Origin of the sequence: Actinacidiphila acidipaludis, from assembly GCF_019890725.1 — a bacterium.
Classification (GTDB): Bacteria; Actinomycetota; Actinomycetes; order Streptomycetales; family Streptomycetaceae; genus Actinacidiphila; species Actinacidiphila acidipaludis.
Genome location: NZ_JAINZZ010000038.1, coordinates 1 through 55674 on the forward strand (window position 1 = coordinate 1; position 55674 = coordinate 55674).

Annotated in this window: 53 protein-coding genes and 3 pseudogenes (1 of these 56 only partly in view); 36 read left to right on the forward strand and 20 right to left on the reverse strand. The window is 73.1% G+C overall.

Translation table 11 applies throughout. The features are described 5' to 3' along the window. The first annotated feature begins 202 nt into the window (after positions 1-202). The 3 genes from K7862_RS24885 to K7862_RS24895 all read left to right on the forward strand — a co-directional run bounded on the left by K7862_RS24885 (position 203) and on the right by K7862_RS24895 (position 2382). Positions 203-1054: a DMT family transporter gene (locus tag K7862_RS24885; RefSeq protein ID WP_222966293.1), complete on the forward strand. Its 852-nt coding sequence runs from the start codon at positions 203-205 to the stop codon at positions 1052-1054. A 39-nt stretch (positions 1055-1093) separates the two neighbouring features. Further along, positions 1094-1651, forward strand: coding sequence for a GNAT family N-acetyltransferase (locus tag K7862_RS24890; RefSeq protein WP_222966295.1), 558 nt, complete (start codon positions 1094-1096; stop codon positions 1649-1651). A 116-nt stretch (positions 1652-1767) separates the two neighbouring features. Beyond that, a complete protein-coding gene (locus K7862_RS24895; RefSeq protein ID WP_222966297.1) occupies positions 1768-2382 on the forward strand; it encodes a dihydrofolate reductase family protein in 615 nt (204 codons plus the stop codon). Positions 2383-2514: 132 nt separating this feature from the next. Here the strand turns inward: K7862_RS24895 and K7862_RS24900 are convergent. Further along, positions 2515-2988, reverse strand: a pseudogene (locus K7862_RS24900) (substrate-binding domain-containing protein); the annotation flags it as partial. On the opposite strand from K7862_RS24900, the pseudogene K7862_RS24905 reads away from it, so the two are divergent. Both K7862_RS24905 and K7862_RS24910 read left to right on the forward strand, forming a co-directional pair. Beyond that, positions 2981-3552, forward strand: a pseudogene (locus K7862_RS24905) (phytanoyl-CoA dioxygenase family protein); the annotation flags it as partial. The pseudogenes K7862_RS24900 and K7862_RS24905 sit on opposite strands and share 8 nt — an antisense overlap. 225 nt (positions 3553-3777) lie before the next feature. Beyond that, the gene (locus K7862_RS24910) at positions 3778-4515 is read left to right on the forward strand and encodes a flavodoxin family protein (RefSeq protein WP_262413753.1); all 738 of its coding nucleotides are present in this window, start codon (positions 3778-3780) and stop codon (positions 4513-4515) included. A gap of 10 nt (positions 4516-4525) precedes the next feature. Here the strand turns inward: K7862_RS24910 and K7862_RS24915 are convergent, their stop codons facing one another. The 5 genes from K7862_RS24915 to K7862_RS24935 all read right to left on the reverse strand — a co-directional run bounded on the left by K7862_RS24915 (position 4526) and on the right by K7862_RS24935 (position 9348). Beyond that, the gene (locus K7862_RS24915) at positions 4526-5053 is read right to left on the reverse strand and encodes a hypothetical protein (RefSeq protein WP_222966299.1); all 528 of its coding nucleotides are present in this window, start codon (positions 5051-5053) and stop codon (positions 4526-4528) included. 73 nt (positions 5054-5126) lie between these two features. After that, positions 5127-5462, reverse strand: a complete 336-nt coding sequence (locus tag K7862_RS24920) for a hypothetical protein (RefSeq protein WP_222966301.1) — start codon at positions 5460-5462, stop codon at positions 5127-5129. Next, positions 5459-5710, reverse strand: a complete 252-nt coding sequence (locus tag K7862_RS24925; RefSeq protein WP_222966303.1) for a hypothetical protein — start codon at positions 5708-5710, stop codon at positions 5459-5461. Before K7862_RS24925 ends, K7862_RS24920 begins: the two co-directional genes overlap by 4 nt. A 187-nt stretch (positions 5711-5897) precedes the next feature. Continuing rightward, positions 5898-7847 carry an N-acetylmuramoyl-L-alanine amidase gene (locus K7862_RS24930; RefSeq protein WP_222966305.1) on the reverse strand — a complete coding sequence of 650 codons (1950 nt, stop codon included), beginning with the start codon at positions 7845-7847 and terminating at the stop codon, positions 5898-5900. 538 nt (positions 7848-8385) lie between these two features. Next, the gene (locus K7862_RS24935; protein ID WP_222966307.1) at positions 8386-9348 is read right to left on the reverse strand and encodes a DMT family transporter; all 963 of its coding nucleotides are present in this window, start codon (positions 9346-9348) and stop codon (positions 8386-8388) included. 82 nt (positions 9349-9430) lie between these two features. Here K7862_RS24935 and K7862_RS24940 point away from each other — a divergent pair, with 82 nt between their 5' ends. The 8 genes from K7862_RS24940 to K7862_RS24975 all read left to right on the forward strand — a co-directional run bounded on the left by K7862_RS24940 (position 9431) and on the right by K7862_RS24975 (position 17054). Further along, positions 9431-10333 carry a LysR family transcriptional regulator gene (locus K7862_RS24940; RefSeq protein WP_222966309.1) on the forward strand — a complete coding sequence of 301 codons (903 nt, stop codon included), beginning with the start codon at positions 9431-9433 and terminating at the stop codon, positions 10331-10333. 91 nt (positions 10334-10424) lie between these two features. Then, positions 10425-11249: a hypothetical protein gene (locus K7862_RS24945; RefSeq protein WP_222966332.1), complete on the forward strand. Its 825-nt coding sequence runs from the start codon at positions 10425-10427 to the stop codon at positions 11247-11249. 301 nt (positions 11250-11550) lie between these two features. Next, the gene (locus K7862_RS24950; protein WP_308012165.1) at positions 11551-12861 is read left to right on the forward strand and encodes an MFS transporter; all 1311 of its coding nucleotides are present in this window, start codon (positions 11551-11553) and stop codon (positions 12859-12861) included. Between the two features lie 68 nt (positions 12862-12929). Continuing rightward, positions 12930-13817 (forward strand): aminoglycoside phosphotransferase family protein, encoded by an 888-nt coding sequence (locus K7862_RS24955; protein WP_372461665.1) that lies wholly within the window; start codon positions 12930-12932, stop codon positions 13815-13817. 103 nt (positions 13818-13920) lie between these two features. Beyond that, positions 13921-14586, forward strand: a complete 666-nt coding sequence (locus tag K7862_RS24960; RefSeq protein ID WP_222966334.1) for a Type 1 glutamine amidotransferase-like domain-containing protein — start codon at positions 13921-13923, stop codon at positions 14584-14586. 129 nt (positions 14587-14715) lie between these two features. Beyond that, complete coding sequence (locus K7862_RS24965) at positions 14716-15072, forward strand: cell wall-active antibiotics response protein (protein WP_222966336.1); 357 nt, start codon at positions 14716-14718, stop codon at positions 15070-15072. A 78-nt stretch (positions 15073-15150) separates the two neighbouring features. Further along, positions 15151-16329 carry a UDP-N-acetylglucosamine--N-acetylmuramyl-(pentapeptide) pyrophosphoryl-undecaprenol N-acetylglucosamine transferase gene (locus K7862_RS24970; RefSeq protein ID WP_222966338.1) on the forward strand — a complete coding sequence of 393 codons (1179 nt, stop codon included), beginning with the start codon at positions 15151-15153 and terminating at the stop codon, positions 16327-16329. A 260-nt stretch (positions 16330-16589) separates the two neighbouring features. Further along, positions 16590-17054, forward strand: a complete 465-nt coding sequence (locus tag K7862_RS24975; RefSeq protein WP_222966340.1) for a hypothetical protein — start codon at positions 16590-16592, stop codon at positions 17052-17054. An 87-nt stretch (positions 17055-17141) separates the two neighbouring features. Here the strand turns inward: K7862_RS24975 and K7862_RS24980 are convergent, their stop codons facing one another. Next, entirely contained in the window at positions 17142-17768 is a 627-nt protein-coding gene (locus tag K7862_RS24980) for a YceI family protein (protein ID WP_222966342.1), read from the reverse strand. Between the two features lie 353 nt (positions 17769-18121). Between K7862_RS24980 and K7862_RS24985 the strand changes: the two genes are divergently transcribed. Beyond that, positions 18122-18946, forward strand: a complete 825-nt coding sequence (locus K7862_RS24985) for a Tat pathway signal sequence domain protein (protein ID WP_222966344.1) — start codon at positions 18122-18124, stop codon at positions 18944-18946. Positions 18947-19033: 87 nt separating this feature from the next. Continuing rightward, the gene (locus K7862_RS24990; protein ID WP_222966346.1) at positions 19034-20365 is read left to right on the forward strand and encodes a copper amine oxidase; all 1332 of its coding nucleotides are present in this window, start codon (positions 19034-19036) and stop codon (positions 20363-20365) included. Positions 20366-20454: 89 nt separating this feature from the next. On the opposite strand, the gene K7862_RS24995 is transcribed toward K7862_RS24990, so the two are convergent. Next, a complete protein-coding gene (locus tag K7862_RS24995) occupies positions 20455-22422 on the reverse strand; it encodes a helix-turn-helix domain-containing protein (RefSeq protein ID WP_222966348.1) in 1968 nt (655 codons plus the stop codon). A gap of 591 nt (positions 22423-23013) precedes the next feature. Here K7862_RS24995 and K7862_RS25000 point away from each other — a divergent pair. The 8 genes from K7862_RS25000 to K7862_RS25035 all read left to right on the forward strand — a co-directional run bounded on the left by K7862_RS25000 (position 23014) and on the right by K7862_RS25035 (position 30427). Continuing rightward, the gene (locus K7862_RS25000; protein ID WP_222966350.1) at positions 23014-24204 is read left to right on the forward strand and encodes an ATP-binding protein; all 1191 of its coding nucleotides are present in this window, start codon (positions 23014-23016) and stop codon (positions 24202-24204) included. Continuing rightward, complete coding sequence (locus K7862_RS25005; RefSeq protein WP_222966351.1) at positions 24201-25019, forward strand: roadblock/LC7 domain-containing protein; 819 nt, start codon at positions 24201-24203, stop codon at positions 25017-25019. The genes K7862_RS25000 and K7862_RS25005 overlap by 4 nt, the downstream gene beginning before the upstream one ends. Continuing rightward, positions 25019-25399 carry a DUF742 domain-containing protein gene (locus K7862_RS25010; protein WP_222966353.1) on the forward strand — a complete coding sequence of 127 codons (381 nt, stop codon included), beginning with the start codon at positions 25019-25021 and terminating at the stop codon, positions 25397-25399. Before K7862_RS25005 ends, K7862_RS25010 begins: the two co-directional genes overlap by 1 nt. A gap of 4 nt (positions 25400-25403) precedes the next feature. Beyond that, positions 25404-25970 (forward strand): GTP-binding protein, encoded by a 567-nt coding sequence (locus tag K7862_RS25015; protein ID WP_308012166.1) that lies wholly within the window; start codon positions 25404-25406, stop codon positions 25968-25970. Positions 25971-25983: 13 nt separating this feature from the next. Beyond that, the gene (locus tag K7862_RS25020) at positions 25984-27360 is read left to right on the forward strand and encodes a cytochrome P450 family protein (RefSeq protein ID WP_222966355.1); all 1377 of its coding nucleotides are present in this window, start codon (positions 25984-25986) and stop codon (positions 27358-27360) included. Between the two features lie 217 nt (positions 27361-27577). After that, on the forward strand, positions 27578-28717 hold the full coding sequence (locus K7862_RS25025) for a cytochrome P450 (protein WP_222966357.1): 1140 nt from the start codon (positions 27578-27580) through the stop codon (positions 28715-28717). Between the two features lie 6 nt (positions 28718-28723). Next, positions 28724-29506 carry an enoyl-CoA hydratase/isomerase family protein gene (locus K7862_RS25030; RefSeq protein ID WP_262413748.1) on the forward strand — a complete coding sequence of 261 codons (783 nt, stop codon included), beginning with the start codon at positions 28724-28726 and terminating at the stop codon, positions 29504-29506. Positions 29507-29728: 222 nt separating this feature from the next. Continuing rightward, on the forward strand, positions 29729-30427 hold the full coding sequence (locus K7862_RS25035; RefSeq protein ID WP_222966359.1) for a hypothetical protein: 699 nt from the start codon (positions 29729-29731) through the stop codon (positions 30425-30427). Between the two features lie 679 nt (positions 30428-31106). Here the strand turns inward: K7862_RS25035 and K7862_RS25040 are convergent. After that, positions 31107-32960 carry a RecQ family ATP-dependent DNA helicase gene (locus tag K7862_RS25040; RefSeq protein WP_222966361.1) on the reverse strand — a complete coding sequence of 618 codons (1854 nt, stop codon included), beginning with the start codon at positions 32958-32960 and terminating at the stop codon, positions 31107-31109. 252 nt (positions 32961-33212) lie between these two features. After that, the gene (locus tag K7862_RS25045; RefSeq protein WP_222966362.1) at positions 33213-34217 is read right to left on the reverse strand and encodes a helix-turn-helix domain-containing protein; all 1005 of its coding nucleotides are present in this window, start codon (positions 34215-34217) and stop codon (positions 33213-33215) included. Between the two features lie 193 nt (positions 34218-34410). Here K7862_RS25045 and K7862_RS25050 point away from each other — a divergent pair, with 193 nt between their 5' ends. Then, positions 34411-34785, forward strand: coding sequence for a hypothetical protein (locus tag K7862_RS25050; protein ID WP_222966364.1), 375 nt, complete (start codon positions 34411-34413; stop codon positions 34783-34785). 141 nt (positions 34786-34926) lie between these two features. Here K7862_RS25050 and K7862_RS25055 read toward each other — a convergent pair whose 3' ends face one another. After that, complete coding sequence (locus tag K7862_RS25055; protein ID WP_222966366.1) at positions 34927-35268, reverse strand: iron chaperone; 342 nt, start codon at positions 35266-35268, stop codon at positions 34927-34929. 323 nt (positions 35269-35591) lie between these two features. On the opposite strand from K7862_RS25055, the gene K7862_RS25060 reads away from it, so the two are divergent. The 5 genes from K7862_RS25060 (at position 35592) to K7862_RS25080 (ending at position 39051) form a co-directional block, all read left to right on the forward strand. Next, the gene (locus K7862_RS25060) at positions 35592-36461 is read left to right on the forward strand and encodes a DUF3592 domain-containing protein (RefSeq protein ID WP_222966368.1); all 870 of its coding nucleotides are present in this window, start codon (positions 35592-35594) and stop codon (positions 36459-36461) included. Between the two features lie 194 nt (positions 36462-36655). After that, positions 36656-37180 (forward strand): SigE family RNA polymerase sigma factor, encoded by a 525-nt coding sequence (locus tag K7862_RS25065; RefSeq protein ID WP_222966369.1) that lies wholly within the window; start codon positions 36656-36658, stop codon positions 37178-37180. Beyond that, positions 37177-38028, forward strand: a complete 852-nt coding sequence (locus K7862_RS25070; protein WP_222966371.1) for a hypothetical protein — start codon at positions 37177-37179, stop codon at positions 38026-38028. The genes K7862_RS25065 and K7862_RS25070 overlap by 4 nt, the downstream gene beginning before the upstream one ends. A gap of 157 nt (positions 38029-38185) precedes the next feature. After that, entirely contained in the window at positions 38186-38365 is a 180-nt protein-coding gene (locus tag K7862_RS25075; protein ID WP_222966373.1) for a hypothetical protein, read from the forward strand. A gap of 89 nt (positions 38366-38454) precedes the next feature. Then, positions 38455-39051 carry a TetR/AcrR family transcriptional regulator gene (locus K7862_RS25080; RefSeq protein ID WP_262413749.1) on the forward strand — a complete coding sequence of 199 codons (597 nt, stop codon included), beginning with the start codon at positions 38455-38457 and terminating at the stop codon, positions 39049-39051. Positions 39052-39083: 32 nt separating this feature from the next. Here K7862_RS25080 and K7862_RS25085 read toward each other — a convergent pair whose 3' ends face one another. After that, entirely contained in the window at positions 39084-39884 is an 801-nt protein-coding gene (locus tag K7862_RS25085; RefSeq protein WP_222966377.1) for an SDR family NAD(P)-dependent oxidoreductase, read from the reverse strand. Between the two features lie 704 nt (positions 39885-40588). Here K7862_RS25085 and K7862_RS25090 point away from each other — a divergent pair. Further along, the gene (locus tag K7862_RS25090) at positions 40589-42250 is read left to right on the forward strand and encodes a glycoside hydrolase family 27 protein (RefSeq protein ID WP_222966379.1); all 1662 of its coding nucleotides are present in this window, start codon (positions 40589-40591) and stop codon (positions 42248-42250) included. Positions 42251-42374: 124 nt separating this feature from the next. Here K7862_RS25090 and K7862_RS25095 read toward each other — a convergent pair whose 3' ends face one another. The 3 genes from K7862_RS25095 to K7862_RS25105 all read right to left on the reverse strand — a co-directional run bounded on the left by K7862_RS25095 (position 42375) and on the right by K7862_RS25105 (position 45127). Next, on the reverse strand, positions 42375-43934 hold the full coding sequence (locus K7862_RS25095) for an ATP-binding SpoIIE family protein phosphatase (protein WP_308012168.1): 1560 nt from the start codon (positions 43932-43934) through the stop codon (positions 42375-42377). 312 nt (positions 43935-44246) lie between these two features. After that, positions 44247-44612 carry a hypothetical protein gene (locus K7862_RS25100; RefSeq protein ID WP_222966381.1) on the reverse strand — a complete coding sequence of 122 codons (366 nt, stop codon included), beginning with the start codon at positions 44610-44612 and terminating at the stop codon, positions 44247-44249. Between the two features lie 98 nt (positions 44613-44710). Further along, positions 44711-45127 (reverse strand): winged helix-turn-helix transcriptional regulator, encoded by a 417-nt coding sequence (locus tag K7862_RS25105; RefSeq protein WP_262413750.1) that lies wholly within the window; start codon positions 45125-45127, stop codon positions 44711-44713. Between the two features lie 94 nt (positions 45128-45221). Between K7862_RS25105 and K7862_RS25110 the strand changes: the two genes are divergently transcribed. The 4 genes from K7862_RS25110 (at position 45222) to K7862_RS25125 (ending at position 47821) form a co-directional block, all read left to right on the forward strand. Further along, a complete protein-coding gene (locus K7862_RS25110) occupies positions 45222-45824 on the forward strand; it encodes a flavodoxin family protein (protein ID WP_308012169.1) in 603 nt (200 codons plus the stop codon). Positions 45825-45842: 18 nt separating this feature from the next. Then, positions 45843-46292, forward strand: coding sequence for an SRPBCC family protein (locus tag K7862_RS25115; RefSeq protein WP_222966384.1), 450 nt, complete (start codon positions 45843-45845; stop codon positions 46290-46292). Between the two features lie 145 nt (positions 46293-46437). Then, the gene (locus K7862_RS25120; RefSeq protein WP_308012170.1) at positions 46438-47310 is read left to right on the forward strand and encodes an LLM class F420-dependent oxidoreductase; all 873 of its coding nucleotides are present in this window, start codon (positions 46438-46440) and stop codon (positions 47308-47310) included. A 55-nt stretch (positions 47311-47365) separates the two neighbouring features. Beyond that, positions 47366-47821 (forward strand): nitroreductase family deazaflavin-dependent oxidoreductase, encoded by a 456-nt coding sequence (locus K7862_RS25125; RefSeq protein WP_222966387.1) that lies wholly within the window; start codon positions 47366-47368, stop codon positions 47819-47821. Positions 47822-47886: 65 nt separating this feature from the next. Here the strand turns inward: K7862_RS25125 and K7862_RS25130 are convergent, their stop codons facing one another. From K7862_RS25130 to K7862_RS25140, 3 genes are all read right to left on the reverse strand, one after another. Continuing rightward, positions 47887-48324: a nitroreductase family deazaflavin-dependent oxidoreductase gene (locus tag K7862_RS25130; protein ID WP_222966389.1), complete on the reverse strand. Its 438-nt coding sequence runs from the start codon at positions 48322-48324 to the stop codon at positions 47887-47889. Between the two features lie 162 nt (positions 48325-48486). Next, positions 48487-48879 (reverse strand): hypothetical protein, encoded by a 393-nt coding sequence (locus K7862_RS25135; RefSeq protein WP_222966391.1) that lies wholly within the window; start codon positions 48877-48879, stop codon positions 48487-48489. A 137-nt stretch (positions 48880-49016) separates the two neighbouring features. Then, on the reverse strand, positions 49017-51380 hold the full coding sequence (locus K7862_RS25140; RefSeq protein WP_308012171.1) for a M4 family metallopeptidase: 2364 nt from the start codon (positions 51378-51380) through the stop codon (positions 49017-49019). 316 nt (positions 51381-51696) lie between these two features. Between K7862_RS25140 and K7862_RS25145 the strand changes: the two genes are divergently transcribed. Continuing rightward, positions 51697-52761 (forward strand): potassium channel family protein, encoded by a 1065-nt coding sequence (locus tag K7862_RS25145; RefSeq protein ID WP_308012172.1) that lies wholly within the window; start codon positions 51697-51699, stop codon positions 52759-52761. Positions 52762-52842: 81 nt separating this feature from the next. On the opposite strand, the pseudogene K7862_RS25150 reads toward K7862_RS25145, so the two are convergent. Beyond that, positions 52843-53220 (reverse strand): annotated as a pseudogene (locus K7862_RS25150) (DUF1062 domain-containing protein); the annotation flags it as partial. A gap of 119 nt (positions 53221-53339) precedes the next feature. Between K7862_RS25150 and K7862_RS38320 the strand changes: the two are divergent. Continuing rightward, positions 53340-54971 carry a penicillin-binding transpeptidase domain-containing protein gene (locus K7862_RS38320; protein ID WP_222966393.1) on the forward strand — a complete coding sequence of 544 codons (1632 nt, stop codon included), beginning with the start codon at positions 53340-53342 and terminating at the stop codon, positions 54969-54971. A 73-nt stretch (positions 54972-55044) separates the two neighbouring features. On the opposite strand, the gene K7862_RS25160 is transcribed toward K7862_RS38320, so the two are convergent. Beyond that, positions 55045-55674: the 3' portion of a LysR family transcriptional regulator gene (locus K7862_RS25160; protein ID WP_222966395.1), read on the reverse strand. 276 nt of this gene lie beyond the right edge of the window; only the last 630 of its 906 coding nucleotides appear in the window; its start codon lies beyond the right edge, outside the window — the gene reads right to left on this strand; the stop codon is at positions 55045-55047.

Consider the following 55674-nt stretch of genomic DNA (forward strand, 5'->3'; position numbering starts at 1 on the left):
CCGGCCTGAGCGGGAATCCCACCCCCGGCACGTCCGGGCAGCAGCCGATTCCGGCGCACCGAAATGCGGTGCGGCCTGCTTGGTCCGGCGCCGCGTTTCGGGAAGGATGCCAGCGAACCGTCCCGGCCGGTAACGCGCCACGGTCCGTTTCCGGCAGGCTGCGCCGGCATCGTGGAAGGAGGTCGTCACGGGCGTACTCGCGGTGGTCTTCGGTGTGCTCGGTGCCGCGAGCAACGCGACCGGAACCGCCTTCCAGCGCGAAGCCGCTTCCACGCTCAAACAGGGCGGCGGCCTGCACTTCCTCCTGATGCTCATGCGCCGTCCCGCCTGGACGATCGGCGTCCTCGGCGTGATGGGCGCTGCGCTGTTCCAGGCACTGGCGCTGCTGAACGGGCCCATCGCGCTCGTGCAGCCGCTGTTCGTCCTGGAACTGCCCTTCGCCCTGATGATCGTCGGCCGGCTGCTGCACCGCAGCATCCCGGCCGAGGGCTGGTACGGCGTGGGGGCCGTCGTCGCCGGCCTCGGGGTGCTGCTCGCGTCCGCGGCCCCCCACGGCGGCGGCGCCCAGGCCCCGCTCAGCCGCTGGATCCCGGCGCTCGTCGTCTGCTACGGCCTGATGGGCGCGGCCGTGGTCGTCGCCCGGACCCGCTGTTCCCCGCAACTGCGGGCGGTGGCCCTCGGCGCGGCCGCCGCCGTCGGCAACGCGACGACCGCCGCGCTCCTGAAGTCCGCGACCACGACCTTCTCCGACCACGGCATCGGCGCGTTCCTCAGCGCGTGGCAGACCTACGGCTTCGCGATCACCGGCATCGCCGCGGTCCTGCTGCTGGAGAACGCCCTGCAGGCCGGCCCGCTGGCCGCCTCCCAGCCGGCGCTCACCATCGGCGACGCCCTGGTGAGTCTGGTGCTGGGCGTCACCGTGTTCCAGGAGACCGTGCGCACGGGGTGGTGGCTGGTGCCCGAGATCCTGGGCCTGGCGCTGATGTGTGCGGGCGTCCTCCTGCTCACCCGCGCCATCCCCGCCATCAGGTCGGCCGACGGCCGCCCGGCGTAGCGCCGGGAACCGGCGGCCGGCGTTGTCTATGCTGTGCGGATGTTCGACGCCGACGCCGTCCTGTCCGGTGAGATACGCATCCGTCCCGTCGAGGAAACCGATGCCGGCCCGCTCGCGGAGGCGTACGTCCGCAACCGGGACCACCTCAGACCGTGGGAGCCGAACCGGGCCGAGGTGTTCTTCACCCCCGAGGGCCAGAAGGCACGGATCGGGCAGCAACTGCGGCTCCGCGAGGACGGCCAGGCGCTGCCGTGGGTGCTCACCGAGGGCGACCGGATCGTCGGCACCGCCACCTTGTCGACCATCTCCGGGGGGCCGTTCCGCAGCGCCTACCTCGGGTACTGGATCGACCGGGAACTCGGCGGACGCGGCCTGGCGACCCTCGCCGCACGGTACGCCTGCCGCGTCGCCGACGAGGAACTGGGCCTGCACCGGCTCGAGGCCGGCACCCTGCTGGACAACGCCGGCTCCCAGCGCGTCCTGGCCAAGGCCGGTTTCGAGCGGATCGGTGTCGCACCCCGGTACCTGCACATCAACGGGGCCTGGCGCGACCACGTGCTGTTCCAGCGCATCCTCAACGACCGTCCCGCCCTCTAGAGCGGCCCCCACGGCGTCGTCCGGCGCGTCACCCTGCGCGTCGTCCGGCACGCCCTCCCGGACGTCTTCCGGCGGTGCGAGCGATGAGTCCGGGACGCCCGCGCGGTCTGCCGTGCATGACGCGCATCATCGCTGACATCTCGGTCTCCCTCGACGGCTTCGTCACCGGACCCGCGCCCGGCCCGGACAACGGCCTGGGCACGGGCGGCGAGGCCCTGCACACCTGGGCCTTCTCCGAGGACCCCGTGGACCGCAGACTCCTGGGCGAGGCCACGGCCCGCTCCGGCGCCGTCGTCCTGGGCCGGCGGCTCTTCGACCTCGTCGACGGGCCGAACGGCTGGGACGACACCACCGGCTACGGCGCGAACGAGGTCGGCAAGCCCGCGTTCGTCGTCGTGACGAGCGCGCCGCCGCAGTCGGTGCGGCTCACCGACCTCGACTGGACGTTCGTCACCACCGGGCTGGGCGACGCCGTCGCCGCGGCGCGCGAACGCGCCGAGTCCGCGTCGTCGGCGAGCGGCAAGGACCTGGACGTCGTCCTCATGGGCGGGGGCGCCACGATCGCCTCCGCCCTCGACGCCGGCCTGGTCGACCAGCTCTCCCTGCACCTCGCGCCCGTCGTCCTCGGCTCCGGGACAGCGCTGTTCACCGGCGCGGTGCCGCGCACCCTCGTCCAGCGGAGCGTGACCGCGACATCGACCGCCACGCACCTGGTCTACGACGTCCTGTGACGGCAACGCGGGCCGGGCCGGTACGGGCCGTGCCTTTGACCCCGGCGGCCGGCGGAGGAGAGGGCAGAGGGCGGAGCTCTCGCGGGGGAGCAGTCGGTGGCGGGCGGTCAGGCGGCGGGCGGGGAGGCGGCCGAGGCGGCCGTAGACCCGGTCGGCCAGGCACTGCACCGCCAGCGTGGCGATCTCCGCCTTGTCGGGGGAGACGGTGGTGAGGGCGGGGGTGGCGAAGCGGCCGTACTCGATGTCGTCGAAGCCCACCACGGCGAGGTCCTGCGGGACGCACAGACCGCGTTCGTAGGCGGCGCGCAGCACTCCCAGGGCCAGCTCGTCGCTGAAGCAGAACACCGCGTCCGGCCGGTCGCGGGCGTCCAGCAGGGCGCCCGCCGCCCGCAGCCCCTCCGCGCGGTGCAGGGACGCCACGTCCGCCACGGGCCGCGGGTCGCCGGGCGGCCCGGCGGCGGCCGGCGCCTCCCGGTATCCCCGCAGGCGCAGCTCGGCGGTTCCGTTGTGCAGCTGGGGCTGGGCGCCCACGGCGGCGATCCGGCGGCGGCCCGGTGCGACGATACGGCCGGTGGCCCCGCGGGCCGCCGCGACGTTGGCGGTCAGCGAGGCGGTGCTGGGTCCCGGCTACCGCATCGTCGAGCTCGGCTTCGACATCCCCTTCCCGGGGGCGGTCAACCAGCCGTGGCACCGCGACTTCCCCTCACCCGAGGCCACCTGGAGCGAGCGGCGGCTGACCTCGCTGGCGTTCAACCTCACCGGCGTCGACACCGAGGAGGACATGGGGCCGTTCGAGATCGCCCCGGGCACGCAGTGGGAGTCCGGTGAGGACCTCGAGCACGCCATGTTCCCGCCGCGCGACAGCTTTCCGCGGTACGCGGCCGCGGCGGTGCGCACCCTTCCCCCCGGCGCGGCGACCTCTCGGTGCGGTCGGCCCCGACGATCCACCGGGGCACGGCGAACCGCTCGGCGAAGGCCCGCCCGGTCCTGGTCCTCGGCGTCGACGCGCCGGGCGCGGGCAACGACGGCCACCACGACATGGCCGTCACCTGCGGCTACTGGCAGTCCCTGCCCGAACGGATCCGCGCGCACCTGCGCTGTCCCGTCGTCGGGCACCTCACGCCGTTGACGCAGAAACACACCATCGAGGGGCTCGTCATGGGGGACGCCTGCCGCTCCGCCGCCGACCGGGCGGTGCACCGGCGGTCGGCGGACGCGGCGTCCGGGGGAGACCCGCCGGGCGCCCGCCTGCCGGGAGGGCTGACCGCCCGTCAGCCCGGTACGGCCGAGCGGGTGGTCTTCGCCGCGCGGCCGCGCCACGGCCGCGGCGGCGGAGACCCGGCCCGCACGATGGCCCGAGGAACCGCCCGCCCACCCCCGGCAAAGGAGCACCCCTTGTCGACCCCCTCCGCCGCCCCCGACACGCCACCGGCCCGCTACGACGACCTGCGCGCCCTGTACCTCAACTGCACCTTGAAGCGGTCGCCCGAGCGCAGCCACACCCAGGGCCTGATCGACCGCAGTGCCCGCATCCTGCGGGCGCAGGGCGTGGGCGTGGAGGTGGTGCGGGCCGTGGATCTCGACATCGCGACCGGCGTCTGGCCGGACATGACCGAGCACGGCTGGGAGAGCGACGCCTGGCCGGCACTGTACGAGCAGGTCATGGCGGCCGACATCCTGGTGGTGGCCGGCCCGATCTGGCTCGGCGACAACAGCTCGGTCACCAAGAAGGTCGTCGAACGGCTCTACGCCTGCTCCAGCCTGCTCAACGACCGCGGCCAGTACGCCTTCTACGGCCGGGTCGGCGGCTGCCTGGTCACCGGCAACGAGGACGGCGTGAAGCACTGCGCCATGAACATCCTCTACAGCCTGCAGCATCTCGGCTACGTCATCCCGCCGCAGGCCGACGCCGGCTGGATCGGCGCGGCCGGCCCGGGACCGTCCTACCTCGACGCCGACTCGGGCGGACCGGAGAACGAGTTCACCAACCGCAACACGACGTTCATGACCTGGAACCTGCTCCACCTCGCCCGCATGCTGAAGGACGCCGGCGGCATCCCCGCCCACGGCAACCAGCGCACGACCTGGGACGCCGGCTGCCACCGGGACGCGGAGAACCCCGAGCACCGCTGAGGGGCGGCGGTCAGGCCTTCTGGACGACCGCGTCGAGGTGGACCAGTCCGGCGATGCCGAACTCGAGGGCCAGCGGCAGGGTCGCGGAGGCCGCGTGGACCCCGGTCAGCCGGATCTGGGGGCCGTGACCGCCGATCGTGACGGTCCCGCCGGGGCGCACGAGGATCCCCGCGCTGCTGAGCGAGCCGTCGCCCTTGCCCGAGTCGCCGCTGAGGGTGCCGCGGGCCCCGCCGGAGGTGGCGACCATGCCCAGGTGCTCCGGTGCGTCGCCGCCGTTGTGGAGCGTCAGGGTCAGCGTGCCGCTGCCCGAGGCGTCGAGGTGAGCGGTGGCGTGGGTGACGCTCAGATCGATGTCGCCGGTCCGGACGAGGAGCTGTCCCGGCTGCGCGGCGGAAGTGGGGGTCCCCGGGTCGGCGTGCCGCGCCGCGGGCTGGGAGCAGGCCGTGGCCAGTGCCGCGAGCAGCAGAGCTGCGGCGGCCGTCCGGCGTAGCTGCGGACGCGGGGTGTTCCGGGTCGGACGTGGGGCGTTCCGGGTCATCTGTGCATCATGCCGCATATCGGGGCGGACGGAGCACCGCCCCCCTGCCGGCCCCGCGCCGGTGCGGGGAGTGTCAGGCCGCGTGGCGCGCGGAGTGGTTCCCGGCCGCCGCCCGGTCCGTGCCCTGTGCGGTCGCGCCGAGGGAGTCGCGCAGCCGGCGCAGCCGGTGCAGGGCCGCGCCGCCGACGACGACCAGATAGGCGAAGGAGGCCGCGGAGAACACGCAGTAGGCGGCAGCGCGCGGCGGGGACGTCGTGAAGAACGTGGACGCCGCGACGGCGGTCAGCAGGACGGCCATGACCACCAGGGCGGTCTTGCGGTGCCGGGTCCGGTGCAGTCGCTGGTCGACCAGGTCGCGCATCGCGTCGCGCCGCGCCGGGTCGGTCGGCACCTGCCCCTTGCGGATCATGTGGTTGAGCGTGACCAGGTCGTCCGCCGAGCCCCCGGCGGCGGCCTTCTCCCGGCGGCGGCCTTCTCCCGGCGGCGGCGTGTGACGGCCATGCCGATGGCGACGGCCGAGTAGAGCACCACGCGTAACAACGTCGCGACCGGGGATCTGCCCGGAAAGACCAGCAGCACGATGCCGGCGGCCAGCACCCAGCCGATCGCGAACTGGAGCCACTGATGGCGGGTGAGCATGTCGTTGATCCGGCCCATGACCGCAACTCCCCTCGTTCCGAGGTCCGTTGACGGTCGGCTTCCCCCGCGGGGCGCAGTTACCGCTCTTCCGGGTAACGGCAGGACCTCCCAGAGGGTCGCGGGCCGATCTACGGTGGGATGACCGGCTTCACGGTGGGGTGGTCGGGCCTGGGCGCGCGTCAGGGGCGCGCCCAGGCCCGCGCCGTCACTTCCGGGAACCGCCGTCCACCCAGTGCCTGGTCACCGGGGTCGCGGTCACGTCACCCGAGTACACCAGCGCCACACGGTGGTTGAACTGGATCGTGTACATCGTCTTCGCGCCGGTGACGACCGTGCCGCTGGACTTGAAGTAGTCCACCGTCGCGAACGGCGGCTGCGTGGCGACGTACGCCTGCCCGGCGGGCAGGCTGTACATGTTCAGCGGGGCCTGCGTCGAGGCGCCCAGGCCGGCCGGGTACTCGGAGGCGTCCGGGTAGCTCGAACCGTAGACGGCCACCGGAGCGGTGCCCGCGCTCTGGACGGTCTTCACACCGTAGGCCTGCTTGGTGTTCTGGCCGCCGGGGTTGAAGAACCACACCTTCGCGCCGCTGTACCAGATCGCGGTCCAGTCGCCCTGCTGGTCGGCGACGACGAACTGCTGCCCGGCCTCGGCCGTGCTGCCCCAGTCGCTGATCCGGTCGGTGCCGCTGCCGGTGCCGTGGATCGCCTGGTCGCCGAAGAGCGGGGCCGAGGCGTCCGGCGCGGTGCGCAGGTACACGAAGTTCGACGTCTGCTGCTGCTCGGTGCACGCCGTCGTCGCGCCCGTCGGGTCGTCGGCCGGGCAGATCTGCACGGTCTGCTGGTTGGTGTCGAAGGCCGGGTCGATGGTCACGACCGAGCCGACGGGCGCGGCGCCGCGCACCCCGGACAGCGGAGCGCCGAGCAGCCGCATGAAGTGGTCCCAGTCCCACTGCGGTCCCGGGTCCCAGTGCATCCCCGAGACGTACGCGGAGGCCGGCCCGGCCACGTCGTCGTGCCCGATGATGTGCTGGCGGTCCAGCGGGATGCCGAACCGCACGGACAGGTACTTGACGAGGTAGGCCGTGGCCTGGTACTGCGCCTCGGTGTACCAGGTCCCGCCGTGCGCGGCGTAGCCCTCGTGCTCGATGCCGATCGAGTGGAGGTTCGTGGAGTAGTTGCCCGCGTGGAAGGCGATGTCCTTGGTGGGCACCATCTGCGTCACCGCGCCGTCCGAGGAGCGCATGACGTAGTGGGTCGCCACGCCGTTCGACGGGTTGGCGAGCCCCGCCACACCGGCGTCGTACGAGCCCTCGAGGTCGTGGATGACGATGGTGTCGATCTTGATGCCGTTGGCCGGGCGGTCGGAGACCTGGACGCCCGCGGGGGAACCCGCGGCGAACGTGCACTGCACGATGGGCGGGCACTCGGTGTCGGTGGCCGCGGACGCCTTCAGGTGCAGCCGGTCCACCTGGGCGGTGGCCGGACGCAGCGACGGCGCGGCGTTCAGCCGGACCCGCTGGCCGTCCTCGGTCGTCGTGCCGGCGCCGCCGCGGATCGTGCCGAAGACGCGGTCGGCGAAGCTCGACGCGCCCTGCTTCTGCGGGGACTGGCTGTAGCGCGCGACGGCGCCGTACCACTGGGCGGCGTCCGCCGGGGTGCCACCGGTGACCTGCTTCTCGTACGACGCCAGCAGGGCCGCGCCGCCGCGGATGTTCGCCGCGGGGTCCTTGCGGAGCGTGTCCTCGGACAGGCCGGTCAGCTTGGCGGCCGCCTGCAGGGTGTGCAACGCCGGGTCCGCGGCCAGCGACTTCAGGTCGCTGCGCCCGGCGGCGCCGGCGTCGCCGCCCGCCATCATGGCCGGGGTCACGTCGGTCAGGTGCATGGGGCCGTAGCCGCCGTCGGTGCTGGCCTGGGCGCCGTGCGCGTCCCACGCCGACTCCTGGTACGCCACGCCGAGCAGCACATCCGCCGGGATGTGGTACTCCGCGGCCGCGGAGGTGAACTCCTGCTGGCGGGCGGTGTCGGAGGTGCTCGCGGCGCCGTTCGTCGTATGGGCCTGGGCGGTGATCGGCAGGACGGCGAAGCCGCCCGCGGCCAGCGTCCCCATCGCTATGGCGATGGACAGACGGCGGCGCCGCGTTTTCCTTTTGTGCAAGATGCTGATCCTTCGGGGGGAGTTCACAAGTAAGGGAAGGCCGGGTTCTCCGCGCACCGGGTCGCCGTCAGGGACGCGCAGGGCGTGGACCTCGACCTTCCGTCACACTAATACGACCGGTCATCTAGACCAAACGCCGGGGTGTGTCCTCCGGGTGGAAAGGCCGGGTTTCACCAGCCCAACACACGCTGTTCGCAACCGGGTTGGCGATGCGTCAGGTCGGCTGCCGGCCGGGCGACCTGTCCGCATCGTGGTCATGGACGGCCGCCACCTGCGGCATCCACTTCAGCGTGCAAGTAGATCATCGGGTTCATCGCCTCGCAACCAACCGCCTTTTCCACGCCGGTGCGGCATTCGTTCCCGCTGCCGTGAAATCGCCTGGCATTCCAGACATCGGGGCGGCAATCGGAATGCCGAGTGGGGAGTTCGGTGATGCGGCCGCCCGCGGGTGAAAGCCGGCGCCTTCCAGCTGAGAGCAAACCGGTCGGAGGATGCCCGGTGGTGTGTCGGGCCGCGGCGGAAATCCGTTGCCGCGCGGTCACGGGCTGCCGGTGGGGGTCATGAGGGGGCGCTGGTCCCGGACGGCCGGGGCGGCCGGAGGCGTGGCGCGGTGGGTGCGTTCGATGGACTGGCCCCAGTAGGTGCCGGCGATCATCAGGACGGCGCCGAGGGTGGCCCACCAGGTGAGCCGCTCGCCGCCGAGCGTGATGCCGATGGCGACGGCCCAGATCGGTTCGGTGCCCAGGAGCAGGCTGGCACGGCTGGCGGAGGTGCCCTGCACCGCCCACGTCTGGGCGACGAACGCGAACACGCTGCAGAACAGGGCGAGATAGACCAATTGGAGCCAGGTCGCGGCAGTGCTGTGGACGAGTACGGACGTGTGGGCGGCCGCGGGCGCCAGGAACAGCGCCGAGCCGACGACGGTCTGCGCGGTCGTCAGATGGAGCGGGTCGACGGCACGGCCCGCCGTCAGCCGCCCGACCAGCGCGACGTGCCCGGCCCGGACCACGGCGGCGGCCAGCACCAGCACGTCCCCGAGCCGCGGCGCGTGGAACCCGGTGCTGGACGTGAGCAGTCCGACGGCCAGTACGCACACGCCGGCGGCCAGGAAGAACGTCCACGGCAGGCGGCGGTCGCCGGTGCGGTCCAGCAGCGGCGTCAGCACGATGGTCAGGCTGATGATCAGACCGGCGTTGGCGGCGCTGGTGTGCGCCACCCCATAGGTCTCCAGGATGAGTACCGCCGCCTGGGTGACGCCCAGCAGGGCGCCGAGCCGGACCTCGTCGCGCGTCCAGCCGCGGGTCCGGTGCCGGGACGGCCCGTGCGTCCGGCGGCGGGAGACGACCAGGGCGCCGCACGCGAGCGCGGAGATCGCGTACCGGGCGAACAGCACGGTCAGCACCGGGAGCGCGGCGGTGGCGGTCTTGGCGGCGAGGTAACTGGACCCCCAGGCCAGCGCGACCAGAAGAAGAACCGCATCCGTGCGGCGGGCAAGCTGCATGCTCCTACGCTGCACCACCACGGACCTTGAAGGCCAGGACCAACATCTAAACCGACGGTGTAGCAGCCCTACACTGTCGGGGGTGGACGAACGGCAGCTGCGCATCCTGCGCGAACTGGGAGACCTCGGCAGCGTCAGCGCGGTCGCCGAGGCCCTGCACGTGACCCCCTCCGCGATCTCGCAGCAACTGCGGCTGCTGCAGCGCTCGATCCCCGTCCCCCTCACCGAACGCGCCGGACGCCGCGTGGTGCTGACCGACGCCGGACAGGCCCTGGCCGCGGCCGCCATCGAGGTGGAGAGCGCCCTGGCCCGGGCCCGCCACACCGTCACCGACTTCGCCGAGCGGGCCGACGGAGCCGTGTCGCTGGCCGCCTTCCACAGCGCCGCCTCCGCCTTCTTCCCGCTGCTGCTCCGCTCCCTCGACGGCGACGACAGCCCCCGCCTCGCGCTCGCCGACGAGGACGTCGCCCAGGACCGCTTCCCCGCCCTGACCCGCGACCACGACCTGGTCCTCGCACACCGCCTCGACCACGCCCCGCCCTGGCCGCGCACGGTCACCGCCGGCACGCTGCTGCACGAACCCCTCGACGTCGCCCTTCCGGCCGGTCACCGCCTCGCGGCGAAGCCGCGGCTGACCCCGCGCGACGTGGCGGACCAGCCGTGGATCGCCGTCCACGACGGATTCCCGCTGATGGCCACCATCGAGGCCATCGGCAGCGTCGCCGACCGCCGGCTCCACGTCGTCCACCGGATCAACGACTTCGCGGTGGTCGCCGAGGCCGTGGCCACCGGCGGCGGACTGGCGCTGATGCCCCGCTGGACCACGCGCCCGCACCCCGACGTCGTCCTCCGGCCGCTGAGCGGGGTGCACGCCCGGCGCCACATCGACGTCCTCCACCGGCCCGAACGCACCGCCCGCAGGGCCGTCCGCACCGTCCTCGCCGAACTCCACCGGGCCGCCGCGACGATCCGGGACCGCGGCTGACCACCGCCGCGCCCGCCGGGCCGGCAGCAGCGGCCGGCCGTCGGCCGGGCCGTCAGGAACCGGTCCCGCTGCGGGCCGCGTCTTGGACGCCATGGCTTCCGACGAGCAGCGAGACCACGCGGACCCGCCCGAAGCCCGCCGGCCGGGCCCGCCCGGCACGCCCGGCGGGCCCGCGCTTCCCGCCACCAGGAACGACGTGGGCCCGAGCGAGCCGCTGACCGGCGAGGCCACCAGAATCCGGCCGGTCGTCGTCGTCACGGCCATCGAACTCCGGCGATCCGCCCGTGAAGCCCTCGCCCAGCGCCTCGGCCCCGGTCACATCGTCGTCGACATCCGCCGCGCCGGACCGGACGCCGACATCGTGCTCGTGCCACCCAGCAGCGCCCTGCTGCTCGGCATGCTGCGCCGGCGCTTCCCCCAAGCCCGCCTGCTCGCCACCGAGTTCACCGACGACGGCTACGGCGCCGACTTCCGCGGCCCCATCAGCGGGATCCTCGACAGCGACATCGACGGGTACTTCGTGGCGCCGACCATGGACGACCTGGCCGACGTCACCCGCAGCGCCGGACGGGCCGTCGCGGGAGCCCTCACCGGCGGCGGAAGCGGACGGCGACCGCGCCCCGTCGACCTGCTCGCGGCCAACCGGCGCCTGGTGCTGGACAGCGGCCACGGGGCAGGCCCGTCCGTGACCGTGGAACCGCCACAGGGCGCGATCACGGTCGATCTGGACGACTGGGCCCGTGCGCTCGACGGCGACCCCCGGATCCTGGCGGACCTGGCGTGGCCGCTGATCCTGCAACTGGCCGGGCAGGGCGCGCACGTCACCGTGGTCGGGGACCCGCCCGGGTCCTGGGCCCGCCGTGCGCGCGCTGCCGGAGTGTGTGTCCGGCCGTCATCTCCCGATATTCCGGGCTGAGTTCCGGGGCGCGGCTCATGGTTGCCCCGCCAAAAAGGCTTGGGGCCCGCTCGGGGCCGGAGCTAGGGTGGGCCCGCAGCATGTGACCCCCCGAGGAGCGAGGACATGCCCGGTCGTCCGAGCACACGTTGACGTCCGCGGCCGTGAACGGCCCGTCATCGTGTGCTGCCTGAGATACGCGGCACCGAACCTTCCCTTCCCGCCGCCCGCCACCGTCGGCGCAACCGACGGACATCGGGCGGCGGTTCCGTCCTCGGCCGTTCCAGGGGTTTTCGTGCCGCGCCGTGCCTCCGCTGAATCCGTGCAATCCGCCGAACCCGCGTCCCGTCCGGGGCGAGCAGACCCGGCACGCCTGCGGCGGGACGGCGACTTCCGCCGGCTCTGGCTCGGCCAGACGGTCTCCCAGCTGGGCGAGCAGACAACCCTGGTGGTGGTGCCGCTCTTCGCCGTGCTGACGCTGGACGCCGGGGCCGGCCGGCTCGGGGCGCTGCGCGCGGTGGGACAGGCGCCGATCCTGCTGCTGTCGCTCTTCGCCGGCGCGTGGGTCGACCGGTGGCGGACCCGCCTGCTGATGGTGGTGATGGACGCGGGCCGGGCGCTCGTGCTGGGCGCGGCCGCCGTGGCCGGACTCCTCGGCGCGCTCGGGCTGCCGGCGCTGTTCACGGTCGCCTTCGTCGTGGGGTCGCTGTCGGTGTTCTTCGACGTGGCGTACCAGGCTTCCCTGGTGCGGCTGGTGAGGCGCGACCAGTTGGTGGGCGCCAACAGCGCGCTCGAGGGCAGCCGGTCCGCCGCGCAGATCGGCGGTCCCGCCCTCGGCGGCCTGCTGGTCTCCGCGCTGTCGGCGCCCGTCGCCCTCGCCTCCAGTGCGGTGTTCTTCGCGCTGTCGTTCCTGTCGATCCGGCGGATCGCCCGCCCCGAGGCCGTCCCGGAACACCCGCGCACCGAGCCCCGCCGCCCGCCTGTCCGGCGGCAGATCCGCGAGGGTCTGCGCTTCGTCGCCGGTGACCCGTCCCTGCGGACGGTGTGCCTCGCGTCCGCCGCCTTCCAGCTGTTCTTCGCGGCGACGATGACCGTCTACCTGCTGTTCCTGCCGCGGGATCTGCACCTGCCCGGCGCCGCGGTCGGCCTGGCACTCGCGGCGCCGGGGCCGGGCGCCCTGCTGGGCTCGCTCCTCGCCGCCCGCCTGCCGGGCCGCTTCGGGCACGGCCTGGTGCTCGTGTCCGCGGCGGCCCTCGGCGACGGAGCCTTCCTGCTGGTGCCCGCGCTGCACGGCCCCCCGGCGGTGACGGTGCCCGAACTCGTCGCGATCAACGTCGTGTTCGGGACCCTCGGGCAGCTGGTGAACGTCACGATCATGGCCGTCCGGCAGACCGTCACGCCGGACGGGATGCAGGGCCGGGCGGCCGCGACGATCACCTTCGTCGGCATGGGGACGGCCCCGCTCGGCTCGCTGCTCGGCGGCTTCCTCGCGGGGGAGTGCGGGACGCGCCCCAGCCTCCTGGCGACCGCCGCGGGCATGCTGCTGTCGCCGGTGCTGATGGCCCTGTCCCCGCTGGCCCGGCTGGGACGGACGCTGCCGAGCCCGCCCGAGGCCCCGGCCCGGTCCGCGTGACGCCTCGCGCCGCCCGCCACGTCCGCCGGTGCTAGCGTGCCTGCCCGGCCAGTGATCGGAGATCGTCGGTGGACGCGTTGACGTATGACCAGGACCTCGTGCGGGCGCTGCTGCGGGACCAGCATCCGGATCTCGCGGATCTGGAGCTGCGTGCCGTCGACGGCGGCTGGGACAACCAGCTGTGGCGTCTCGGTGACGAGTTGGCCGTTCGCCTGCCGCGTACCGAGCGTGCGCCGGCGCTGCTGGAGACCGAGCGGACGTGGCTTCCGGCGCTCGCCGGACGTCTGCCGCTGCCGACACCCACACCGGTACGGGAGGGCCGACCCTCCAGCCTGTTCGAGCACACCTGGACGATCGCGCGCTGGGTCCAGGGCGTCCCGGCCGACCGCGCGCCGGTCACCCGCGTCGGGGCGGCCGGCCTCCTCGCGGCGTTCCTTGCGGCCCTGCACCACCGCGCCCCCGCCGACGCCCCGGTCAATCCGTCGCGCGGCATCCCGCTGGCCGGCCTGCACGGCGTCGACGGCTGGTTCGACGACGTCCTCCCGGACCACCCCGACGCCGACGCGGCGCGGGCGGTGTGGCAGAAGGCCCTCGCGGCGCCGGCCTGGCAGGACGCGCCCATGTGGCTCCACGGTGACCTGCACCCGGCGAACGTCGTCGTGCGGGACGGGACGCTCGCCGGGGTCGTCGACTTCGGCGAGATGTGCGGAGGCGACCCCGCGACGGACCTGTCGGCCGCCTGGATCCTGCTGCCCGCCGGCACGGTGGGCCGGTTCTTCGACGCCTACGGGCGCGCCGACCAGGCCACCTTCACCCGGGCCCGGGGCTGGGCCGTTCTGCGCGCCCTGAACCTCATCGTCATCGGGCGCAACGGCAGACTCGGTCTGCCCGGCGGCAAGCCGACCTGGGAGCCGGCGGGGTACGCCACGCTGGAACGGGTGCTGGCCACCGGCTGACCCGCGCCCCGGCCCGGGCGCCCCGCTCTGTCAGTGACGCCCCCTAGGGTGCACACAAGGTCCGGTGCGCCGGGCAGGCGACGATCCGAACAGGGCGGGCACGATGAAGCTTCTCCTCACTTCCGCCGGCGTCAAGAACGCGAGCATCCGCACGACGCTGGTCGACCTCCTGGGCAAAAGGATCGAGGAGTGCACGGCGCTCTGCGTTCCCACGGCGGCGTACGCGATGAGCGGCGGCCCGGGAGCGGCCTGGCGGCAGATCAGCGGACGTGCCAGCACCCCCATGTCCGACCTGGGCTGGAAGTCGCTGGGCGTGCTGGAACTCACCGCACTGCCCAGCCTCGACGCCGACCTCTGGGTGCCCCTGGTCCAGGAGACGGACGCCCTGCTGGTGGGCGGCGGCGACGCGCTGTACCTGGCCCACTGGATGCGCGAGTCCGGGCTGGCCGACCTCTTCCCGTCGCTGCGCGACACCGTCTACCTCGGGGTGAGCGGCGGCAGCATGGCGATGGCCCCGCAGGTCGGGGAGGAGTTCGTCGGCTGGAAACCGCCGGCGGGCGGCGACGCGGGCCTGGGTGTCGTCGACTTCGCGATGTTCCCGCATCTGGACCACCCCGACCTGCCGGAGAACTCCATGGCCGACGCCGAACAGTGGGCGGCCGCCCTCTCGGTACCGGGGTACGCCCTCGACGACCAGACCGCGCTCACCGTGGTCGACGGCGCCGTCGACGTGATCTCCGAGGGGAACTGGCGGCTGTTCACCCCCTGAAGACCCGGAACCCCGGCACGCGTCGCGCGCCTTCCTCGCGCCGCGCTGCCGGGACCATGACATGTGTCATGCGAAAGGGTGGACGCCGTGCACTGGGGGACCGCTCGGCGGCGGCCGTACCTTCTTCCCATGACGAAGACAGACGCCAGCAGCCCGGAGAAGACCGACGTCAAGGTCAGCCTGATAGGCGGTCACCGACTCGGCGGCGACGCGACCCTGCACGAGCGCACGATCACCGCGTCCCTCATCGGAGGGGCCGACGTCGACCTCACGGACGTCGACATCCCGGACGGCGCGGAGCTGCGCATCACCAAGCTGAGCCTGATCGGCGGCGTCCGCCTCAAGGTCCGCGCGGACGTCGTCGTGGAGGTGCACGGCATCCGCCTCGGCGGGGTGAAGGACGACGGCCCGACCCGCGAGGGCGGCCCGACGGTCCGCGTCGACGCGTGGGGGCTGCTCGGCGGCGTCTCCGTCACCCGCGCGTGACGCCGCCGCGGCCGGCCGTCGCGAGGGCGGCGGCCGGTGCGTCCGGGCGGAGGGGCCCGAGCCAGTAGGGTGCGGTGGGTGAATAGTGCTGCCGCTGCCGCCTCGCGTCCCTTCCGCCTGATCGTCACCGGGGGAGGTACGGGCGGCCACACGTACCCCGCGCTCACCGCGATCAGAACGCTCCAGGCCCGCCTGGCGGCCGACGGCGGAGCGCTCGACGTGCTGTGGATCGGCACCCCCGAGGGCCTGGAGGCGCGCGTCGCCCCGGCCGAGGGCATCGCGTTCACCACGGTCGCCACCGGCAAGATCCGCCGTGCCAGCAACCCGCTGAGGATGGTCTCGCCCGCGAACGTCCGGGACATGGCCCGGGTGCCGCTCGGCGTGGTGCAGGCCCGCAGGATCGTCGCCGACTTCCGGCCCGACGTGGTGCTCGCCACCGGCGGCTACGTGGCCGTTCCGGCAGGCATGGCGGCCCGGATGTGCAAGGCGCCGCTCGTGCTGCACGAGCAGACCGTCCGGCTCGGACTGGCGAACCGGAAACTGGCCGGCTCGGCGACCCGCATCGCGGTCTCGTCGGAGTCCTCCCTGCTCCTGCTGCCGGAAGCGGTGCGGAACATCGCGGTGGTGACCGGCAACCCCGTGCGCCCGGAGGTCCTGACCGGTCACGCCGACAAGGCCGTCCACGGGCTGGGGCTGCACGGCTTCGACCGGCGGCTGCCCACCGTCTACGTCACCGGCGGCGCGCAGGGCTCGCAGCAGATCAACCAGCTCGTGCAGGGCGCGCTGCCGTGGCTGCTGGAACGGGCGAACGTCATCCACCAGGCGGGGCCGGCGAATGTCGACGCCCTGCGGCACGCCGCGGCGGCCCTGCGGCCGGATCTGGCCGCCCGCTACCACCTCACCGGGTTCGTCAGCGGCGAACTGCCCGACGTCCTGGCGCTGGCCGACGTGGTGATCTCCCGCAGCGGCGCGGGGACGCTCGCCGAGCTGACGGCGCTGGGCAAGCCGGCGGTGTTCGTCCCGCTGGCCACGTCCGCGGGCAACGAGCAGACGCACAACGCGCGGCACCTGGAGGAGGCCGGCGCGGCCGTCGCCCTGGTCGGCGACCCGACGCCCGAGACCCTGGTCCAGGCCGCCGGTCCGCTGCTGAACGACCCGGCGCGCCGCGCCGCCATGGCCGAGCGGGCCCGCGCCCACGGCCGCCCGGACGCGGCGGACCGCCTCGTGGACGTGCTGCTGTCCGCGGCGGCGCGCTGAGGCGCACGGGGCGGGCGGCCTGGAGCGTGCGGGGTGGAGCGGCCGGTCCTCGGTTTCCCGGCAGAGGGGTCTCGGCGTCGCCGACGGCGCGTTGTCACCACGGCGGGGCTGATCACCTGACCGGCTCCGGACGGCGGCTCCTCGGCTGACGCACGTCGGGCTCGCGCGCGCTCATCGGATCCGGGCCCAGCCCGATGGCCGCGCATGCGGGTCGTAAGGGTGGGCACACGGTCTGCTGACCGGACCAGAAGGAGATCGCCGTGGCCGAGCCCGTATCCCATGCCGCGCCCGAGCGCCCTGCGCCGCCGGCGGACGCCGGATGGGACCCCGGGGGTGAACCGGGGGAGCGGGCCGCGGACGAAGCGGCGCCCGAAGGCGACCGGGCGGACGCGGCGATGGCGGACCACCGGGGCGTGCCGCCGTACCGGGCGCGGGTGGAGTACGCGAACGGGCAGTGGCATCTCGCCGTGGAGAGCCTGAACGATCACCCTGACCGTGGCGAGGTCGACTCCGTCGTCGTCACGGTGTCCGGGCGTGAGCCGCACGGCGGCCGGCCGCCGGTCGAGGTCGACCGCAAGCTGCGGGACTGCGGCTTCGACCGGCACGGGGAGTGGGCGCGTCACGACGAGGGCTGGTCGACGCCCTGTGCCCAGTCGGACACCCGGGCCGCCCCGGCCGCGCCGCCGGTCCCGTCGCCGGACGACGAGGACCACCCCCGGGAGTGACCCCGGGACCGGGGGGCCACAGCACACGGCCCGGCGGCGGTGCGTCTTCGCGCCGCCGCCGGGCCGTACTGCTTCGGCGGAACCGGGTCAGGCCTGCTTGACCGCGGAGATGTCGAAGGTGAGCTTGACCTTGTCGCTGATCAGGACGCCGCCGCCCTCCAGGGCCGCGTTGTAGGTCAGACCCCAGTCACCACGGCTGACGGTGGCGGAGCCGTCGAAACCGACGCGGACGTTGCCGTACGGGTCGGTGACCTGACCGTTGAGCGTGAGGTCGATCGAGACGGGCCGGGAGATGCCCTTGACCGTGAGGTCGCCGTGCATCCGGTAGGTCTCGTCGTCGACCTGCTCGGCACCCGTGCTGCGGAAGGTGATCTCGGGGAACTCGTCCGCCGCGAAGAAGTCGCCGTTGCGCAGGTGCTCGTCGCGCGCCGCCAGCGCGGTGTCGATGCTGGCGACCTGGATGGTGAGCGCCGCGGAGGAGGCGGCGGGGTTGGCGCCGTCGAGATGCAGCGTGCCCTCGTAGCCGGTGAAGCGTCCGCGGATGGTGGTCACCATCGCGTGCCGCGCCGAGAAGCCGATCTCGCTGTGCGTCGTGTCGATGACGTAGTCACCGGTCAGGTGCGTGAGGTCGGCGGTGGCCGTGGCCGTGGCAGCGGCGGCGGGTGCCGGGGTCGCCGGGGCGGCGGCGGTGGTCTTGCGGTTGAAGAGGCCCATGTCATGCTCCCTGGGGGACGGGGTGGGTTGGTTTACCGCTCAACCACATCCCGGCTCGCCCCATTCCATCGGATATGCCCGATTCGCGTGACGTCGGTCACGCCCTGCGCTGTCCCCGGGCTCCTCGTCCGACCGGATGTGACCCAGGCGACCGGGTCCGCGCGGCGACGGACGGTGCGGGGCGCCCGACCCAGGGTGTCGGCGGCCCCTCGGCGGGGAGTCCTCGGTGTGGTCCTCAACTCCGGCTTCCCGAAGGGAGGTTGGCGTCCCGCGCGTGTGACGGAACCGGGACAACCCCGGGGGCCTCGTCCGCATCTGCCTCAGTGACCGCACCACACACAGGGGAGTCACAGGTGACAGAGCAGGGGGAAGACCACCGTTCCGGACAGCAGGACGGAGCGAGGGCACGCACGCTCAGGCGGGCGCTGTGGGGCGCCGCAACAGCCGTCGCGGCCACCGTCGCGATGATCGCCGTCACGCTGCCGCGGGGTGCCTCGGCGCACGGCGGCGGCTCGGACGGCACCGCCTCCGCGGCACGGCCGGGGCACGGCGCCGCCGGCAGCGCCGCCGTGACCGAGGACGCCGCGCCGCAGGGACCGCAGACCGGGGACGGGCCACTGACCAAGGCCGAGGTCGACCGGGCGAGGTCCATCGCGCTGAGCCACGGCACACCGCGGGATTTCCGCACCGCGGAGGGCACCCAGGGCGCGGAGTATTTGGACACCGATCTGGTGGACCCGCCGGACGACGCGCCCGGCGGCCCGCGCCGCGTCGAGGTGCTGTCCTACGACTACGGGCACGACCGGCTCGTGAAGCAGACCGTGAACCTGGACACCGGGACGGTGGAACGCACCGACACGGCGACCGGCGTCCAGCCGCCGCCGTCCCGGGACGAGACCCGGCAGGCGGCCGCGCTGCTCATCAAGGATCCCCTCGGCCAGGGACTGCGGACCGACTTCAGCGCCGCCACGAAGGGCCGGACCCTCACCTCGCCCGACCAGCTCCGGCTGCGCGGCATGTCCTTCAGCACGGGTGAGCAGTCCGCGCCCGCCGGCCTGGACAAGTGCGGGACCAACCGCTGCGTCCGGCTCTTCACCCAGGTCGGGAACGGTCCCTGGATCGACACGACGGACTACGTCATCGACCTCAGCGACCGCACCGTCGGCCGGATCCACTGAGCCGGACCCACTGAGCCGGATCCCAGAGCCGGAACCATCCAGCCGGATCCCTGAGCCGGATCCACGAGAGCGGAGAACCAGGCAATCATGCGTATCCTCACCGCCCACCGCGCGTTCGGCGCGGCCTCGGCGTTCCTGCTGCTGCCCGCCCTGTTCACCGGGGCCATGACCGGCCGCGCGGCGGCCGCCCCACGCGCGGCCGCGACGGGGCCGTCCACCCGCGCCACCACGACGCCGGCCCCTCCCGCGGCGGCCACCTGCGGCACCGCGCGGCCCATCACCAGGACGCTGCCCAGCGGCACCACATGGACCATGTGCTGGCGGATCAGCGGCACCAAGGGGCTGGTCCTGGAGAAGATCGCCTACCAGCCGAAGAAGGAGCCGAAGCCGATCGCCGTGCTGGCCTCGGCGGCACTCGCCCAGGTCGACGTCCCCTATGACTCCGGGTCGGTGGAGTACAACGACCTGTCGGACATCGGCTTCGGCAACACCGCCGTCGACATCGGCCCTTCCGAGTGCCCCGGCGGCACCATCAGTTCCGCGTACGTCCCGGGGCAGGAGCAGAACGTCAGGGCGCTGTGCGTCACCACCGCCCCCCACGGCTACGCCTACCGCAGCGACGACTACGACGCCGCCGGCAACCCGAAGAAGTACACCGCGCAGGGCAGCGACCTCGTGGTCTTCTCCGTCTCCCAGCTCGGCTGGTACGAGTACGTGACGCAGTGGAACTTCTCCGACGACGGCACCATCACCGCCAAGGTCGGCGCCACCGGGGACCTCTCGCCGAGCGACTACAGCGGCGAGGGCACCGGCTGGCCGATCGGCAAGGGCGACCACGACCGGGCCACCAGTCACTACCACTCCGTCTTCTGGCGGCTGGACTTCGCCCTGGACGGCTCGTCCAGGGCCAAGGTCGAGCAGTACGACACCAAGAAGGCGGGCCGGGGCAGCGGTTCGGCGATCCTGAGGACGGCGATGACGCCGGTCACCAAGGAGCTGGCCGCCACCTCGGCGTTGCGCCGCTGGTGGCGGGTGGTGTCCACGGCGGGCCGCAACAGCGACCTGCACCCGCGGTCCTGGGAGCTCGTCCAGCAGCACTCCGACCACTACGACGCCCACGTCTACACCTCGAAGGACGTGTACTTCGCGCAGTACCGGGCCTGCGAGCAACTGGCCAGCGGCAACAGCGACCCCGCGTGCGCCGGGCGCGGCACGTCGGTCGACAGATGGACGAACGGCGAGACCCTCACCCACCCGGTGATGTGGGTCAACGTCGGCTTCCACCACGTCCCGCGCGACGAGGACCAGAGCCCGATGCCCATGCACTGGCAGGGTTTCCAGCTCGTCCCCCGCGACGCCACCGCGATGAGCCCGCTCACGCCCGACGCGCTGTCCGGCAACAACGGGCAGGGGCACTGATCCGTCCCTTTCCCCTCCCCGGTCCCACCCCGCGCCCCGCCGGCGACCCGGCCGGGGCGCGGGGCCGTCCACCGGGACCGGCCCGGACGTCAGCCCGCTGCCGGGCCGTCGACCCTCGTCGGCTGATGCAGATGCGGCCGGCCGTAGAGGATGTGGAGGGCCAGGCCGATGTCCGCGACGGTGGCCACATCCGCGTCGTGCATGCCCCGCGGCGCGGGTGCGAAGTCCATGCCGAGCTGCAGCGCGGCGTCCCGCGTGTGCTGGCGGACGGTGGTGATGCCGGCTCCGAGCGCCCGGGCCGTCTCCTTGGTGCTGAGGTTGCACTCGAGCCAGACCCGCAGGGTCTCCGTCAGATCCCGCTGATCGGCCCGGACGGGCGTCAGCCGCTCCTCCGCCCACTCCCGGAACATGGCCGCGGCGGACGCGTTCCCCAACAGGTCCTCGAAGGCGACCGGTTCGCCCGGGCCGGCCGGTCCGCCCGGTCTCCTCGCCGCATCCGGGGCGTCCGCGTCCTCGGCGGGAAGCGCCAGCAGTTCCAGCGCGAGCAGGACGAGAATGCGGTTGTTGATGGAGGTGCGCAGATCCAGCGAGAGCAGCTGCTCCGCCCGGCTGAGCCGCTGCGCGACGGTGTTGCGGTGGACGCCGAGGGCCGCGGCGGCCTCCGTGCCCTTGAAGCTGAGCGCGATCGGCACCGTCTCCAGCAGATACGCGCGTTCTTCTGCCTCCCGCTTGCCGGACGGCGGAGCGAAGAGCGGACCGACGAGGTCCCGCGCCCATGCCTGCGCGGCGCGCCGGGGAAGAAGCGGCGCGAGCTTCGCGTCGCTCCCGCCCACGCAGATGCGGTCCGCCGATCTGGGCGCCTTGCGCACCGAGTTGAGCGCCTCGCCGTAGCCGACGGCCGTCTGCTCCAGCGGATGCGGCTGACCCACGCCCATCAGGTGGCCGTCGCGGACGGCGATCATGTCGCGCAGCGCCCTGCCGGCCTGCTCCGCGCTGCGTTCCGGGACCAGGACCAGGATGTGTTTCGGTTTGCCCGGACAGGCGGTCACCAGCGCCAGCTTGTCCAGCCGGTGTTCGCACCAGCGCAGGGTCGGCTCACGGTCGTGCGGCCCGGTGTCGACGACGTGGACCGTCGCGGCGGGCGTGTCCAGGAACGTCTTGGTGGCACCTTGGTACACGACCTGTGCCATCACCACGTCGGCGCGCATGAGCAGTTGGAAGGCCGCGTGCCGGACCGACCGCGGCACCGGGCCGGTCTGGTCCCTCGCGGCACGGTCGCACAAACCCAGGATCCGGGCCGCGTGCTGGATCAGGGACGACGCGGCGGCGTCCAGCGGCCGGCGCGCGCCCACCGCCAGCTTGGCCTCTTCCGGGTCGCCGGGCGAGACCGCCACGAGCCGTGCGTCGGCGATGCCGACGAGCCCCAGTTCCGCCAGATCCTCGGCGGGTTCACCGATCACCAGATGCGCCAGCCGCAGACGCGCGCTGTCGGACGAGGCGGTGACGACGCCCCGGGACTTCGACCAGACCATGACGTCCGCGTCGAGGGCGATCGCCAGCCAGTCGACGATCTGGCGCACGGCGCCGGTGTCGCCCAGCCGGGTGGGCACCAGCGCCAGCAGGCGCTCGAGACGCTCGGTCTGCTCCTCGGCCACGAGCGCCCGCTGCCGGCTCAGGTCGCCGTTGATCCCGTCCCACGCGCGGAGCGGGGCCGAGCTGCTGAGCAGCGGGACGGCCACCCGCTCGGCCTGCCGGCAGAGCTGGTCGGGGATGTCGGGGACGATCTTCTCCGGCACCCGGAGCGCGAGGGCGGTGTCGCGGATCGCGGCCAGCCGTGCGACGAGCGTCGTCAACTGGGCGGTCGCCTGGCGGGAGAGGGCGGACGCCGGGACGTCGACCAGCACCAGTGTCCCGGGCCGAACGTCCACCTGTGCGCCCGGTTCGAGCGGGGTGACGGAGGTGACGCGCTGCTGCTCGTGCCGGCCGGCCTGGCTCGGCACCACATACCTCAGGCGAAGCGCCGGCTTCTTGTCGACCAGGTAGCCCAGCGTGGACATGCACCCTCCCCTCACTCTCCGACGGCAACCGCCCGACAGTAACGCCTCGGCGCGTCGCGGGGAGTTCGGGGGGCCACGGGGGTACCCTCTGCCTCTCGCTGCGGAGCCGGGAGATGTCAGGAAGCGGACGGGCCTCACTCGATCGGGTGAATCTTGGCGCGCGCAGGGCGCGGCTCGGCGGGATCTTTCCGGCCCGACGGTAAGGGCGGGCGGCGACTCCCGACTGCTCCTGCCCGGAAGCGCCCGAATTCGGTTGCCAATCGGCCGACAACCGCCCACCTACGGGAGCAACATTGCTCCCGTAGCCTGGTGTCCATCGGCCTTTCATCGGACGGCTGCCACAAATTCCGGGACAAACCGGAATACCTCGCGAAGGGTCTTAATTGGGGCATCTCGCGCCGGGTGAAGGGTGACTATGCCAGTGGTAGCATCTTCAAACCTGTGATCATGATCCACTTGGATCTTGTACCTGGTCGGTGATCCTCGCCGTCCCTGTACACGCAGTCAGACGCGTCACCTTGTTTGAACTGCACACCAGTAAGGATGCTCCACCTTCGGCTTGCAGCGGGCTTTACGCCAGGAAAGAGTTCCATGAGTGCATTTGCATACGTATTGCTGGGCGTCTTGGTCGTCGTGGTCGTGGTGGGGGGCCTCATAGTACGGCGGCGGGAGCGCGGCAAGGACAGAACCATCGGGCAGCACCGCCAGGAGTTGTTGAGCCTGCGGCAGTCCCACGAAAGTCTGCAGGGCGAGTACTTCCGCCTCCAGCAGGACCACAAAAACCTGCTGGCCGGACGTCAGGCCGACCTGCAGCAGGCCGAGTTGGACGCCGAGGCGCGCGCCAAGGAGATCATGAAGGCCTGGTCCCACACGCTGCAGACACTGACCGTCGGCAGCGTGACGGAACTGGAGAAGATCGAGCGCAAGTACGGCGATCACCCGGTCCTCTTCGACCTCATGCGGGTGTCCCACGCGGTCCGGCAGACCCTGCGCCGCCTGCAGACCATTTCCGTGATCTGCGGCGGATCCCTCGGCCGGCGGCGCAGCCCGGCGACCCTTTACGAGGTCGCCCAGGGTGCGAAGTCGTCGCTCCAGGGGTACGACCGCATCAATGTCATGAATTCCCCGACCCTGGGGCTGAAAGCGGCCGCCGTTCCCGCGGTCTCGCATGCCATCGCGGAACTCCTGCACAATGCCACGGACTACTCCAACCCCAATACCAATGTGTACGTCCAGTTCGAGAACGTGCACAACGGTATGTGCGTCGAGATCGACGACATGGGTGTCGGAATGGACTACGAGGAAAGGAACCGCGCCGCCCAGCTCCTCAGTGGGGAAATGGGTGTCGCGCTCGCCGACCTGGGCAATCCGCCTCGTACCGGATTCGCGGCCATGGGAATTCTGGCCGCCCAGCACGGCTTCACGGTCGACGTCATGGGCCGATCGGCGTACGGCGGTGTCCGTGCGGTCGTCCGCCTGCCCCGTGAACTCTTGACGGAGGAGCTCATCGCCGCCCAGACCCCGCCCACGAATCCGTCGCCCGAGCCCGGCCAGGACGACGAGACGCAGCACCTCGGCAGGGCCACAGCGCACGGCCTGCCCCGTCGTGCCCCCCGGCAGAACGAGGTCGGGACCGAGGCCGTGCAGCCGGCGCCGGAACCGGTTCAGGAGAGCCGGAACGACCGTCAGGACGTCGCCGCCAGCCTGCGTGCGCTGCAGCGCGGCACCCGCGGGGGACGTGTCCTTTCCGTTCGCTCATCAGAGGGAGACGACAGCCGGTGAGGGACTACTCCTGGATGCTCCAGTCCGTCGTCGACCGCACCCCGGACGCCAGGCACCTCGTCCTGCTGTCCGCGGACGGTATCGCCCAGGGCGCCACCCAGGGCCTGGACCACGACGCGATGAACGCCATCGCCTCGACCGCCGCCGGGCTGCAGTCGCTGAGCCGTGCGACCGGGACGATCGTGGGCGCGCAAGAGGTCGACGAATGGCGGCAGACCCTCATCGAGTTCGACCACGGGTGGGTCTTCATCCTGGCCGCGGGCAAGCGGTCCTACCTCGCGGCGGCGGCCGGCCCCGACGTCGACATGGAGCTGATCAGCTCCAACATGCAGCAGCTCGTCACCCGGCTGGGCCGGGAACTGACCGCCGAGGCCCGCACCGAGTCGTCGGTGCCGCAGAGCGGGTACCGGCCGCAGGCCGGCGCCCAGCAGGTCCGTCAGGCCCGGGTCCTGCCCCGGCTGAACGACATCGTGGACGCGGTGCCGCTGGCCACGCAGGCGATCCTCGTGCGCCCCGACGGCCTGCCGGGAGGCGCCTCCGCCGGAATGGCGGCGGACGTCGCCGACAGCTTCGCCGCGGCGATGCACGCCCTGCAGGGGCTCAGCAAGTCCACGGCCCCGTTCCTGGGCCGCCACGTGAACGCCCAACTCCGCCAGACCGTCGTCGAGTTCGATCACGGCTGGCTGGTCACCATGGCCACCCCCGACGGCGGGACCCTGGCCGCCGCGGCGGAGCCGGACGGCGACATCGGCGCGCTGGCCATCCAGATGCGCGCCGTTGTGCCGGAACCAGCAGAGATGGCGAGGAACGCCTGATGGACGATGGCAGCGACCTGGAACTGACCAACTCGTTAGTCCCCTACTACGTGCGTGCCGGAGGGGCCGCGCTGCCTCCTGAAGAGGAGTTCGACCGCACGTCCTGGGTCGCCATCACCCCCGAGGGACTGCACGCGCGGATCGTCGACCGGGATGCCGCGAACATCCGGGACCTCCTCGGCAGCGGTCCGCTGTCGGTGCACGAAGTCGCGGCACGGATCGGGGTGCCGCTCGGCGTGTGCAGGGTGCTCCTGGCCCAGCTGCGCGACGACGGCCTGCTCGTTTCCAGGCCGCCCATCCCGAAGGCCGAGGCACCGGACAGGGAGCTCCTGGACCGAGTTCGCGCAGGTCTCATAGCGCATCTACGGATCGGAGCGTGACAGCGTGACCATTGGCACCACCGAGCCGACCTCGGTGAAGATTCTCGTGGTGGGCTCGTTCGGAGTCGGCAAGACCACCGCGATCGGCGGGATCTCCGAGATCCGGCCGCTGACCACCGAAGAGCCCATCACCGACCTGAGTGCGGCGACCGACGACCTGTCGTCGACGCCGGGCAAGAAGACCACGACCGTCGCGCTGGACTTCGGCCGGGTCAACCTCAGCGACGACCTGACGCTGTACCTGTTCGGCACCCCCGGCCAGGAGCGGTTCAAGGAGCTGTGGCAGGACCTGACCCGCGGCGCGCTCGGGGCCCTGGTCCTGGTCGACCCCCGGCCGGACCGGCTGAAGCAGTCCTTCGCCGTCCTGGACCTGGTCGAGCAGTACCAGCTGCCCTACGTGATCGGCGTCAACCACTTCGACGGGCAGCGGCGCTACCCGCTCGACGAGGTACGCGACGCCCTGAGCGTCTCGCCGGCCACCCCGGTCGTCTCCTGCGACGTCCGCCGGCGGCAGTCGACAGGTGAAGCGTTGATCACGCTCATCGACCACTACATCGACACCCGTTTGTAAGAGGAGCCCACACATGGAACAGCACACCGGGAACAGTGGGCCACCGCCTGGGTGCCCGGCCCACGAGAACCTGAAGCTCTACGGGCCTGCGTTCGGCGCGAACCCGGACTCGCACTACAACTACCTGCGGGCCATGGGCCCGATAGCCACGGTGGACATCGCCGACGGCGTCGAGGTGCGGCTCGTCACCGCGTACACCACGGCGCTGGAGGTCCTGAAGAACTCCAACCTGTTCATCCGTGACTCGCGCACCTGGCGGGCCCTCCAGGAGGGACGGGTGGATCCGAACAGCCCGGCCCTGCCGATGATGGCCTGGCGGCCGAACGCGCTGTTCGCCGACGGCGCTGCCCACGCGCGTCTGCGCCCGGCCGTCACCGACAGCCTCAAGCTCGTCGACGAGCAGCTGCTGGGCCGTCAGGCGGAGCAGGTCGCCGACTACCTGATCAGCCAGTTCAGCAGCCCGCTCAAGCAGGTGGACCTGGTGCAGGAGTACACCAGCCCGCTGCCGCTGCTGGTCTTCGGCAGCCTCTTCGGCTGCCCGCCCGAGCTCGGTGACCGCATCATCGCCGGCATCACCGGCATCTTCACCGGCGTCCCCGACGCCGACGTCATGCTGGGCACCGCCCTGTTCGAGCTGGTCGCCCTCAAGCGCCGGCAGCCCGGCGACGACGTCACCTCCCGGCTGCTGGCCCACCAGGCCGGCCTGACCGACGAGGAGGCGTGCAACCAGCTCGTCACGATGCTCTCGGGCGGCACCGCGCCGCTGACCGCGGCCATCAGCACCGGCATCGCCCTGATGCTCGGCGACGAGAAGTACGCCACCGGCAACTACTCGGCCAGGGACGCCGTGCAGGAGGTCCTCTGGAACTACGCGCCGCTCGCCAACTACGCCGCCCACTACCCGGTGGCCGACGTCAAGGTGGGCAACCAGGTGCTGTACGCGCACGACCCGGTGCTGATCAGCTTCGCGGGGGCCAACACCGACCCGTCGGCGCGCAACGAGGTCAACAGCGAGTCGCACCTGGCCTTCGGCGCCGGTCCGCACGCCTGCCCGGCCAAGGACCCGGCGTGGGTCATCGCGGTCAAGGCCATCGAGACGCTGATGAAGCGGCTCCCGGACCTCGAACTGCGCTGCGACTTCCACGCCCTGACGTGGAACCAGGACCCGTGGACCCGCTCCCTGGTGAGCCTGCCGGTCCGGTACACCACGCCGGCGCCGATCCCGCGCAGGTCCCCGGCCGCCGCGCCGATGGCCGCGGCCGAGCCCGCGGCCCCCGCCGCGGCGCCCGAACCCCTGCACGCCACGGCGTCGTCGGCCGGCTCACCGCAGGCCCCCCGGCGCAAGAAGGGCATGTTCAGCCGCCTGGTGGACTGGATCAATGGCCAGTGACAGTGGCACATCACGATGGCCTGTTCTGATTGTCTGAATCTTCAACTGCTTGGGTAGGCATAGCGGTCTGTAGCGTGCCGCGAGCCCTGAAGGAGTAGTCGTGGAGCCGGCGATATCTCCGCCCATCGACCGCCGAGGAATTGCACCGCTGTTCTCCCGCCTGCGCTCAGCAGGCGGGCAGGCAGACCCGTTCTCGATCTACGGGAAGCTGGCGTCGATGGGGAAGGTCGTCGCAGCCCCCTGGGGGGGCCACGTCGTCACCTCGTACGACCTGTGCGACCACGTCCTGCGGTCACGGGAGGACTGGCTGGAGCTGGACGCCTCCTGGCGTGGACGCCAGCCGGAGTCGGCCCGCTGGACGTCCCTCGCCTCGCGGGAGATGAGCCGCACCCTGCCGTCACTCAACGGCGAGGAGCACCAGCGGGTACGGCGTTCGGCGGGCAGCATGTTCGGCGGCTCCGCGCTCGACGACCTCCAGGCGCCGGTCACCGTGATCACCCGCAAGCTCCTCGACCGGCTGGAGGAGGAACTCGACGCCGGCGAGGGGGACTTCCATGTCACGGTCAGTGAGGAACTGCCAGTGGCGACAATCGGCCACTGGCTCGCGCTGCCCGAGGCCGACCACCCGCTGCTGCGGGAGCTGACCCGCGACATGGTCTACACCCAGGAACTCCTGCCGTCCGCGAGCCAGCTGGCCCACTCGGACCTGGCCATCGGCAGGCTGCGCCGGTACTTCCGGTCGCTCATCGCCGAGCGGCGCAACCACCTGGGCGACGACCCCGTCTCCCGCTGGATCGTCGCCTGGGACCGCATCGAGCGGGACCGCGACGCCGCCGACGACGGCGTCTACCACCTCGTCCTGTTCGTCCTGTTGGCGGCCCTGGAGACGACCGCCAGCATGCTGTCCCAGGTCGTCCTCGCCCTGATGAACCACCCGGCGCAGTGGGACCATCTCACCCGCCACCCGGAGGACGTGCCCGGCGCCGTCGAGGAGGCCCTGCGGTACGACCCGCCGACGCACGTCATCACCCGGGTGGCCCGCCACGACACCGTGCTGGAAGGCGTCGAGGTCAAGGCCGATGAGACGGTCCATCTCATGGTGGCGGCGGCCGGCCGCGACCCCGAGCGCCACAACGACCCCGACAGCTTCGACATCCACCGCCGCCGCCAGGGGCACCTGGCGTTCAGCAGCGGTGTCCACTACTGCCTCGGCGCGCCCCTGGCACGGCTGGAGGCCCACACCCTGCTGCACGGGCTGCTGCGCCGCTTCCCCCGTCTGCACCTCGCCAGAACCCCGCAGTGGGCCCCCCGGGTGGTCTTCCGCCGGCCGCGCAGCCTTCCCGTCGCACTCGCCTGAGAGATCATGATCCCCAACTCCTCCATGTACGACTGCAAGACGCTGCTCGTCCGCCTGGACGAGAAGAAGGTCCTGCACGTCACCCTCGACGCCCCGGACACGGGCAACGCCCTCGACGACGCCATGCTGGACGAACTGCTCGCCGTCCTCCACGCCGTCCGTCTGCCCGACGTCCGGGCCGTGGTGCTCTCCGGAGCCGGCGACGACTTCTGCCGGGGCGCCGACCGCGACGAGATGCGCGAGACGCTCGGCTCCGACCCCAGCGGGGCCGGGACGACGGCGTTGATCGACAAGGCGCGGCGCGTCTGCGAGGCGCTGGAGACGCTGCCCGTCCCGACGATCGCCCGGCTGCACGGCCGGGTGATCGGCGCCGGCCTGGTCCTGGCGGTCAACTGCGACCTGCGCATCGCCGCCGACACCACCTCGTTCTGGATGCCGGAGCTGATGGTGCGGCTCGTCCCCGCCTGGGCCGGCGGACTGGGCCGGCTGATCGAACTGGCCGGTGAAGCGGCGATCGTCGAACTCCTGCTCACCGGCACGGAGTTCTCCGCACTGACCGCCAGGAAGCTCAACCTCGTCCAGCGCGTGGAGGTCGTCCAGGAGATCGACCGGGCCATCACCGAGAAGTGGCTGACGCCGGTCCTGAGGCGCAAGCCGCAGGCGGTCGCGCTCACCAAGCGCCTGATCGTCGCCAACCGGCGGACCAGGGCCGGTGCCGGCACGTCCCTGCTCGACGCCTATCTCCTCACCGAGCAACTGAGGGGCATCAGCGGTCAGGGGAGCGACTGACCGGTTCCTGTGCGTCATGGGGCGGGCGGCGCGGGGGACTTGCGGGAGTCAAGGCCCCACGAGGATGGTTGAGGTCCGCAGGACGCCGCCCGCCGGCCGTGGCCGGAGGGCAACGACAACCCGATTCGACGACCTGATCGGAGTGCCGTGACTGCTGTTGACGGACAGCACGAGGCAGCCAGGAGCGCACGAAGCGATCTCCGCGGGCGGATAGGCCACTACATGGCCGCCGTGGGGGAGTTCCTGCTCACCCACGACGTGGCCGACGTCTCCAGGGTCGCGGCCTTCACGGGCGCGGCCGGTCACCCGCACGCCGACTGCGGCTGCGAGGTCTCCGGCGTGATCGGGTTCTCGCCGCGCTTCCAGCGCGAGGCGCTGCTGCGCGGCCCGGGCGAGGCCTGTCTGGTGTGGTGCGGCAACTCCGGCTGGTCGCTCACCATGACCCCCTGGCCCGCCCGCGCCGACGGGCTCCCCGCCCCCCGCTGGCTGGGCATGGGCCTGGTTCCTCCGCCGTCGGAGGTCCACGCGTTCATCCTCGCGCTCCAGCTCGACATCGACAGCCGCAGCGACGCCCGTCCCGCCTACCGTCAGGCCGGCGAGGACCTGGACGGGCTGGCGTCCCGGCTGGCCGAGTACCTTCCGCACACCGCCGCCGCGGAGCGCGGGGCCGAGGACTTCCCGCTGCGCTTCGGCCGCGGCCTGGACGCCCACTACCGCGTCGAGGCGGAGAAGGCCCTGGGGGACAGATCGCCGACCGGCGTGGTCCTGACCGCCGGCGAGCTCGCCGCGCTCGAAAAGCTGGTCAAGTACGTCGAGGCCGCCGAAGCGCCGCCCGACGGGCCCGCGGAGAACCCCGTCGGCCCGGGGGCACTGGCCCGCCGCCTCATCGAGGAGCTCACTCGCCGCCGAACCGACGTCTGAGGCACGTCCACCGGCGGAACCACCGGCGAACTGCACGGTGAGGGCGGCGTTCCCGCCCTCACCGTGCACTTCGCCATGCCTCCGTGCACCGGAGACGCGAGATCACCGCCGGAGACCGCCCGCGGACCCCGCCACCTGCGCTTCGTCCCGCGGGGCGGCTCTTGTGCGACCGGCCGGCCGTGCACATCGACGGACGCTCCGCCGCACGATGTGCACGGTCGTCGCCCCTGGGCCGACTGCCCGTGCACATCGGCGGCCCGGGGGCGCCGGACCGTGCACAAGTGCCATGGTCCGACCGGGCCGTGTCCCTCTAGCGTGGGCAGCGATCAGCCAGAAGGGGCGTCTCCCATCGGCACAGCCGTGCTGCGCACTCCACTGGCGTCCGTGTGCCCGTGAGCGCGGACGCCGGATGCCGGCCCGGACCGAGGGGGGGTGGGTGCCCCGCTGGCATCCGCCGGAGGCCGTCACGCTTGTGGGGGGGCTGGAGTTGCCACAGACAACGCAAGCCCAGAGCGGTGGCGGCCGACGCCGGCGGGTGATCAGGCGGTGGCGCCGGCGGAGGGTTCGGCCCTTCCCTTCCGGCGCCACCCCGAGCCACGGCCTCCGCTGAGCCCGGCCGACCCCGGCTCATCCGGTCTCGTCCGACGGGATCCGATCCCGTACGCCCTCCCTCGCCGGCCTAGCGCCGGTCGGGAGCGGCGGTGAGCAGCTTCTTGTCCGTCACCACGGACAGGGAGAGCGTGCGGTAGCCGACGGACTCGAAGAGCACGGTCACCTTGCCGTCGCCCTCGCTCATCACCTCGCCGTCACCCCAGTGCCCGTGGCGGACACGCACCCCCGGCTGGTACGGGTGCCCGCCCGCCCGGGGCGCGCCGCGGCGGCTCGTGGCCGGGGCCGGTCCGGTGGCGGCGGGCGCCGCCGCGGCGCGGCGGCCGAGGAAGCCCCGGCCGGGGGTCCTGCGCGGCCGGCCCGCCGGACGGCGTCGCCGCGGGGAGGCACCCGGCGCGTCCGCCGCCCCGCCATCCCGCCCGACGGGCACGGCGGAGCCCGCGGAGGCGACTTCCGCCGCGGCCGCCGCGCAGTTGTCGCAGGCGCCGCACGGCACGTCCACCGACTCGCCGAAGTACCCGAGGAGGAAGCGACGGCGGCAGTCCACGGTCTCGGCGTACCCGCGCATCATGTCGATCCGCGACTGCTCCAGCTTGCGGTGCGTGGCGTCCACCTCCAGGGCTTTCCCGACCGCTGCCTCCACCACGTCCCGGGAGCCGGACCGGGCGCCGTCCGCATCGCCGCCCGTCCAGGCGCTGCCCCGGCGTCCGGTGCGGACCGCCCCCGCCTCCTCCAGCAGGTTGAGCACCGCGGACAGCCGCGTCGGACTCAGGTCGCAGTCCGCCCGCAGGCGTGTCGCGCCGACGGGTCCGCTCTCGGCGCGCAGCCGCTCGGCGACCCGCTGCAGCGCGTCCGCGTCCGGTGCCCCCGCGGCGAAGTACCGCTGCAGTCCGAGGTCCTTCGCCCGGTAGGCGAGGATCGCCCGGGCCGGTTCGCCGTCCCGGCCCGCCCGGCCGAACTCCTGGTAGTAGGCGTCGAGCGAGCCGGGCACGGACGCGTGGAGCACGAACCGCACGTTCGCCTTGTCGATGCCCATCCCGAACGCCGAGGTCGCCACGATCACGTCCAACTCGCCGCCGACGAAACGGTCCTGGACGGCGGCGCGGTGGGTACTGGGCCGCCCCGCGTGGTAACTGTCGGCCGCCAGCCCCAGGTCCGACAACTCGCGGGCGATCCTGTCGGCAGCCCGGCGGGTCGCCGCGTACACGATGCCGGGCTTCTCCTCGACGGCCGCGCGCTCGACGACGAAGCGGTCCTTGGCCGCCTCGTCCTGGAACGCCCGGACCTCCAGGTGGATGCCGGGGCGGTCGAAGCCGGAGACCACCTCCACCGGGTCGGCCATGCCCAGCCGTTCGGCGATGTCCCGGCGCACCGGTGCGGCCGCGTTCGCGGTCAGCGCCAGCACCGGCGGGTTGCCCAGTCCCGTCCGGGCGTGGCGCAGCCGCAGGTAGTCCGGTCGGAAGTCATGACCCCACGAGGACACGCAGTGCGCCTCGTCGACGACGAGCAGCCGCGGCCGTATCGCGGCGAGCCGGGCCAGCACGTCGTCCTTGACGAGCTGTTCGGGCGCGAGGAAGACGACGTCCGCCGAGCCGGCGCTGATCCGGTCCCAGGCCGTCTCGTTGGCGCTGCGCCGCTGGGCGGAGTTGACGGCCTCGGCGCGCAGGCCGCCCGACTCGATCAGACCCTGCATCTGGTCGCGTTGCAGGGCGATCAGCGGTGAGACCACCACGACCGGCCCGCCGAGCAGCACCGCGGGCACCTGGTAGACGGCGGACTTGCCGGCGCCGGTCGGCATCACGGCGATCACGTCCCGGCGGTTCATCACGGCCTTCATCGCCGTGAGCTGGGCCGGCCGCAGGCGCTCCCAGCCGAAGACGCGGCGGGCGGTGCCGCGCAGGCGGCGGGACGTGAGTGCGAGCATGGTTCTCCTCGGAGGCCGGGGCGGTGATCCACCGCGTGCCAGGCGGCTACCCCGGCTCGGCGGGATATCCCCCGCCCTTTCCCCGGCGGTGGCCCGCCTGCCCTGTTTCCCGGCGCCCCGCGGCATCGCGGCCGGGCCTGCGCCCTGCACCGTGAGCCGCCGTGACGGAAGACCCACGTGCCGCCCGGCTCGGTGCCGGTCGAGGGCGCGGGCCGTTCCGGGTCCGGCGGCGGGACGAACGCCTCTTCCCCGTCACCGAGTCGGCCTCGTCCACCGGGCGGCGCGGGAGGGATTCTGCGCGAGCAGTGCACGGCCGAGCGGGGTCAGGGTGTGCAGGACGGAGTTCCTCCGCCGGGCGGACGCGATCAGTCCCGCCTCCCGTAACACCGCCGCGTGCTGGCTCGCCGCGGCGGCTCCCGAGCCGATGCGGCGGGCGAGTTCACTCGTGGTGCACCCCTCGTCGAGGTGACGCAGACAGGCCGCACGCCGCCTGCCGATCAGTGCCTCCAGCGACGCCGCCCGCCCGCCGTGCTGGGCCGCCCACCAGCCGGCCTCCCGCGTCACCGGGTAGACCAGCACGGGCGGCAGTTCCGGGTCGATCAGCGTGACCGGCATCCGCCAGCAGAAGACGGACGGGACCAGCAGCAGCCCGCGGCCCGCCAGGTGGAGGTCGCGCCGCACCGGGTAGTCGACGTCCAGCACCGGCGCCCGCCAGCGCATGGTCGGCCCGAGCCCGGCGAGGAGCCCCTCGCCGCCGTCCGCCAGGAAGTCCCGGGCCCGCGTGGCCCGGTCGGAGTCGATGTGTGCGGCGACGCGCTCGGCGTAGGGAGCGACGAGGACGGCGTAGCAGTCGCGCAGCGTCTGGCCGAGTGCGTGCAGGACCTCGCGGTCGCCCTCGGCCAACGGGCCTGCCCAGCCCGGCAGTTGTGGCAGGCAGCGCAGCTCGGCCCGCAGCCGGCGACGGGGAGCGGACAGGACCGCGTCGATCCCCTCCTCCAGCCCGGCGGCGCCCTGGGCGGGCGTGAGGAAGTCCGGGAAGTCCCCGCGGGGCGGGGCGAGTGCGCGCAGCAGGCGGGGCTGCCAGATCGGAAGCGCCGCCAGATCGAGCCGGGCCTGCCGCCGCCAGGGGCCGAAGACGGCGGGACCCTGCGAACCGCCGAGCAACGTGGTGGCGAGCACCAGTTCCCACAGTGGATGCGGCCCCGGGGCCACGCGGACGCGGGCCAGGTCCTCCGTGGTGAAGACAAGCCTGAGCATGCGGCCTCCCCCTTGCCGGCGCACTCGTGCTGCCGCGGAGTATACGGAGCACGTCACACCCCTGTCCCGGGCGCGCCACGGCCCTCGGCTGCGACATTCAGGCCCGCGTGAAACACGTCGCCGTGACCGGTGGGCTCCGGGAGTCTGGACGGCACGGGGGCTTCGACCGAGGCCCCGGACACGAGGGGGAACCATGCGCTCGAAGAGAAGGCTCGCCGCCGGCGCGGCCGTGGCCTGTGCCACGCTCGCCGTGACCTTCGCCGGCGTCTCCACGGCCAGCGCGAACACCGCGTACGGCTGCGGATACCCGCAGGTCTGCTTCTACAAGACGCAGGCGCGGTGGGACGCGCAGAGCTGGAACGCGGCCTACAAGGACGTCACCAGCGGCTACCAGAACCTCAGCTCGGCGGCGTACGGCGCCTACAGCGTCTTCAACTCCCGCAACGACGACGGTGCGCTGCTGCACTACACCAACGGCCAGACGCTCTGCCTCGGGCCGAACACCATCGTGTGGAACAACAGCTGGGTCGTGGACAAGATCCGCATCATGGACTCGCCGACCTGCTGACCCCGCCGCACGTCCCGGCCGGCCGCCGCACGCACGCACGCACCACGCCCGGCCGGCGGCCGGCCACCCACGCGCCCGCCGCGGACCTGTCCCGGTCCGCGGCGGACGCCGCGGCGTCCGGCCCACCGCGCGGGACCCGGTTCAGGCGTCCAGGGAAGCGTGGACGAGTTCGCCCAACTCGGCGTCGGTGACGGCCGCCGCGTCCCGTGAGCGCAGGCGGATCGTCGCCTTGCCGCTGAGGAGGTCCGGGTGCCGGCCGGTGAAGGCCGCGCTCCGCTCCTTGTCCCACCCGTAGAACGAGACGCCGTGCCGCCAGACCGCCACGTGCAGCTTCCGGCTGCCGACCCGATAGGTCGGCATGCCGTAGGACAGCACGAGATCCGCCTCGGGGTACGCCCGCGTGATCAGCCGGTGCACCCGGTCGAAGAGCGGGCGGTGCTCGGGGGCGATCGCTTCGATGTAGGCCTGCACGTCGGCGTCCATACCGCTCATTGTGGGCCGCGGACCGCCCCCGCGCCCCCGCAGCGCACCGGCGGAACCGACCCGGGCGTCGCGCCACGTCCGCTCCGCGTCGGCGGCCCGGCCGGCCCCCCGCCCCGGCCGTGCACAGCCAACTCCGCACAGCCAACTCCGCACGGCCGGCGGCGCTTTGGACGGCCGAACCTCTTGCGAGCAGCGGGTCCGATGCGTTCCAGCCGATCTGTGGGCGACGACAGCCGGTGCACGGGTACACACCGCGGTCCGGCTCCGCGACCGGGCGCAACCACGGGCCGGTGGTGGTCGTCCTCCGCGGTGGAGGTGGGGGGATGACGGCCGACAGGGTCCTGGCGGTGGTGGGCGGCGCGTTCGGGGCGGCGGCGCTGGTCGGGTACGGGCGCGCGTTCGCCGGGGTGAGCCGGGCGCGGCGGGCGGTCCGCGTGCCCGGGCGGGTGGTGGCGGTGGACACCCCGCCGGCCTCGGGTTCGGACAGCGCTCGGGGGATACCGGTGGTGATCGCCTTCCGTGACGCGGCCGGCGGGACGGAGCTGACGCTTCCGACGGCCTCGCGGCGCAACGGCAGGCTGACCGAGGCCTGGGTGGGGCGGGACGTCGGGGTGCGGCACCCGCCGGGCAGACCGCAGCGGTTCACCGTGTCGGGGTCCGTCACCGCCGTGACGCCGAGCGGCCTGCGCGGGCCGACGCTCCTCGCGGTCCCGGCGTGTGCCGCGCTGCTGCTCTGGCTCGCCCTGCACCACGGGTGGGGCTGGGCGCCGCTCGGCGGCGGGGCGGCGTTCGCGGCGCTGATGGGCCGGGTGACGGTGGCCGCCTCCCATGAGCGGTCCCGGCGTGCGGCCCTGCTGACCGGTGCGCTGACCGCGCCGGGACGCGTGGTGGCCGTGCAGGAGCACACCTCGACGGACGACAGCGGTGCCAGGACGGTCACCTTCGTCCCGGTGGTCGCGTTCACCACGTCTGACGGCCGGGTGGTCACCGGCCAGTGCCGGACCGGGATCCGGGACGTGCGGCGTTCCCTGGGCAGCGCCTGCCAGATCCACTACGCACCCTCCGACCCGGCGGTCTTCACCGCGGACCCGGCCGCGGAACGCCTCGCGGGCGGCTGCGGTCTGTTCCTCGCCGGTTTCCTGACGGTCCTCGGCCTGGCGGTGACCGTGGTGGGCCTGATCGCCCTGCCATGACGGGACGCCGGGGGGTTGCCACGAGTGGGCCGGTGCCCGTCTCCTGACCCCGTCTCGTCAACCTGTCCCGCCACCCTTGACCGCCGGCTCTGTCACGACTGGGTAACGGGCGACGTCGCGTGCAGCAGCATGGGGGTCCCGGCCGTCTGGTGGGGGTGAGACGACGGTACGGGTGACGCGAGCAGGGGGTGGGAATGCGTCCCGACGACTTGGCGGAGTTCAGCGCGTTCGTCCGGGCGAGATCGGCGGCGCTGTTCCGCACCGCGTTCTTGCTGACCGGGGAGCGGGGGCAGGCCGAGGACCTGGTGCAGTCCGCGCTGGAACGGCTGTGCCGGCACTGGCGGACGGTCGGCCGCGCCCAGGCGCCGGAGGCGTACGCACGGCGGGTCCTGGTCAACCTGGTGTACGACCGGCACCGGTCCAGACGGCGCTCGGGGACGGAGGTGCCGCTGGACGACGGCGGTCCCGCCTCCGGGTTCGACGCGTACCAGCAGATCCTCTCCCGCGACGAGCTGATGCGGGGACTGCGGGCCCTGCCGGTCAACATGCGGACGGTCCTGGTCCTGCGCTACTTCGACGACATGACGGACGCGGAGATCGCCACCGCACTCGGGATCCGCGCGAGCACGGTTCGGTCGCAGGCCGCCCGGGGCCTGGCCAAGCTGCGCGCGGCGGCCCAGGACCGGACCGCCGGCCCGGCCGGGGGAGGGACACGATGACTTCAGAGCGCGAGGACGCCATGGACGACACGACCTCGGCCCAGGCCGCCGCGGAAGACCCCGGATGGCGAACCGAACTGGCCGCCGCCATGACCGAGTTCGCCACGGCGGAGCGCCCGCCGCACTTCGATCCGTCGGCCATCGCCCGGACCGTGACGGCCTCCCGGCGCGCACGGATCCTCGTCACCGCCGGGGCGGCGGCCGCCGCCGCGGCCGCCGTGGCCGCCGTGGTGCTGACCACGGGCGCCGGCCACGGCACGCGGCCGCTGCCACCGGCGACCGCCACTCCGACCCGGTCGACGGCGCCCGCCGCGCCGATCGACTCCGACACGGTGGTCCGCGGGCTGTTCCCCGCGGCCACGATGTACCAGGACCCGCGGACACGGGGGCGGGTGGACCTCACGCGCGTGCGGGCCCTGTTCTCCGACCCCGCGGCGTTCGCGACGGTGTGGGGCGACGGCGGGTCCGGGGTCACCTGCGGTCAGCGGGCCGACGGCGTGCTCGCGGGGGACCCGACGGGCGTGCTCTTCTACCGGGGCACCACCCTGCTCGACCGGCGCGCGTCCCTGGCCCTGGACCCGGTCAGCGGGCGGATCACCGGGATCACCTGCGGCGCCCGGCGCGGGGACCCCGGCGATCCCGTGGTGGCCGGCCGGTACGGGCGTGCGACGGGGAGCGGCGGGGGCACCACGGACTGCGGCCGGCCCGCGCCCACCACCTGGCTCGCGGACGAGCCGAGGTCCGGGACCGTCGTCCACGGCTGGACGGTGACGCTGGACGGCGCGACACCGTTCGCGCTCGGCGTCGACGACGTCCAGGGCACGGTCCACGCCACCTGCCCGTCGTGACGCCCGCCCCCGTCGCCCGCCGCGGTGCGGAGCATGCTCACGTTCCGCTCAACTCCCGTGTGGCGCGCCCCGGGCCGGGCACATAGTGGTCACGCGCCCCGGGGCGCGCCACGCCGGCGGTGAGCCGGCGCGGGTACGACGGCTGGGGGGAGTTGCCGTGACGTCGGCATGGAAATGGCTGGTGCGGCGGATGCGGGCCGCGGTGTCGGAGCGGGACCGGATGAAGCGCTACGACTTTCCCGAGGCGCACCGGATGACGCAGTCCCGGCGGCAGCACGAGGCGGGTCTGTCCCGTCACTACGCCGGACCGACCGGGCACAACCAGGGCATGGGCTGACCAGGCCCGGCGCCGGACGTCCTCGTCCGCGCCGGACGTCCACGGCCCGTCGTCTACGGCCGTAGACGACGGGCCGTATGCTCGTCGCCATGACTGGTGGAACACCCCCGCGCCGCCGCGACGCCGCCGCGACGCGGGAGGCGATTCTGGCCGCCGCCGTCGTGGAGTTCACCGAGCACGGATACGACCGGGCCGGGGTCCGGCAGATCGCCGAGCGGGCCGGCGTGACGGCGATGATGATCAATCGCTACTTCGGCTCGAAGCAGGGCCTGTTCGCCGAGGCGGTCGATCGCTCCTTCGGGCCGCCGACCGTGGTCGGCACCGAACGCGGCGGACTGACGCGGGCGATGGCCCGGGCCCTGGCCGAGCGCACGGCCCCCGGCGCCGAACGCCTGGACCCGTTCCTGCTGATGCTCCGCTCGGCGTCGGACCCCGAGGCGGCGGACATCGTGCGGCGGGGGATCGAGACGCACGTGGGGGCCAGGCTCGCCGACCTGGTCGGGGGAGAGGAAGCCGGCCTCCGGGCCCAGTTGGGACTCGCACTGGCGGCCGGGACCTGGCTGTTGCGCAGCGTCGTCGGCGTCGAGGCGCTGGCGTCGGCCGACGACGAGCGCCTCGCCGAGCTGCTGTCCGCCATGCTCGAACCGGTCACCGGGCGCGCGGGGGCGGCGGGTTCCGAGGCGTAACCGGCCGTCCGAACGGCTCGCCCGTGGCGCGGTCAGAACGCCGAGCGGATGAGTCCGCCGTCCACGCGGAGGGTGGCCCCGCTGACGTACTGCGCGTGCGGGCCGCAGAGGTAGGCGACGGCCGCCGCGATCTCTTCGGGCTCGCCGAAGCGGTTCTGGTCGTTGGGGATGAGCGCCTCGACCGCCTTCGGGTGGATCTCCTCCCAGGTGTGCCCCCAGCCACGGGCCGGCCCGATCTCCGTGACGAGGTCCTGGACGCTGTCGACGAGGATCGCGCCGGGGGAGACCACGTTCGAGGTGACGCCCGTGCCCTTGAGATCGCGCGCCAGCGAGACGGCGAGGTTGTGCCGGGCCGCCAGCGTGGCGTTGTACTGCGGGTGGGTGTTCATCGGCTGGGAGGCCAGACCGCCGCCGATGGTCACCACGCGCCCCCAGCCGCGCTCGCGCATCGCCGGGACCAGGTGCCGGATCATCCGCACGCCGGAGACGACGTTGACGTTGTAGGTGTCGTTCCACTCCTGGGGTGACGCGTCCGCCCAGGACAGGTGGCGGTAGAAGCCCGCGTTGTTGACGAGGATGTCGACGGGACCGTCGGCGGTCGCCGCGCGGGCCACGTCCGCGGCGCCCTCGTCGTCGGCCAGGTCGCCCAGCGCGGTAGCGGCCGATCCGCCGGCCGCGCGGATCGCGGCGGCGACCGCTTCCGCCCGCTCCTTGTTCCGCCCGTGGATCACCACGGCCGCGCCCTCGGCCGCCAGCATCCTGGCGGTCGCCTCGCCGAGCCCCGCGGTGGAGCCGGTGATCAGCGCGCGCTTGCCGGTGAGTTCGAGGTTCATGTTCCGCTTCCCTTCCGGGGTCCGGCCGACTGCCGCACCCCGGTGGCGCGGGCGGCGGGCGACCCCGACAGCAGTAAGTATACAGCCGTAGACTTAGCGGCTCTCGGTCGAGGATTCCCGGAATCGCCGACCCGTGCCGCGGCCGGGTGCCCAGGGGTCGGTGGCGGGGTGGGTGCCGTCGGCGCCGCCGCGCTGAGCTGCGGAAGGAACGCTCAGCGCGGTGCGGCGATCACGTGCAGGGTCTGCTCGGTACACCTCTCGGCCCTTCCGCTTTGCGTTTCGTTGGAACATGTTTTTTTGACTCGGACCTTGACGCTCAAATGAACACGACTTCACACTGTCGCGCAGTCACCCGGCGACTTCGGCCCCACGCCCCAGAGCCGGGAAGCACCTCCTGAGCTGTCCAGCCCCCCACCGGCGAAGGACCCTGCCGTGCATCGACACCTGAGCTTCCGCCTGCCTTTCCAGCAGCCCGCGCTCCCGGCCGCCGCGCCGTCCGCCGCCCGGGCCCGGCCCCGCGCCTGACCGCCCCGCACCGCGCCCGACCGTCCCGCACCGGGCCGAGGCGCCGGTGCACCGCGCCGGACGCCCCTCGCGCGACGCACCGCGCACGTCGCACCTCCTACGACGGAGCCCACACCCCGCCCCGGCCCAGGCACCACCCACCGGTTTTCCCGTCCGACCCCGACGAAGGAGCCACGCCCATGCCCCTCATCGACCGTCTTCCCTCCCGGTCCTCCGGGCGGTCCCGTCCACCCCGCTCGCTGTGGTCCCGGCTCGCGGCCGGCGCGACCGTGCTCGGACTGGCCGCGGTCACCGCGCCGGCGCTCGTGCTGCTGGGCCCGGCCCCGCAGGCCGAAGCGCTCTCCAACGGGCTCGCCCTCACCCCGCCCATGGGATGGAACGACTGGAACTCCTTCGGCTGCAACGTCACCGAGCAGAAGGTCAAGTCCGTCGCCGACTACATGGTCTCGTCGGGACTCGCGGCCGCCGGGTACAGCTACGTCGACATCGACGACTGCTGGATGTCCGGCAGCCGTGACTCGGGCGGCCATCTCGTGCCGGACCCGGCCAAGTTCCCCGACGGGATCAGCGGCACGGCCGCGTACGTCCACGGCAAGGGCCTGAAGCTCGGCATCTACGAGAGCGCGGGGACCAAGACCTGCGCGGGCTATCCCGGCAGCCTCGGCCACGAGCAGACCGACGCCAACAGCTTCGCCTCCTGGGGCGTGGACCTGCTCAAGTACGACAACTGCAACAGCGACGGCACGTCCCCGCAGCAGCGCGACACCACGATGCGGGACGCGCTGGCCAAGACCGGCCGCTCGATCCTCTACAGCCTGTGCGAATGGGGCCAGGACAACGTGTGGACCTGGGGCGCGGGCGTCGGCAACATGTGGCGCACCACCGGGGACATCAACGACAGCTTCGGTTCGCTGCTCTCCAACTTCCACACCAACGTGCAGCTCAGCGCTTACGCGGGACCGGGCGGCTGGAACGACCCCGACATGCTCGAGGTCGGCAACGGCGGCATGTCCTTCACCGAGGACCGCAGCGAGTTCAGCCTCTGGGCCGAGATGGCCGCGCCGCTGATCGCCGGCAACGACCTGCCCAACTCCTCGGCCGCCACGCTGTCCCTGCTCGGCAACCGGGACGTCATCGCCGTGGACCAGGACTCGCTCGGCAAGCAGGGCACCGAGATCTCCTCGGCCGGCGGCCTGGACGTGCTGACCAAGCCCCTGGCCAACGGTGACCGGGCCGTCGTGCTCTTCAACGAGAACGCCGGCGCCGCGACGATCTCCACGACCGCCGCCGCGGCCGGACTGCCGGCGTCGTCCTCCTACACGCTCAACAACCTGTGGTCGCACGTGAAGACCACGACGAGCGGCGCCATCTCCGCGACCGTGCCGGGCCACGGCAGCGTGATGTACCGGGTCTCCACCGGCTCCTCCACCACGACGGGCACCACGCACCCGCTCGTCGGGGCGTCCTCCAACCGCTGCCTCGACGCCTTCGACAACCAGACGGCCCCCGGCACCAAGATCGAGATCTGGGACTGCAACGGCGGCACCAACCAGCAGGTGACGTCCACCTCCGCGGGCGAGCTGCGGCTGTACGGCGGTACGCAGTGCCTGGACGCGACCGGCGGCGGGACGTCGGCCGGCACCGCGGTCGAGCTGTGGACGTGCAGCGGCGGTGCCAACCAGCAGTGGCGCCTCAACCCCGACGGCACGATCACCGGAGTGCAGTCCGGCCTGTGCCTGGACGTCACCGGCGGCGACCAGGCGTCCGGCAACGTCAACGGCGTCGGGCTGGAGCTGTGGACGTGCAACGGCGGGGCCAACCAGCAGTGGCGTCTCGGCTGAGCTGAGCTGAGCCGGCCCGCCCCGGCCCGTCCCGGCGTTCCGGGTGGGCGCCGGCTCGCGCCTCGTGGCCCGAGCCGGCGCTCAGCGCGGTTTCGGCCGGACGCTTCGCTGAGGGCGGCTTCGCTCAGGGCAGCTTGGGGCGGGGCAGTTTCAGGCGGGGCGGGTTCACCGGCCGCGGGCGCGCGGCGGGGCGGCCGGTGACGATGCGGGTGGGCGTCGGGGCCGGTGGCCGTTTCGGCGCCGGGAGCGCCTGCTCCACCCAGATCGTCTTGCCGGCGGCGCTGTGCCGGGTACCCCAGCGGCGGGCCAGCCCGCCGACGATGTGGAGCCCCCGGCCGGACTCGTCGAGCAGGCGCGGCAGCCGCATGTGCGGCGCGGTGCTGCTGGTGTCGGAGACCTCGCAGATGAGCGCGTCGGTCTTGATCAGCCGCACGGTGATGGGGGGAGTGGCGTAGCGGAGCGCGTTGGTGACGAGTTCGGTGACCACCAGTTCGGTCGCGAAGCTCTGCTCGCGCAGCCCCCACGCCGCCAGCTGCCTGCCCGCCATCGCCCGTGCCTGGCCGGGGGAGCGCGCGTCGGCCGGGAACCGCCAGGTGGCCACGGCGCTGTCCGGCACCGCGTGGACCCGTGCGAGCAGCACGGTGACGTCGTCCTCGCCCCCGGGCAGGGCCAGCGCCCAGACGTCGTCGCAGATGTCCTCGAGCGCGCGGGAGGCCGGCGGCAGGGCCGTCGCGATGGCGGACAGGGCGGTGTCGGCCTCGGAGTGACGCAGGTCGAGCAGGCCGTCGGTGAAGAGGGCGACGACGGTGTCCTCGGAGAGGTCCAGCGTGGTCGTGACGAACGGGGTGCCGCCGATGCCCAGCGGAGGGTGCTCGGCGAGGTGCGGAAAACCGACCGTGCCGTCGGGGTGCAGCACCGCGGGCGGCGGATGACCCGCGCTCGCGAGCGTGCACGTGCGCGAGACCGGGTCGTAGACGGCGTACAGGCACGTGGCGCCCAGGTCCCGGGTGTCGTCCTCCTCGGCCAGTTGGGCGGCCAGATCGTCCATCCGGGCCAGCAGTTCGTCCGGCGGGAGGTCGAGATCGGCGAGGGTGCGCACCGCCGTCCGCAGGCGGCCCATGGTGGCCGCGGCGTGCACGCCGTGACCGACGACGTCGCCCATCACCAGCGCCACGCGGGCCCCCGACAGCCGGATGACGTCGCACCAGTCGCCGCCCACCCCGGCCTCGCTGTCGGAGGGCAGGTAGCGGTGGCACACATCGACGGCGTGGTTCCCGTTCAGAGCCCCGGGCATCAGCCCCTGCTGCAGCGCTAGGGCGACGTCCTGCGCCTTGTGCAGGGTCCGCTCCCGGGCTCTGACATGGCTGAACAGCACGGCGGTGGCCGCGGCGGCGGCCAGGAAGGCGAGCTTGACCAGCGTCACGTCGGTGCTGTTGCTGTGCTGGGACTGGTCGACGCCGAGGAACAGGCCGATGGTGAGCACCCCGAACAGCGCGGTGACGCGGACGCCGTGCACGGCGGCGGCCAGGAACGGCACCACGGCCAGCAGCAGGGCGAAGTGCGCGCTGGGCGGGGCCATGGTCAGCAGGGCCGCGGCCACGGCCAGCGCGAAGGACGGCAGCAGCCGGAGGCCGCGGGTGGACAGCGCCGGACGCGCCCGGGGCGCCGGGGAGAGGCCGCGCACCGTCACGGTCCTCGTCCGACGAGGGGACCCGGAGCCGGTGCGGCACGCAGCGCCACCATCGCCCGACACGGAGGCACGCTGGGCGGAATGTCCATATCCCCATCATTCCCCCACTCCGCACCCCGGGCCAGAAACCCATTCCCCGTCCCGGAAATGGAAGGGGACACCGTCATGCGTTCGTGTGGCACCCGGGGTGCGGGCGGTCTTCCGCTTCTACGCGGCCGAGGTGATCGACTTCGAGGTGGACCTTCGGGAGCTGCAGCGGCAGGAGCGGCTCGACGTGTTCCGCGAGGCAAGCGACATGGCGGCCCGTCACTCGGACTCGTCGCCGGGCCACAACTCGTCAGCCCGCAGTGCCAGGTCCTGCAGCATCTGCGCGGACGACACCTCCGTGTGACCGGCGTCGTGGATCTCCGCCAGCGAGACGAACAGCATGGAGAAGACGCCGGTGATCCGCTCGAACACCGGGCCGATCTGGAGGCTGAGGGCCTCGGACAGCTCCTCGGGCGTCGAGCGGGCCGGCAGCGTCACCGTCGGCAGGACCTCGTTGAGCAGCGACCGCATCGTGCCGCTCAGCACCTCCTCCCCGCGGGACGGGTCCGCCTTCAGGATGTCGTGCACTTCCTGGGCTTCCGTGAGGATGGCGATGATCCTGCGTACGAAGTCACTGTCGCGCATACCGGTGACTGTACGCGTTTGCCTGAGTTCACCCGCTCATCCGCCTGCTCGGGCGGAGGACGGGTCAGCGGTCCTCCGGAAGGACCCGCCGTCCGGGATCAGCCGGCGGTGGGGGCGTTGCGCCGGTCGTAGGCGACCCGCGCCTCGTGGACCTTGGCGGCCCGGGTGTGGGTCCAGGTGCACAGGACACGGGTCTCCTCGGCGATCTCGCCGCCGAGGTCGGTGAGCGCGTACTGGACCAGGGGAGGGGTGGCCCGGCCGTCGACGCTGCGGTTGATCAGGCCGTCGCGCTCCAGGGTCCGCAGCGTCTGCGACAGCATCTTCCGGCTGATCCCGCCGATGGAGCGCTGCAGTTCGGAGAACCGCTGGACGCCGCGCTCCCGCAGGCTCAGCAGCATGAGCAGGGCCCACTTGTCGGCGAGGTCGACGAACACGTCACGGCTCGGGCAGGCCGCGTCGAGGATGTCCATCGGCCGGCTGGGGTCCAGTACGAACGGCTGCTCCTCCTGTGACATGCCCCTCATCGTACACCAGCACTCCAAAGCACACCTGTACTCTTTTAGAGGTCTGATCTACTTTAGAGACTTAGTCGATTTGAGGAGCACTCCTGTGACTGCCAGCACCCCCACCCCCCGGGTCGCCGTCGCCTTCCACTCCGGCTACGGCCACACGGCCGTCCTGGCCGAGGCCGTCAGGCGCGGCGCGGAGAAGGCCGGAGCCGAGGTGGCCTTCATCCCGGTGGACGCCATCACGGACGAGCAGTGGGCGCAGCTCGACGCGGCGGACGCGATCGTCTTCGGCTCGCCGACCTACATGGGCGGCGCGTCGGCGGGATTCCACGCCTTCGCCGAGGCCACCAGCGGCCGGTACCTCACCAGCACCTGGGCGGACAAGATCGCCGCCGGATTCACCAACTCCGCCTCCAAGAGCGGTGACAAGCTCAACGCCCTGAACTTCATGACGGCCCTCGCGGCGCAGCACCACATGATCTGGGTCGGTCTGGGCCTGGCGCCCGGCTGGAACGCCCTGACGGCCACCGAGGACGACCTCAACCGCCTGGGCTTCTGGCTGGGGGCCGGCGCCCAGACGCCGCAGGACGGCGGCACCGAGACGGTGCACTCCTCCGACATCGCCACCGCCGGGCACCTGGGCGCCCGCGTGGCCGTGCAGGCGCGGATCCGCGTCGCCGGCACCAGCGCGCTCGCCGCCTGAAGGACCGCGAGGACGACCATGAACACCTTCGCCATACGACAGCGCTTCGACGCCCCCGCCGCCACGGTCTGGGACCTGATCGGCGACTTCTACTCCGTCGGGACCTGGATGCCGGGCGTCGCCGGCGTCGTCGCGGACACCACCGCGCATACCCGCACGATCACGATGCAGGACGGCGAGCGGCTCGTCGAGCACCTGCTGGAGGAGGGCCCGCGCTTCCACGCGTACCGCTTCCTCGACCCCGGGCCCGTCCCCGTCGCGGAGTTCCAAGCCCGGATCACGGTCGTCGACGCCGGGGCGGGCGGGTCGGAGATCCACTGGGAGGCCTCCTTCGCGCCGGTACCCGGTGTGGCGGCGGAGGACGCCGCCGCGGCGGTCGGCGGCTTCTACCGGGCCTGCCTGGACAAGGTCGCGGCCGAACTCGGCCGGGCAGGGCGTGCGGGCCAGGACGTTACGTGCCAACCTTGATCTGGGGGCCGGAGCACGCGCCTCCCGCGGGGAACGCGAAGCCCGCGAAAGCGAGTTCGTCCTGACCGCCATGTTCGAACGCGTCCCCGAGACCGTCCTCCGGGCCGGACGCGACGCGGGCTGACGACAGCGCCGGGAGTACGCCGTGCCTCACCTGATCCCCAGCCGTTCGTTCGGCGTCTTCACCCATGCCCTGCGCTCGGAGGAGCCCGCGGAACGGCCCGCGGTGCGGCAGGCCGCCGCCGAACTGCAGGATCTCGGGTACGCCTGCGTCTGGCTGGGGGGCAGCAGCAGCGTGCGGCACGCGGCGCACGTCATCGAGCACACCTCGCGGATCACCGTGGCCACGGGCATCACGAACATCTGGTTCGACGCTGCCGAGGACGTCGCCCGTGACCGCGCGGCCCTGGAGGCCGCGCACCCGGGCCGGTTCCTGCTGGGGCTCGGCGCCAGCCACGCCGAGCTCGCCCGCGACTACCGGCGCCCCTACTCGGCCATGGTCGCCTACCTCGACCGCCTCGACGCGGCGGGCACCCCTGTTCCGGCCGAGGGCAGGGTGCTCGCCGCACTCGGCCCGAGGATGCTGACCCTGTCCGCGGAACGCGCGGCCGGGGCCCACCCCTATCTGGTCAACCCCGACTTCGTCCGGCAGGCACGCGACGTGATGGGACCTGACGCCCTCCTCGCGCCCGAGGTGACGGTCGTGGCGGAGAAGGACCCGACGCAGGCCCGAGCGCGGGCCAGGGAGTGGATCGAGTACTACCTCGTCCTGCCCAACTACCTCGCCAACCTGCGACGACTGGGCTTCTCCGACGAGGACTTCGAGGCCGGCGGCAGCGACCGGCTGATCGACAGCCTGGTCGTCTGGGGCGACGAGGAGACCGTGGCGCGGAAGATCCGGGCGTACCACGACGCAGGAGCCGACCATGTGGCGCTCCAGGTGCTCAGCACCCGCGAGGAGGAGTTCACGCCGCTCGTGGAGTGGCGTCTCCTGGCGGGCCTGCTGGGCCTGACCTGACGGCCGGGCCCGCCGGGCCCGAACCGACGGCCTGCCCATCGATGCGGGAGTAGCGATGCCTCTTCAAGGCGAGTACCAGCCGAGCCCGACCGACTACGTGCGGCTGCAGGTCGAGCTGTACGAGATGACCGACGGCGCCATCGGGAACACGTTCAAGGACCGTCCCGTCATCATTCTGACGACCAAGGCGGCCAAGTCCGGGAAGCTGCGCAAGAACCCGCTGATGCGGGTGGAGCACAACGGCCGGTACGCGATCGTCGCCTCCAACGGCGGCGGGGCGAAGGACCCTGTCTGGCACCGCAACGTGATGGCCAACCCGACCGTGGAGATCCAGGACGGCCCCATCAAGCACGACATGCGGGCCCGGGAGGTCTTCGGCGAGGAGAAGAACGAGTGGTGGGTGCGGGCCGACACCGCGTACCCCGAGTTCGCGGACTACCGGAAGGTCGCCGGACGTGAGATCCCGGTCTACGTCCTGGAGCCCGTCGAGATCGCCGACCAGAAGTTCTGACGGTCTGGCGGCTCGGGTTGTCCGGGTCCGGACGTCCGGACCCGGACAACCCGAGCCGGCCCGGTTCAGTCCGTGACGGGCTCGAGGACGAACACCGGGATCTCGCGGCCCGCGGTCGCCCGGTACTCGGGGAAGTGCGGGTAGGCGGCGTCGGCGCGCGCCCACCACTCGTCCTTCTCGGCCCCGGCCAGCTCACGGGCGACCATGTCCTGCTTGACCGCGCCGTCCTGCAGTTCGACCAGCGGGTGGTTCTTGACGTTGCGGTACCACGTCGGCTCGGGACCGCCGCCGTTCGAGGCGACCACGGCGTACACGCCGTTGTGCTCCACCCGCATCAGCGGGTTCTTGCGGAGCTTGCCCGACGTGGCGCCCTTGGTGGTCAGGATGACGACGGGGAGGTCGAGGAAGGTGCCGCCCTCGACGCCGTCGGTGGCCTCGTAGGCCGCGACCTGGTCGCTGACCCACTCGACCGAGCTGGGCACGTATTCGCCGTGCAGAGGCATGGGGTTCTCCTGCTGATGTGGGGGCTGTCCCGGCCGGCCGCTCCGGCCCGGACGTGCGCGGGGGCGCCCGCGGAGGGCGGACGATCCCGTGCGTCCACATTACTTGCACACGCATGCAATCGGCAAACGCCGGTATTCTGCTTGCGCGCTGTGATTGGTGCGTCACCCGCGCATTCCGGTACGGGCCCGCGCAGAGCGCAGACCGTCGACGAAGATCCGCAGGTCCTCCGTGACGGCGTCGGCCTCCGGGTCCTCCGTGCCGGTGCCCGCGTCCGTGCCGGAGCCGCCGGCCGGCGCCGCGGGCAGCGGGCGGATGTAGTCGCGGACGAGCATCAGCAGGGCCGCCATGTGCTGGGCGTCGTTCGGGGGCAGGGTGCCGTCCTGGCGGTTCCGGTCGAGGACCGCCGCGAGGTTCAGAACAGCGTCGAGGGCGTCCTGCTCCTGGACGACGTCGCGGCGCGGGGCCGAGCCGGCCACCCGCTGCTGCGCGTACTCGGTGAGCAGTTGCTGCATGACCCGGTACATCCGGGCGGCGGGCACGTTCATGGTGGACATGGCGCGACGTTATGTCCTGGAGTGCCCTGTGCCGGGGCAACGGCCCGGCCGGGTCGTCCGGTCGGTCGACGCGGCCGCCTGCGCGGCGGCGGCGTCGCCCGATCGGGGCCGTCCCGGCCGGCCTTGGAGCGGGGAGATCAGAAGGTCATGCTCCAGCGCAGGAGGTGGCCAGGGTCGAGGTCGTAGAACCCGGGCGTTCCGTCGGTGACGCGCAGCTTCCAGGTGCCGGTCGCCTGCACCGCCGAGGCGTCGACGGTGTAGGTCGCGTGGAGTTCGGGCGTCAGCACCCACGGTCCCCAGGCCTTGACGGGGACGACCGTGCCGTCCGGGGCGATCAGGTCGATCACCATCGCGTTGCTGAACTCGTGCTCGATGTCGACGCCGACCTTCAGGTCGGCCGGGGCCTTCCCCGGCCTCCCGTGGACGACCATCGGCGACTCGATCACGCCGAACTGCGGGATCACGGTCGTCGTGGGGTTGACGAAGTAGTGCCCGCCGGAGGCCAGCGCGGTCCAGGTGAACGCGATCCGGCGGACGTCCCCGGCCGCGTCGGCGATGCTGACGACCGAGCTGAAGTCACCGGCCCTGTCCGGCGTTCCGCTGATCAGACCGGTGGTGCGGCTGATCGTCAGCCCGAGGGGCAGCCCCTTGGCGGAGTAGGTCACCGGCCCCGGACGGCTGCTGGACGCGGTGATCTGCCGGCTGACCGGCTGCCCGGTCGCCACCGGCTCGGTCGGCAGCGGCTGGACGGCGATGTGGTCGACGTAGCGGGCGCCCACGTTCACCCCCGCCCAGGCGTTGGCGACGGCCTCGTAGGCGTCGCTCTGCGCCCCGTAGAGGTCGGCGGCGGACTGGAGCGTGGCGGTGCGGGCCGCGGCGTAGTCGGTGGTGCTGGTCATGTAGACGGTCAGCGCGCGGTACATCACGGCCGCGGCGTCGGTCAGCCCGATACCCGCGACCGGCAGCCCGTCATAGGTGGGGCTGTCGTAGGCCACGCCGTTGATGGTCTTCTGGCCGCTGCCCTCGGCGAGCAGGTAGAAGAAGTGGTCACCGATGCCCGCCGCCATGTGCGGCTCGTCCGTCCGCGCCTGCGGGGTCCAGTAGTCCAGCGGCGCGTAGCCGACGGAGCTGATGCCGGCCTTGGAGGGAAGGTCCATGTAGCGGATGGGCTTGCCGTCGCCGTGCAGGTCGTCCAGTTCGGCCATCGTGTAGTCGGGCACGTCGTTCGGGTTGTTCGCGTAGAACTCGACCGCGGCGGCCATCATGTCGCTCACCGCCTCGTTGAGCGCCGGCGATTCGCCGAAGTCGCCGAGGCCCGCCGTAGCCGAGGTGACGCCGTGGGTCATCTCGTGCGCGGCGATGTCCAGGGACGTCACCGGGTGCTTGCCGTCCGCGCCGTCGCCGTAGCTCATGCAGAAGCAGCTGTCCTGCCAGTTGGCGTTGGCCAGCGGGACGCCCTGCTGCTGCTCGTAGTGGACGCGGGAGTAGCTGCCGCGGCCGTCGTCGGCTATGCCGTTGCGGCCGAAGCGGTCGCGGTAGAAGTCCCAGGTGGTCTGCGCGCCGTACGCCGCGTCCACCGCGGCGGTCTGCGGGTTCGCCGCCGTGCCGTCGCCCCACACGTCGTCGTCGTCCGTGAACAGCACGCCGTTGGAGTCGACCGTCGAGTCCAGCGTGCGATGGCCGCCGTGGGCCGGGTCGATCAGCGCGTAGCTGCCGTCGGCCTGGAGGGTGGAACCGATCGTCACCTTCCCGCTGTAGAGGCTGTCGCCCTCGGCGGACTCCACGTGCTCGGCGTTGTCCAGGGTGGCGCCGCTCGCGGCGTCCGTGACGACGTGGCGCTCACTGGGGGAGCCGTCCTGCTGCACACCGGTGACGACCGTCTCCCAGGCCAGCCTCGGCCGGCCGCCCGTCATCCAGACCACCTGGCGCGGGGCGGTGCGGGCGCCGGCCCTCCGGGTGCCCTTGGCCGCGGCGGTGCTCAGGGCCGACTTCCGCGCGGTGGCGGCCGGCACCTTCGCCGAGGTGGTCGGCAGGGAAAGCGCGGCCGTGGAGGCGTAGGTGACGCTGCGGGCGCCGCCCGCCCGCTGATGGACCACCAGGTCGCCGCCGATCACCGGCAGCCCCGCGTAGGTCCGCTCGTAGCGGGTGTGGACCGTGCCGTCGGCGTCCTTGACCACGTCCTTGGGGACCAGCTTCTCCTTCGGGCCGAGCCGCAGTGCGCGGGCCGTGTCCGCCGCCGCCTTCGCCGCCCGGCCGAGGAACTGCCGCCGCTGCGCCGGCGACAGGTCGACGGCTGCCGCTCCCGGCCGGGCCGTGGCCTTGATCTCGGGGAGCGCTCCCACGTTCCGGCCGTGCCCGGAGGGGCCGGAGGCGGAGGCCGTGCCGCCGGGCAGGGCGGAGACGGTGAGCACCGCGGCTGCCACCGCCAGGGTGGCGGCCAGGCGCCGCCGGGGCCGGCGCGAGCCCTGTGGGGACGCGCTCGTGCTGGTGGACGAATTCACTCCTGGGGTCCTTCCGTTCGGCCGCGTGCCGGTGGGGACGGCCGCTGAGGGGCGGGGAGGCCGAAGGTCACGGCCCCGCCGCGTCGCTGGCGGGAGTGATCATCGCAGCGGCTGTTCGGGCCTGTCAGGGGGTGCCGGGGGCGCGAACACGACACGGCGGTAAAGCGCCTGCGGCCGGTCGGTGACGGGCACGGGGACGGCCGGGGCGGCCGCCCGGGGCCGGGCGGCCGGGCTCGGCCACCGATGCGGCGCGGACCGCCCACCCGGTTGGGTGGGCGGAATCGCCGGGGCACCGGCGGTCGGGAAGACTCGGGGTGTGGCGGTGGCGGCCGACGGCGAGGGCTTCCAGGGCGAGACGCAGGCACGGGTGCGGATGCCGTACCGCGTGCGCGGACCGGTGCGGACCATCCTCGGGCGGCTCGCCGTGGCAGTGGGCCTCATCGTGGTCGCCGCCTGCGTGGTGTACGCCGGGCGGGACGGGTACCGCGACGCGACCGGACGCCCCGTCAACTGGCTGACCAGCTTCTACTACGCCGTCGTGACGCTGACGACCATCGGCTACGGCGACGTCGTCCCGGTGACCGGCACCGCGCGCCTGGTCAACACGCTGGTCATCACACCGCTGCGGCTCGGCTTCCTGCTGGTCCTGGTGGGCACCACCTTCCGTGCGCTGACCGAGCGCACCCGCCGCGAGTGGAGCGAGCAGTCCTGGAGGCGCAAGGTGCGCGACCACACCGTCGTCATCGGCTACGGCACCACGGGCCGTGCGGCCGTGTCCACGCTGCGGGCCCGCGGGGGCCGGCCACGCCGCATCATCGTGATCGACCCGGACCCGGCGGCGGTGGGCGACGCCAACCGGCACGGCCTGGTCGGGATCGTCGGCGACGGCACCGGCACCGACGTCCTGGAACGGGCGGAGCTCGGCAAGGCCCGGCACGTGCTGATCGCGACCTCCCGCGACGACACGGCGGTCCTGGCCGCCCTCACCGCCCGCCGGATGAACCCGTCCGCGGTCATCACCGCCTCCGTGGCCCGCGCCGAGAACGTCCCGCTGCTGCGCGGCGGCGGGGCGGACAACGTCATCACGTCGTCCGAGACGGCCGGGCACCTGCTCGGCGTGGCGGCGCTCAACCCGGCTGTGGGCACGGTGCTGGAGGACCTGCTGTCGGTCGGGTTCGGCCTGGAGGTGGCCGAGCGGCCGCCGGACGCGGGCGAGGTCGGCAGGGGGACGGAGCACATCCGCGAACCGCTGCTCGCCGTCGTGCGCGACGGGCGCCCGCTGCGCTACTGCGATCCGCAGATCGGCGGCATCCGCGCCGACGACCGCCTGATCGTCGCCCGCGAGGCCCCCGGGGCCGACGCGCGCCGGCAGCAGGGCTGACGGCCCGGGCGGCCACGTCACCGCCCGGCGTCCCGCCGCGACCGGAAGGGGCCGGGGCGGGACCACAGGCGGTGACGGCGCTCAGGGCTTGAGTGTGAAGGTGAAGTCGGCTGCCGTCCTGCCGGACAGACGGATGGCCGAGACCAACTTCCCGTCGGCGAGCAGCCGTTCGACCCCGGCCCGGGACAGGCCGACGCCCTCCGCGATCAGGCGCACGGGGCGCACCGGGATCGGCGCCGCGAAACGCACGGCGACGTCCCGCACTTCCGCCCGGGCGGGCGGGGCGCCGGTGTCGAGCCGCCACGCGCCGTCCCAGTCGAGCGGGATCCGGTTCTGGTGCTTCAGCAGCAGTTCGGCGGGGAGGGTGGGGTCGTTGCCGTGGAGGCGGTCGAGCAGGCCGGGGCGTACCGAGCGGACGGCCACGCGTTCCAGGACGGGGAACTTCGAGCCTCGCGCACAGCCGCTCCGGCCTGCCTGCCGGACGGAGTCGATCGACCCGGGCGGGAACCGGCGCACGGGTGCCCAGGTTCGCCTCGTAGGATGCGGGCGTTCGAATGGAATGAGGGGGGCTTGGTCTCGTGAACACGGCGGGGAAGATCGGCGTCACATGCCTGGCGGTGGGCGTGCTGGCGGTGGGCAGTGCGGGCGTGTACAAAGTGGTCCACAAGTCGGGCGGTCCACCGCGTTACGACGCGTCCTCCCCGGCCACGACTCCGCCGAGCGACACGGACGCCCAGCAGGCCGCGCTCGCGTTCCTGCAGGGCTGGGCGGCGGGTCCCGCCCGTTACCAGGAGGCGGCGGACGGCACCGACGCCCCGGCCGCGGCGGCCGCCGCGCTGCGCGGCTACCACGACGGGCTGGGGCTGACCTCCGTCGCCCTGACGGGCACGGCGGTCGCCGGGCCGACGGCCGGCACCTCCAACGGCGCGCACGTCACCTTCACCGTCACCGCCCACGTCAGCGGCGGCACCTGGTCCTACGCGGACGGCCTCGACGTCCTGCGCAGTTCCAACGGCGCGGAGGCGGTGCACTGGGCGAGTACGGTGCTGCACCCGAAGCTGCACCCGGGCCAGTCGCTGAAGGCGGGCACGCTCCCGTCGGGCGCGACCGGGGCCACCGTGCTCGGGGACGACGGCAGGACCGTGCTGACCGCCGCCCGCTACCCCTCCCTCCGGGACATCATCACCACGGTCGGCAAGAGCGGCGTCGGCGCCGGCGGGACCGCGGGCACGGGGGTGGCCGTGGTGGACGCCAAGGGCGCGTTCGTATCCGCGGCCAAGACGTTCACCCGCGGCAAGCCCGGCACCTTCACCACCACGATCGATCCGAAGCTCCAGGCCGTGGCCGAGCAGGCGGTGAAGGGCAAGCCCAAGTCGTCGGTGGTGGCCCTGGACTACACCACCGGCCGCATCAAGGCCGTGGCCTACAACGGTCCCGCGGGCAACACCGCCTTCATGGGCTCCGCGGCGCCCGGCTCGACGATGAAGATGATCACCTCGGCGGCGGTCATCGACAAGCTCGGCCTCACGCCCTCGTCGCCCGCGCCGTGCGCCAAGACCATCAGCGCCGGCGGCGCCACCTTCCACAACGACGCGGGCGAGTCCGACCCCACGGCCGACCTGAAGCGGGCGTTCGCGATGTCCTGCAACACCGCGTTCATCCACGTCGGTTACCGCATGCAGCCGGGAGACCTCGCCGACGAGGCCAAGAACGTCTTCGGCATCGGCACCGACTGGTCCGTCGGCGGGGGAGTGTTCGTCCAGGACGGTTCCGTGCCGGACGTCCCGCCGGACAACGCCACGCAGGCCGCCGACCTGATCGGGCAGGGCAAGGTCCTGATGAACCCGCTGGCCGTCGCGTCCGTGGCGGCGACCATCGCGGACAGCCACTACCACCAGCCGGTCATCCTGCCCGGCCAGGCGCAGAAGCCGGCCGCCCGGCCGATGTCGGCGGGCACCGCCGCCGCGGTGCGGCAACTGATGCGCGCCGCCGCAGGCCCCGGTGGCACCGCCGCCGCGCGGATGGCCGGGATCAACGGCGGCGCCAAGACCGGCACCTCCGAGGTCGGGCAGAACGCCGAGACCACCAACGGCTGGTTCGCCGCCTACGACCAGGACGACCACATCGCCGTGGGCGCCCTCGTCATCGGCGGCAAGACCGGCGCCGACTCCGCCGGGTACATCGCCCGCGACGTCCTCCTCGGCCCCTGACGGACGGGCCCCTCCGCGGCACGGCCGCGCGCGACCGGACCCGTCCGCGCGCGGCCGTGCCCGGCCCCGGAGGTCAGCCGCCGCCGACGCGCGCGGCCTCGTCCTGCAGGGCCGTCACCAGGGCCTGCGCCTGGGCGGACGGGCGCGGCCGGGTCACGGCGACGGTCGCGCGGCCGGACCGGGAGCTGTCCGCCACGGTGACGGTGCGCACGCCCGCCGGGAGAGCGGGCAGCGCCAGATCGGGGACGACCGTCAGGCCCAGGCCGGCCGCGACCAGACCGAGCCGCGTCGACCAGCTGCGCGCGGTGTGCGCGATCACGGGGTCAGCCAGCGTCGGCCACGCCCCGAACTGCGGCTCGCCCGCGCTGCCCTCACCGGCGATCCAGGGCTCCTGGGCGAGATCGGCGACGGTCACGCGTGCACGGCCCGCGAACCGATGCGTCCCCGGCATTGCCACCAGGAGATCGCCCTGGAGCACGGTGGTCTGCCGGAGTCCGCTCAGGTCGTAGTCCGGCAGGCCCTGCCCGACCCCGATGACCGCCACGTCCAGCCGGCCCGCCCGCAGCCGCGTGAGCAGCGCGGGCGTCGAGGCCTCCTGCAGGACGACGGCCAGCCCCGGGTGCCCGGCCGTCAGGCGCGCCATCGCCCGGGGGACCAGGGCCATCGCGGCCGTCGGATAGGCGCCGGCCGTCAGGCGCCCGGC

Bases quoted from the DNA above. Each gene is read 5' to 3' on its own strand.
- K7862_RS25020 (WP_222966355.1), top strand. From the start codon at position 25,984: ATGGAACAGCACACCGGGAACAGTGGGCCACCGCCTGGGTGCCCGGCC.
- K7862_RS25090 (WP_222966379.1), top strand. From the start codon at position 40,589: ATGCCCCTCATCGACCGTCTTCCCTCCCGGTCCTCCGGGCGGTCCCGT.
- K7862_RS24980 (WP_222966342.1), bottom strand. From the start codon at position 17,768: ATGGGCCTCTTCAACCGCAAGACCACCGCCGCCGCCCCGGCGACCCCG.
- K7862_RS24995 (WP_222966348.1), bottom strand. From the start codon at position 22,422: ATGTCCACGCTGGGCTACCTGGTCGACAAGAAGCCGGCGCTTCGCCTG.
- K7862_RS24935 (WP_222966307.1), bottom strand. From the start codon at position 9,348: ATGCAGCTTGCCCGCCGCACGGATGCGGTTCTTCTTCTGGTCGCGCTG.
- K7862_RS25065 (WP_222966369.1), top strand. From the start codon at position 36,656: ATGCGTCCCGACGACTTGGCGGAGTTCAGCGCGTTCGTCCGGGCGAGA.
- K7862_RS25130 (WP_222966389.1), bottom strand. From the start codon at position 48,324: ATGCCTCTGCACGGCGAATACGTGCCCAGCTCGGTCGAGTGGGTCAGC.
- K7862_RS25135 (WP_222966391.1), bottom strand. From the start codon at position 48,879: ATGTCCACCATGAACGTGCCCGCCGCCCGGATGTACCGGGTCATGCAG.
- K7862_RS24965 (WP_222966336.1), top strand. From the start codon at position 14,716: ATGACGAAGACAGACGCCAGCAGCCCGGAGAAGACCGACGTCAAGGTC.
- K7862_RS25025 (WP_222966357.1), top strand. From the start codon at position 27,578: ATGGGGAAGGTCGTCGCAGCCCCCTGGGGGGGCCACGTCGTCACCTCG.
- K7862_RS25105 (WP_262413750.1), bottom strand. From the start codon at position 45,127: ATGTCACAGGAGGAGCAGCCGTTCGTACTGGACCCCAGCCGGCCGATG.
- K7862_RS25050 (WP_222966364.1), top strand. From the start codon at position 34,411: ATGCGCTCGAAGAGAAGGCTCGCCGCCGGCGCGGCCGTGGCCTGTGCC.
- K7862_RS25000 (WP_222966350.1), top strand. From the start codon at position 23,014: ATGAGTGCATTTGCATACGTATTGCTGGGCGTCTTGGTCGTCGTGGTC.
- K7862_RS25035 (WP_222966359.1), top strand. From the start codon at position 29,729: ATGGCCGCCGTGGGGGAGTTCCTGCTCACCCACGACGTGGCCGACGTC.
- K7862_RS25125 (WP_222966387.1), top strand. From the start codon at position 47,366: ATGCCTCTTCAAGGCGAGTACCAGCCGAGCCCGACCGACTACGTGCGG.
- K7862_RS24960 (WP_222966334.1), top strand. From the start codon at position 13,921: ATGAAGCTTCTCCTCACTTCCGCCGGCGTCAAGAACGCGAGCATCCGC.
- K7862_RS25045 (WP_222966362.1), bottom strand. From the start codon at position 34,217: ATGCTCAGGCTTGTCTTCACCACGGAGGACCTGGCCCGCGTCCGCGTG.
- K7862_RS24925 (WP_222966303.1), bottom strand. From the start codon at position 5,710: ATGGGCCGGATCAACGACATGCTCACCCGCCATCAGTGGCTCCAGTTC.
- K7862_RS24990 (WP_222966346.1), top strand. From the start codon at position 19,034: ATGCGTATCCTCACCGCCCACCGCGCGTTCGGCGCGGCCTCGGCGTTC.
- K7862_RS24920 (WP_222966301.1), bottom strand. From the start codon at position 5,462: ATGATCCGCAAGGGGCAGGTGCCGACCGACCCGGCGCGGCGCGACGCG.
- K7862_RS25060 (WP_222966368.1), top strand. From the start codon at position 35,592: ATGACGGCCGACAGGGTCCTGGCGGTGGTGGGCGGCGCGTTCGGGGCG.
- K7862_RS24895 (WP_222966297.1), top strand. From the start codon at position 1,768: ATGACGCGCATCATCGCTGACATCTCGGTCTCCCTCGACGGCTTCGTC.
- K7862_RS25080 (WP_262413749.1), top strand. From the start codon at position 38,455: ATGACTGGTGGAACACCCCCGCGCCGCCGCGACGCCGCCGCGACGCGG.
- K7862_RS24890 (WP_222966295.1), top strand. From the start codon at position 1,094: ATGTTCGACGCCGACGCCGTCCTGTCCGGTGAGATACGCATCCGTCCC.
- K7862_RS25070 (WP_222966371.1), top strand. From the start codon at position 37,177: ATGACTTCAGAGCGCGAGGACGCCATGGACGACACGACCTCGGCCCAG.
- K7862_RS24945 (WP_222966332.1), top strand. From the start codon at position 10,425: ATGGCTTCCGACGAGCAGCGAGACCACGCGGACCCGCCCGAAGCCCGC.
- K7862_RS25030 (WP_262413748.1), top strand. From the start codon at position 28,724: ATGATCCCCAACTCCTCCATGTACGACTGCAAGACGCTGCTCGTCCGC.
- K7862_RS25100 (WP_222966381.1), bottom strand. From the start codon at position 44,612: ATGCGCGACAGTGACTTCGTACGCAGGATCATCGCCATCCTCACGGAA.
- K7862_RS25055 (WP_222966366.1), bottom strand. From the start codon at position 35,268: ATGGACGCCGACGTGCAGGCCTACATCGAAGCGATCGCCCCCGAGCAC.
- K7862_RS25115 (WP_222966384.1), top strand. From the start codon at position 45,843: ATGAACACCTTCGCCATACGACAGCGCTTCGACGCCCCCGCCGCCACG.
- K7862_RS24915 (WP_222966299.1), bottom strand. From the start codon at position 5,053: ATGACCCGGAACGCCCCACGTCCGACCCGGAACACCCCGCGTCCGCAG.
- K7862_RS25040 (WP_222966361.1), bottom strand. From the start codon at position 32,960: ATGCTCGCACTCACGTCCCGCCGCCTGCGCGGCACCGCCCGCCGCGTC.
- K7862_RS25010 (WP_222966353.1), top strand. From the start codon at position 25,019: ATGGACGATGGCAGCGACCTGGAACTGACCAACTCGTTAGTCCCCTAC.
- K7862_RS25085 (WP_222966377.1), bottom strand. From the start codon at position 39,884: ATGAACCTCGAACTCACCGGCAAGCGCGCGCTGATCACCGGCTCCACC.